The 55,964-nt window shown below is 36.5% G+C and carries 62 protein-coding genes; 17 read left to right on the top strand and 45 right to left on the bottom strand.

The features are described from left to right. Positions 1–142: 142 nt before the first annotated feature. Positions 143–502, top strand: coding sequence for a hypothetical protein (locus ACFSFY_RS00540; protein WP_381535216.1), 360 nt, complete (start codon positions 143–145; stop codon positions 500–502). Continuing rightward, complete coding sequence (locus ACFSFY_RS00535) at positions 499–975, top strand: hypothetical protein (protein ID WP_381535215.1); 477 nt, start codon at positions 499–501, stop codon at positions 973–975. Before ACFSFY_RS00540 ends, ACFSFY_RS00535 begins: the two co-directional genes overlap by 4 nt. A 104-nt stretch (positions 976–1,079) precedes the next feature. Here ACFSFY_RS00535 and ACFSFY_RS00530 read toward each other — a convergent pair whose 3' ends face one another. From ACFSFY_RS00530 to ACFSFY_RS00515, 4 genes are all read right to left on the bottom strand, one after another. Further along, positions 1,080–3,191 (bottom strand): peptidoglycan D,D-transpeptidase FtsI family protein, encoded by a 2,112-nt coding sequence (locus ACFSFY_RS00530; protein WP_381535339.1) that lies wholly within the window; start codon positions 3,189–3,191, stop codon positions 1,080–1,082. A 168-nt stretch (positions 3,192–3,359) separates the two neighbouring features. Further along, the gene (locus tag ACFSFY_RS00525; RefSeq protein ID WP_381535214.1) at positions 3,360–3,962 is read right to left on the bottom strand and encodes a superoxide dismutase; all 603 of its coding nucleotides are present in this window, start codon (positions 3,960–3,962) and stop codon (positions 3,360–3,362) included. Between the two features lie 119 nt (positions 3,963–4,081). Next, complete coding sequence (locus tag ACFSFY_RS00520; protein WP_381535213.1) at positions 4,082–4,564, bottom strand: DUF456 domain-containing protein; 483 nt, start codon at positions 4,562–4,564, stop codon at positions 4,082–4,084. Between the two features lie 25 nt (positions 4,565–4,589). Then, positions 4,590–6,221: a Na/Pi cotransporter family protein gene (locus ACFSFY_RS00515; RefSeq protein ID WP_381535212.1), complete on the bottom strand. Its 1,632-nt coding sequence runs from the start codon at positions 6,219–6,221 to the stop codon at positions 4,590–4,592. A gap of 199 nt (positions 6,222–6,420) precedes the next feature. Between ACFSFY_RS00515 and ACFSFY_RS00510 the strand changes: the two genes are divergently transcribed. From ACFSFY_RS00510 to ACFSFY_RS00495, 4 genes are all read left to right on the top strand, one after another. Continuing rightward, a complete protein-coding gene (locus ACFSFY_RS00510) occupies positions 6,421–6,924 on the top strand; it encodes a DUF1189 family protein (protein ID WP_381535211.1) in 504 nt (167 codons plus the stop codon). A gap of 44 nt (positions 6,925–6,968) precedes the next feature. Next, complete coding sequence (locus tag ACFSFY_RS00505; RefSeq protein ID WP_381535210.1) at positions 6,969–7,316, top strand: hypothetical protein; 348 nt, start codon at positions 6,969–6,971, stop codon at positions 7,314–7,316. An 84-nt stretch (positions 7,317–7,400) separates the two neighbouring features. Continuing rightward, positions 7,401–8,525: a flavodoxin-dependent (E)-4-hydroxy-3-methylbut-2-enyl-diphosphate synthase gene (gene ispG, locus ACFSFY_RS00500; RefSeq protein WP_381535209.1), complete on the top strand. Its 1,125-nt coding sequence runs from the start codon at positions 7,401–7,403 to the stop codon at positions 8,523–8,525. After that, positions 8,522–9,094: a 5' nucleotidase, NT5C type gene (locus ACFSFY_RS00495; RefSeq protein ID WP_381535208.1), complete on the top strand. Its 573-nt coding sequence runs from the start codon at positions 8,522–8,524 to the stop codon at positions 9,092–9,094. Before ispG ends, ACFSFY_RS00495 begins: the two co-directional genes overlap by 4 nt. A gap of 46 nt (positions 9,095–9,140) precedes the next feature. Here ACFSFY_RS00495 and ACFSFY_RS00490 read toward each other — a convergent pair whose 3' ends face one another. From ACFSFY_RS00490 to ACFSFY_RS00480, 3 genes are read right to left on the bottom strand one after another with little or no spacing between them, the layout of a single operon-like run. After that, positions 9,141–9,557 carry a Fur family transcriptional regulator gene (locus ACFSFY_RS00490; RefSeq protein WP_381535207.1) on the bottom strand — a complete coding sequence of 139 codons (417 nt, stop codon included), beginning with the start codon at positions 9,555–9,557 and terminating at the stop codon, positions 9,141–9,143. Then, positions 9,554–10,417, bottom strand: coding sequence for a metal ABC transporter permease (locus tag ACFSFY_RS00485; protein ID WP_381535206.1), 864 nt, complete (start codon positions 10,415–10,417; stop codon positions 9,554–9,556). Before ACFSFY_RS00485 ends, ACFSFY_RS00490 begins: the two co-directional genes overlap by 4 nt. After that, positions 10,414–11,187: a metal ABC transporter ATP-binding protein gene (locus ACFSFY_RS00480; RefSeq protein WP_381535205.1), complete on the bottom strand. Its 774-nt coding sequence runs from the start codon at positions 11,185–11,187 to the stop codon at positions 10,414–10,416. The genes ACFSFY_RS00485 and ACFSFY_RS00480 overlap by 4 nt, the downstream gene beginning before the upstream one ends. Before the next feature lie 104 nt (positions 11,188–11,291). On the opposite strand from ACFSFY_RS00480, the gene ACFSFY_RS00475 reads away from it, so the two are divergent. Then, entirely contained in the window at positions 11,292–11,540 is a 249-nt protein-coding gene (locus ACFSFY_RS00475) for a hypothetical protein (RefSeq protein ID WP_381535204.1), read from the top strand. A 64-nt stretch (positions 11,541–11,604) separates the two neighbouring features. On the opposite strand, the gene ACFSFY_RS00470 is transcribed toward ACFSFY_RS00475, so the two are convergent. Together ACFSFY_RS00470 and ACFSFY_RS00465 are read right to left on the bottom strand one after the other, a co-directional pair. Further along, positions 11,605–12,510 carry a deoxyribonuclease IV gene (locus tag ACFSFY_RS00470; protein WP_381535203.1) on the bottom strand — a complete coding sequence of 302 codons (906 nt, stop codon included), beginning with the start codon at positions 12,508–12,510 and terminating at the stop codon, positions 11,605–11,607. Then, on the bottom strand, positions 12,507–13,802 hold the full coding sequence (locus tag ACFSFY_RS00465) for a DEAD/DEAH box helicase (protein ID WP_381535202.1): 1,296 nt from the start codon (positions 13,800–13,802) through the stop codon (positions 12,507–12,509). Before ACFSFY_RS00465 ends, ACFSFY_RS00470 begins: the two co-directional genes overlap by 4 nt. 113 nt (positions 13,803–13,915) lie before the next feature. Here ACFSFY_RS00465 and vrrA point away from each other — a divergent pair, with 113 nt between their 5' ends. After that, on the top strand, positions 13,916–14,377 hold the full coding sequence (gene vrrA, locus ACFSFY_RS00460; protein WP_381535201.1) for a VrrA/YqfQ family protein: 462 nt from the start codon (positions 13,916–13,918) through the stop codon (positions 14,375–14,377). A 63-nt stretch (positions 14,378–14,440) separates the two neighbouring features. Continuing rightward, the gene (locus tag ACFSFY_RS00455) at positions 14,441–15,412 is read left to right on the top strand and encodes a 4-hydroxy-3-methylbut-2-enyl diphosphate reductase (RefSeq protein WP_381535200.1); all 972 of its coding nucleotides are present in this window, start codon (positions 14,441–14,443) and stop codon (positions 15,410–15,412) included. Between the two features lie 50 nt (positions 15,413–15,462). Here the strand turns inward: ACFSFY_RS00455 and ACFSFY_RS00450 are convergent, their stop codons facing one another. The 9 genes from ACFSFY_RS00450 to ACFSFY_RS00410 all read right to left on the bottom strand — a co-directional run bounded on the left by ACFSFY_RS00450 (position 15,463) and on the right by ACFSFY_RS00410 (position 24,516). Beyond that, a complete protein-coding gene (locus ACFSFY_RS00450) occupies positions 15,463–16,581 on the bottom strand; it encodes a Nif3-like dinuclear metal center hexameric protein (protein ID WP_381535199.1) in 1,119 nt (372 codons plus the stop codon). Continuing rightward, positions 16,578–17,276, bottom strand: coding sequence for a tRNA (adenine(22)-N(1))-methyltransferase (locus ACFSFY_RS00445; protein ID WP_381535198.1), 699 nt, complete (start codon positions 17,274–17,276; stop codon positions 16,578–16,580). The genes ACFSFY_RS00450 and ACFSFY_RS00445 overlap by 4 nt, the downstream gene beginning before the upstream one ends. Positions 17,277–17,399: 123 nt before the next feature. Next, positions 17,400–17,783, bottom strand: coding sequence for a c-type cytochrome (locus tag ACFSFY_RS00440; RefSeq protein ID WP_381535197.1), 384 nt, complete (start codon positions 17,781–17,783; stop codon positions 17,400–17,402). A gap of 218 nt (positions 17,784–18,001) precedes the next feature. After that, on the bottom strand, positions 18,002–19,141 hold the full coding sequence (locus ACFSFY_RS00435; protein WP_381535338.1) for an acyl-CoA dehydrogenase family protein: 1,140 nt from the start codon (positions 19,139–19,141) through the stop codon (positions 18,002–18,004). A 94-nt stretch (positions 19,142–19,235) separates the two neighbouring features. Continuing rightward, complete coding sequence (locus tag ACFSFY_RS00430; RefSeq protein WP_381535196.1) at positions 19,236–19,790, bottom strand: hypothetical protein; 555 nt, start codon at positions 19,788–19,790, stop codon at positions 19,236–19,238. A gap of 64 nt (positions 19,791–19,854) precedes the next feature. After that, complete coding sequence (gene rpoD, locus ACFSFY_RS00425) at positions 19,855–20,982, bottom strand: RNA polymerase sigma factor RpoD (protein ID WP_381535195.1); 1,128 nt, start codon at positions 20,980–20,982, stop codon at positions 19,855–19,857. Positions 20,983–21,019: 37 nt separating this feature from the next. Continuing rightward, on the bottom strand, positions 21,020–22,825 hold the full coding sequence (gene dnaG, locus ACFSFY_RS00420; protein WP_381535194.1) for a DNA primase: 1,806 nt from the start codon (positions 22,823–22,825) through the stop codon (positions 21,020–21,022). A 241-nt stretch (positions 22,826–23,066) separates the two neighbouring features. Then, a complete protein-coding gene (locus ACFSFY_RS00415) occupies positions 23,067–23,873 on the bottom strand; it encodes a pyruvate, water dikinase regulatory protein (protein ID WP_381535193.1) in 807 nt (268 codons plus the stop codon). Positions 23,874–23,886: 13 nt separating this feature from the next. After that, the gene (locus ACFSFY_RS00410) at positions 23,887–24,516 is read right to left on the bottom strand and encodes a helix-turn-helix transcriptional regulator (RefSeq protein ID WP_381535192.1); all 630 of its coding nucleotides are present in this window, start codon (positions 24,514–24,516) and stop codon (positions 23,887–23,889) included. A gap of 316 nt (positions 24,517–24,832) precedes the next feature. Between ACFSFY_RS00410 and ACFSFY_RS00405 the strand changes: the two genes are divergently transcribed. Continuing rightward, positions 24,833–26,212, top strand: a complete 1,380-nt coding sequence (locus tag ACFSFY_RS00405; RefSeq protein WP_381535337.1) for a glycine--tRNA ligase — start codon at positions 24,833–24,835, stop codon at positions 26,210–26,212. Positions 26,213–26,246: 34 nt separating this feature from the next. On the opposite strand, the gene recO is transcribed toward ACFSFY_RS00405, so the two are convergent. The 23 genes from recO to ACFSFY_RS00290 form a co-directional block, all read right to left on the bottom strand. Beyond that, a complete protein-coding gene (gene recO, locus ACFSFY_RS00400; protein WP_381535191.1) occupies positions 26,247–27,023 on the bottom strand; it encodes a DNA repair protein RecO in 777 nt (258 codons plus the stop codon). Positions 27,024–27,068: 45 nt separating this feature from the next. Beyond that, positions 27,069–27,983 (bottom strand): GTPase Era, encoded by a 915-nt coding sequence (era, locus tag ACFSFY_RS00395; protein ID WP_381535190.1) that lies wholly within the window; start codon positions 27,981–27,983, stop codon positions 27,069–27,071. Next, positions 27,967–28,377 (bottom strand): cytidine deaminase, encoded by a 411-nt coding sequence (locus tag ACFSFY_RS00390; RefSeq protein ID WP_381535189.1) that lies wholly within the window; start codon positions 28,375–28,377, stop codon positions 27,967–27,969. Before ACFSFY_RS00390 ends, era begins: the two co-directional genes overlap by 17 nt. A gap of 18 nt (positions 28,378–28,395) precedes the next feature. Further along, complete coding sequence (locus tag ACFSFY_RS00385; protein ID WP_381535188.1) at positions 28,396–28,746, bottom strand: diacylglycerol kinase family protein; 351 nt, start codon at positions 28,744–28,746, stop codon at positions 28,396–28,398. Positions 28,747–28,752: 6 nt separating this feature from the next. Next, on the bottom strand, positions 28,753–29,223 hold the full coding sequence (gene ybeY / locus ACFSFY_RS00380; protein ID WP_381535187.1) for an rRNA maturation RNase YbeY: 471 nt from the start codon (positions 29,221–29,223) through the stop codon (positions 28,753–28,755). Between the two features lie 20 nt (positions 29,224–29,243). Then, on the bottom strand, positions 29,244–31,379 hold the full coding sequence (locus ACFSFY_RS00375) for an HD family phosphohydrolase (RefSeq protein ID WP_381535186.1): 2,136 nt from the start codon (positions 31,377–31,379) through the stop codon (positions 29,244–29,246). Positions 31,380–31,426: 47 nt separating this feature from the next. Continuing rightward, on the bottom strand, positions 31,427–32,335 hold the full coding sequence (locus ACFSFY_RS00370) for a PhoH family protein (RefSeq protein ID WP_381535336.1): 909 nt from the start codon (positions 32,333–32,335) through the stop codon (positions 31,427–31,429). A gap of 56 nt (positions 32,336–32,391) precedes the next feature. Continuing rightward, complete coding sequence (locus ACFSFY_RS00365) at positions 32,392–33,501, bottom strand: sporulation protein YqfD (protein ID WP_381535185.1); 1,110 nt, start codon at positions 33,499–33,501, stop codon at positions 32,392–32,394. Next, positions 33,491–33,748 carry a hypothetical protein gene (locus ACFSFY_RS00360; protein WP_381535184.1) on the bottom strand — a complete coding sequence of 86 codons (258 nt, stop codon included), beginning with the start codon at positions 33,746–33,748 and terminating at the stop codon, positions 33,491–33,493. The genes ACFSFY_RS00365 and ACFSFY_RS00360 overlap by 11 nt, the downstream gene beginning before the upstream one ends. A gap of 50 nt (positions 33,749–33,798) precedes the next feature. After that, entirely contained in the window at positions 33,799–34,362 is a 564-nt protein-coding gene (locus ACFSFY_RS00355) for a hypothetical protein (protein WP_381535183.1), read from the bottom strand. 54 nt (positions 34,363–34,416) lie between these two features. Then, positions 34,417–35,412, bottom strand: a complete 996-nt coding sequence (floA, locus tag ACFSFY_RS00350; protein WP_381535182.1) for a flotillin-like protein FloA — start codon at positions 35,410–35,412, stop codon at positions 34,417–34,419. Continuing rightward, the gene (locus tag ACFSFY_RS00345) at positions 35,412–36,743 is read right to left on the bottom strand and encodes an NfeD family protein (protein ID WP_381535181.1); all 1,332 of its coding nucleotides are present in this window, start codon (positions 36,741–36,743) and stop codon (positions 35,412–35,414) included. Before ACFSFY_RS00345 ends, floA begins: the two co-directional genes overlap by 1 nt. A gap of 281 nt (positions 36,744–37,024) precedes the next feature. Further along, the gene (gene rpsU / locus ACFSFY_RS00340; protein ID WP_381535180.1) at positions 37,025–37,198 is read right to left on the bottom strand and encodes a 30S ribosomal protein S21; all 174 of its coding nucleotides are present in this window, start codon (positions 37,196–37,198) and stop codon (positions 37,025–37,027) included. A 108-nt stretch (positions 37,199–37,306) separates the two neighbouring features. Next, positions 37,307–37,978 (bottom strand): deoxyribose-phosphate aldolase, encoded by a 672-nt coding sequence (deoC, locus tag ACFSFY_RS00335; RefSeq protein WP_381535179.1) that lies wholly within the window; start codon positions 37,976–37,978, stop codon positions 37,307–37,309. Positions 37,979–38,084: 106 nt separating this feature from the next. Further along, a complete protein-coding gene (gene mtaB / locus ACFSFY_RS00330) occupies positions 38,085–39,446 on the bottom strand; it encodes a tRNA (N(6)-L-threonylcarbamoyladenosine(37)-C(2))-methylthiotransferase MtaB (protein ID WP_381535178.1) in 1,362 nt (453 codons plus the stop codon). A 461-nt stretch (positions 39,447–39,907) separates the two neighbouring features. Next, positions 39,908–40,105, bottom strand: coding sequence for a hypothetical protein (locus ACFSFY_RS00325; RefSeq protein WP_381535177.1), 198 nt, complete (start codon positions 40,103–40,105; stop codon positions 39,908–39,910). Positions 40,106–40,914: 809 nt separating this feature from the next. Further along, positions 40,915–42,366, bottom strand: coding sequence for a VWA domain-containing protein (locus ACFSFY_RS00320; protein ID WP_381535176.1), 1,452 nt, complete (start codon positions 42,364–42,366; stop codon positions 40,915–40,917). 68 nt (positions 42,367–42,434) lie between these two features. Beyond that, the gene (locus tag ACFSFY_RS00315) at positions 42,435–43,601 is read right to left on the bottom strand and encodes an AAA family ATPase (RefSeq protein WP_381535175.1); all 1,167 of its coding nucleotides are present in this window, start codon (positions 43,599–43,601) and stop codon (positions 42,435–42,437) included. An 83-nt stretch (positions 43,602–43,684) separates the two neighbouring features. Next, a complete protein-coding gene (locus ACFSFY_RS00310; RefSeq protein ID WP_381535174.1) occupies positions 43,685–43,879 on the bottom strand; it encodes a hypothetical protein in 195 nt (64 codons plus the stop codon). 25 nt (positions 43,880–43,904) lie between these two features. Continuing rightward, a complete protein-coding gene (locus ACFSFY_RS00305) occupies positions 43,905–44,798 on the bottom strand; it encodes a DUF6744 family protein (RefSeq protein WP_381535173.1) in 894 nt (297 codons plus the stop codon). Positions 44,799–46,066: 1,268 nt separating this feature from the next. Continuing rightward, the gene (locus ACFSFY_RS00300) at positions 46,067–46,330 is read right to left on the bottom strand and encodes a hypothetical protein (RefSeq protein ID WP_381535172.1); all 264 of its coding nucleotides are present in this window, start codon (positions 46,328–46,330) and stop codon (positions 46,067–46,069) included. A gap of 587 nt (positions 46,331–46,917) precedes the next feature. Beyond that, on the bottom strand, positions 46,918–47,727 hold the full coding sequence (locus ACFSFY_RS00295) for a hypothetical protein (RefSeq protein ID WP_381535171.1): 810 nt from the start codon (positions 47,725–47,727) through the stop codon (positions 46,918–46,920). Beyond that, positions 47,724–48,038, bottom strand: coding sequence for a hypothetical protein (locus ACFSFY_RS00290; RefSeq protein ID WP_381535170.1), 315 nt, complete (start codon positions 48,036–48,038; stop codon positions 47,724–47,726). The genes ACFSFY_RS00295 and ACFSFY_RS00290 overlap by 4 nt, the downstream gene beginning before the upstream one ends. A 160-nt stretch (positions 48,039–48,198) precedes the next feature. Between ACFSFY_RS00290 and ACFSFY_RS00285 the strand changes: the two genes are divergently transcribed. From ACFSFY_RS00285 to ACFSFY_RS00265, 5 genes are all read left to right on the top strand, one after another. After that, positions 48,199–49,494: a helix-turn-helix domain-containing protein gene (locus ACFSFY_RS00285; protein ID WP_381535169.1), complete on the top strand. Its 1,296-nt coding sequence runs from the start codon at positions 48,199–48,201 to the stop codon at positions 49,492–49,494. Next, positions 49,494–49,622: a hypothetical protein gene (locus tag ACFSFY_RS00280; RefSeq protein ID WP_381535168.1), complete on the top strand. Its 129-nt coding sequence runs from the start codon at positions 49,494–49,496 to the stop codon at positions 49,620–49,622. Before ACFSFY_RS00285 ends, ACFSFY_RS00280 begins: the two co-directional genes overlap by 1 nt. A gap of 168 nt (positions 49,623–49,790) precedes the next feature. Beyond that, positions 49,791–49,925: a hypothetical protein gene (locus tag ACFSFY_RS00275; protein WP_381535167.1), complete on the top strand. Its 135-nt coding sequence runs from the start codon at positions 49,791–49,793 to the stop codon at positions 49,923–49,925. A 547-nt stretch (positions 49,926–50,472) separates the two neighbouring features. Continuing rightward, positions 50,473–50,820, top strand: coding sequence for an IS3 family transposase (locus tag ACFSFY_RS00270; protein ID WP_381535335.1), 348 nt, complete (start codon positions 50,473–50,475; stop codon positions 50,818–50,820). 136 nt (positions 50,821–50,956) lie between these two features. Further along, a complete protein-coding gene (locus tag ACFSFY_RS00265) occupies positions 50,957–51,178 on the top strand; it encodes a transposase (RefSeq protein ID WP_381535334.1) in 222 nt (73 codons plus the stop codon). On the opposite strand, the gene ACFSFY_RS00260 is transcribed toward ACFSFY_RS00265, so the two are convergent. The 4 genes from ACFSFY_RS00260 to ACFSFY_RS00245 all read right to left on the bottom strand — a co-directional run bounded on the left by ACFSFY_RS00260 (position 51,111) and on the right by ACFSFY_RS00245 (position 53,471). Beyond that, entirely contained in the window at positions 51,111–51,836 is a 726-nt protein-coding gene (locus ACFSFY_RS00260) for a phospholipase D-like domain-containing protein (protein ID WP_381535165.1), read from the bottom strand. The genes ACFSFY_RS00265 and ACFSFY_RS00260 overlap by 68 nt on opposite strands. Before the next feature lie 227 nt (positions 51,837–52,063). Further along, positions 52,064–52,726: a RadC family protein gene (gene radC, locus ACFSFY_RS00255; protein ID WP_381535163.1), complete on the bottom strand. Its 663-nt coding sequence runs from the start codon at positions 52,724–52,726 to the stop codon at positions 52,064–52,066. A 118-nt stretch (positions 52,727–52,844) separates the two neighbouring features. Beyond that, entirely contained in the window at positions 52,845–53,207 is a 363-nt protein-coding gene (locus ACFSFY_RS00250) for a hypothetical protein (protein ID WP_381535161.1), read from the bottom strand. A gap of 15 nt (positions 53,208–53,222) precedes the next feature. Beyond that, complete coding sequence (locus ACFSFY_RS00245) at positions 53,223–53,471, bottom strand: hypothetical protein (protein WP_381535159.1); 249 nt, start codon at positions 53,469–53,471, stop codon at positions 53,223–53,225. A gap of 967 nt (positions 53,472–54,438) precedes the next feature. Here ACFSFY_RS00245 and ACFSFY_RS00240 point away from each other — a divergent pair. Continuing rightward, positions 54,439–54,696 (top strand): helix-turn-helix domain-containing protein, encoded by a 258-nt coding sequence (locus ACFSFY_RS00240; RefSeq protein WP_381535157.1) that lies wholly within the window; start codon positions 54,439–54,441, stop codon positions 54,694–54,696. Positions 54,697–54,705: 9 nt separating this feature from the next. Beyond that, positions 54,706–55,380, top strand: coding sequence for an IS30 family transposase (locus ACFSFY_RS00235; protein WP_381535155.1), 675 nt, complete (start codon positions 54,706–54,708; stop codon positions 55,378–55,380). The last annotated feature ends 584 nt before the right edge of the window (positions 55,381–55,964 follow it).

Here is a 55,964-nt window from a genome sequence, read left to right as displayed (position 1 = left end):
ATATATATATATATGAGCATGATTTATACGACTTTTTAATTATAACACATCAATTCGAAATATCCAATAAAAAGAATGAAATATCCTTTACACTTATCCTATGGTAAAATGGGATTAATGGAACAAATTTAGGAGTGGTAAAATGGACTTTTCAATAATACTAATAGCAATAGGAATTATTATCGTATTTGCTTCGTTTTTTCTTAATAATACAGATAAACACGCCGACGAATTGGAAAAGGTTTCAATAAGTTTACATCAAGAAACAAATGGATTAAAAAAACGGCTTAAAGCAGTTGAAGAAGAATTGATGATTGGTATTAACCCAGTATCTACTAATTCCCAAAATACATTCCGAGAAAAACCAATTCATGAGATTATTGTAAATCAAATTCTTACATTGAAGTCACAAGGTTATTCAATTGACGATATCGCGGAACGTGCATCCTTAACAAAAGAACAAGTAAGTTCTGTTCTCCAATCGAAGGGAGCGATTGGATGATTCGCGACATCTTGCGTACGATTGGAGTCGCTTGTATTCTAACAGGAACATTCCTTTTCTTCGAAAATACAGGTAAGGAACCCATAAATAATGACGCCTCCCAACAAGACCTTCAAATTAAAGACTTAGAAGATAAATTAAGTGCTACACAAAACGAACTTTCTAAACTACAGACAGCAACTTCCGTTTCCCAGAAGAGCAAGACCGAAAAATCGGAAGATGAAAATAAAATTGTGGAAAAAGAGTCCGAATCCGAAACGGAAATAATAATAAAAACTTTATTTACGATTCAACCAGGGACAGATTCAACATCCGTAGGCTATGAATTGCTACGGCAAGGTCTTATAAAAGATAATATCGATTTCGAAACATATCTCACTACAGAAAACCTATCTGGTAAAATACAGATAGGCGAATACGAGCTCGACTCCTCAATGGACATTAAGACCATCGTTGAACTGATTACAAAATGAAAAAACCGACTCAGCCATTATTACTACAGCTGAGTCGGTTTTTTTAGGTATTCTTCTTTAAATATATTTAGGAACGAATACACACTCTTCATTACCTCTAAACTCTATTCTTTATCCGCGCCTTCAAAAGGTGGTTTTATATCTTCGACAACAGAAGAATTTTTAATTTCACTAGCTTTTTTCGCCTTTAATTCGAAATACTTATCAACAGCTTCTACAGCGATATCATTTTGGTGAGATTCATATTTAGAGCGATTTGTTGACACATGTGGAATTAATACGGCATAAGCAATCTCTGGATTTTCATAAGGTGCATAACCTACATGCGACAAATTAACCGTTTTATAATAAACACCATCTACTGTAACTTCGGATTGGGCTGTTCCAGTTTTTCCAGCAGCATTATACGGCTTATTGGCAAACCAATTTTTTGCAGTTCCGTATTGTCCGTAATACGTATAATTCATTCCCCGTTGAACTTGTTTTATTTCTTCATTTGTATTATTAATTCGATTTAAAATATTGATTTTGCTTTCTTGGATTAAAGGTCCGAAATGTTGTCCATTTATAGACGGTTCACGAATTTCTTTTAATACCTTTGGAGCAATACGGTAACCATCATTCGCGATTGTTGAAACAAACTGTGCAAGTTGAAGCGTTGTATACGTTGCATATTGTCCAATTGCATAATCCAAAATCAGTCCTGGAAATTCAGGTTCCGTAGTGTAACCTATTGCTTCACCAGGTAAATCAATACCGGTTTTCGTTCCAAGACCAAACGATTTAAACGCATTGCTCATCACATCAAATGCATGATCTTTATCTAAGGATAACCTACCGCCCCTTCGATAAGTGCCGTTACCGATTGCAATCGCTGTTTTAAACATATAAACGTTTGATGATCTACCAATTGCCACTATGTCATTTACCGGAATCTGTCTAAATGATTGGTTGAACAAAGAACTTTTATTGCTCGTACCTGTCATTTCAAGCATTTCATCAATTTTTGTTTCACCGATTCTTGCCGCACCTTCTTGATAACCTGTAAGTAATGTCGCCATCTTAACTGTTGAACCGGCTTCATATGCAGCTGTAAAGGTACCAAAAGCATAATCTCGGATTTCTCTTTTACCGCTTTCCTTATTTGTAACAACTTGTTTCCCAATTAATGAGAGTACTTCTCCATTTTTAGGATTCATCATTACAAGGAAAGCTTTATCCAATGCTTGGGAATTGGGTCCTGCTTTTAATTCTAATAACTTCTTAGAAACTATTTCTTCAAGAGCAAATTCTAACTCACTATCGATTGTTAAAATTAAATCTTTCCCCGGCTCGCCTTCCTTTACGGTTTTTGTTTCTACAACACGGCCAGTTCTATCTTTAATGTTTTTAACAATTGTCTTTTGACCTTTCAATAAATCTTCATAATACTGTTCTACAAAGCTTCTACCCACTCGGTCGTTCCTAGAATAGTCTCTCCATAAATAATAATCTACATCTGACTTTGGAATACCCTCTGTCGGACTCGTAGTAGTTCCAAGTATTGTACTCAGAGATTTACGAACTCTTTCCCAATCCGTAGTTGTATTAACACCCACGAGTTCTGGCTCACTTAAGTGCTCTGAAACAACAGCAAACTCTCTGTCTGTGACATCCCCACTTTTAATAATTTGTGGTGAAAAGGCATACCCCGACATCATTTCACGATAGATCGCTAGAACCTCTAGATCCTCATCGGTAAATGAAGCTAACTCCTCTTTAGTAATCCGTTCACGAGTTAATCGGTTTATTTCTCTTTGAGCTTTTCCATCTTTTAATTCAGGATCCTCAAAAATCTTCTTTTTTTCTTTTTCTGTTATTTTATTACTAGCTTCTTCACTATTGTTTAAAATCCAAAAGTCCCTTTTGTCTCCAGTTGTAATACGGTTTGTGCTTTGTTCAATTAACTCTGATAGTTTTTTTGCTGTTATCAGCATTTCAGCTGTTGTAGTACCTGTCGATTTCGTATATGTAATTGCATTTTTAGGCTCATTATCAACAAGGATTCGTCCATCTCTGTCAAATATTCGTCCACGAGGTACACTCGTATTAATCGGTATTTCTTCTGTTTGTTTAAGTTTCATTACATAGTCTTCACCTTTTACAATTTGTAAATAGCCCAGACGAAAAATGAGCAGTGAAAAAAGAATAAATATTGCGAAGAAAAGAAAGTTCATTCTAAAAGCGGTGCTTTTTCGTTGCCGTACCTTTGCCTGATCTACTTTGTTGCCTTGTTTAGTCACAATTCGACTCCCTCCTATTCTTCTTTATGAATTATAACATTCAAAAATGAAAAGCACACACCTTGACGAACAAGGTGTGTGCTTTGTTTCATTATCAAGAAATTATTTTCCGTAACGTTTTGCAACTTCATCCCAGTTAACTACATTCCAAAATGCTGAAATGTAATCTGGACGACGGTTTTGGTAGTTTAAGTAGTATGCATGTTCCCAAACGTCAAGGCCAAGAAGTGGTGTTTTGCCTTCCATTAGTGGCGAATCTTGGTTTGGTGTAGACATAATTTCAAGTCCACCATCATTTAATACTAGCCAAGCCCAACCTGAACCAAAACGTGTTGCTCCAGCTTTAGCAAACTCTTCTTTAAACTTATCAAAGCTACCAAACTTTTTATCGATATCTTCAGCAAGTGCGCCTGTTGGATTTCCGCCGCCTTCTGGTGAAAGTACTTCCCAGAAAAGTGAGTGGTTTGCATGTCCCCCACCGTTATTGCGAACTGCAGTACGGATGTTTTCAGGAATTGCATCCATATTAGAAATTAAATCTTCAACAGATTTACTTTGAAGTTCTTCATTTCCTTCTAGTGCATTATTTACATTTGTGATATAAGCATTATGATGTTTTGTGTGATGAATATTCATCGTCTCTTTGTCGAAGTGTGGTTCAAGTGCGTCATAAGCATAAGGTAATTCTGGTAATTTATAAGCCATTTGTCTTTTCCTCCTTGAGAGATTAAATTCTTTACTACATCCTTAACATTAACAAAGTTATGATGTCTGTTCAAATAAAATGGACTATTGCACTATCAAAATTCAGAATATGCTAAATTTTATTTAATAAAAATGAAGAATATGACAATCATCACAATCATTAGTGTCCCTTTTGTAATAACCGATGTTAAAAATCCAATTAGCGAACCAATCCCTGTTTTCAGTGCTTGTTTAAAACCACTCCGAGTGACTATTAATTCTGCAAGGACTGCTCCAAGGAATGGCCCCAATATAATACCAGCAACCGGAATGACAAACGGGCCGATTAGCAAACCGATCGTACTGCCCCACATCCCTGCTTTTGATCCACCAAATTTTTGAACACCAAGTAAACTTGACAACATATCAGCACCAAATAATAAAACGATAAACAAAACTTGGATACTCCAAAATAACCAATTCATTCCATCAAAAGTGACCAATAAACCATAGGAAAGGAATCCCAATCCCATAAATAATGCGGACGGAATAATTGGATAAACGAGACCTACTAACGCAATGATAAAAAACAATATCGCGACGTTTATACCAATTAGCTCCATTTAGAAACCCTCCTATTACTCATTATTAACCACGTTTACCAAGAATCGCTTCTGCGATATTTACTGCATGGTCTCCGATTCGTTCTAAATTTGAAACGATATCAACAAAAACCATACCTCCTTGTGCCGTACAACTACCATCGTTTAGACGAAGAATGTGGTTTTTTCTGAATTTCCGTTCCATTTTGTCAATCAAATCTTCTTTTTCTGCCACAGTTCTTGCTAAATCCATATCATTTAAATCTAATGAATCAACTGCTTTTTGAACAGTTTCAATTGTTAAAGTGAACATTTCAGCAAGATCATTCATTGCATTCTCTGTTAATTTGACTCGATTTAAGTCTCGAAAATCAATGAGTTCAATAATGTTTTCAAAATGGTCACCAATTCGCTCGATATCACGGACGGTTTCCATAAGCATTACATGACGAACAGATTCAACAGTAGAAATACTTACAGCAGAAATCTCTATTAAATAATCAGTTATTCTGCGATCTAAATTATTAATAGCATCTTCTAATTGATACGCTGTTTCAGCATGTTTTTTATTACCTGTTTTCAAGTATTCATATGATTCCTTTAAACCTTGAATACTAAACTCGCCCATGCGAACAATTTCTTCCTTCGCTTGCCCAATCGCTATTGCAGGAGATTGCTCGATAAAATGCCGATCCAAATGTTTTGGTTTAAATTCAATTGTCACATCTTCGCCTGGTATAAGCTTTGTTACAAGATAAGCCCACAAACCAATAAGCGGAAATTGAATAATTGTATTGGCGACGTTAAATGAACCATGAGCAAATGCAATTTGCATTTTATTTTCTAACGCCAATATCGATGAAAGTGAAGTAACATAAGATGTGAATGGTATCAGTATAAGTAAAAATATAACGGTTCCTAGAATATTAAATAAGACATGTACCGCGGCAGCTCGTCTCGCTGCAACAGACGCACCAATTGAAGCTAAAACAGCCGTAATCGTTGTACCAACGTTATCTCCAAAAAGGATTGGAAGCGCGGCTTTTAAATCAATAAGGTTTTCTGCATATAATCCTTGGAGAATCCCAACAGTCGCACTTGAGCTCTGTACTATCAAAGTAAAGACTGTTCCTACAATAACACCCAATATCGGTTTATCACTCATTGATATTGTAAGGTCGGTAAATGCCTGCAATCCTCTAAGGGGCTCCATTCCACCACTCATTAATTCAAGGCCAAGAAAAAGTCCCCCAAAACCAAAAATGACTTCTCCCATATTTTTAATAGAATTCTTTTTCATAAAGAAGATTAGAAATGCGCCAACTGCCATAATCGGCAGAGCATAGGCGCCAACATCTAGACCAATAATAAATGCTGTAATTGTTGTTCCAATATTCGCACCCATTATTACGCCTATTGCTTGCCTTAGTGTCATAAATCCTGCACTTACAAGGCCGATTGTTATAACTGTAGTTCCTGAACTGGATTGAATAAGGACTGTTACGACAATTCCAACCAAAATACCCATAAAAGGATTCGTAGTAAAACGATCTAGAATTTCGCGAAGTCTATCCCCCGCTGCTTTTTGAAGTCCATCACCCATATACTTTATTGAGAACAAAAAGATACCAAGTCCTCCGAAAAACTGGAACAGCATTTCCTGCCAGTTTAAATCCATTCCACAGTCAACTCCAATCACACTTTTTTCATTCAATCTTATTATGATGATACATGTCGACTAATGTAAATAGATAGGAACCAATCTTTACAATACCTTAACAATTGACTGGAGAAAAAGTCATCAAACTGTTGAATCTTTCTTTAATAAGTTCCTCTTCAATGATGATAGACTGTTGAGAGAGCTAGGAGGTGCGTCGATGAAGATACACAAAATATTTAGCGCAAGCTTTTTCGAACCAAAGAAGCTTGCTGCATTTAGATTGTTATCTATTGGAAAAGTGTTTAAATATGTTTTTGTTTTTATTTTTATTTTCACTATTATTTCGTTTTCTCGATTCTTAGTTGGTGATGCGATTCTTTTTGAAGATTCTCCGGAGTTAATGGAATATAGTAAAAGAATTGGTTGGCTCATCTATCCAATTGCTTTCATGATGCAACTAGTCATTAACACTTTTTATATTTTTATACGGATTAGTGTTTTTGCTTATGTTGGTTCTTTGCTATTAAAGCTAATGAAGAGACGTGGGGAATTTCTTCATATATGGAGAACTTCAGCAATTGCAATTACGGTTCCTATTTTATTCGCCATTGCATTTGACTTTTTTCCAATCTTAGCAAATTACAGTATACTATTCACTTCAATTATTCATATAATTTACATAGTATTGGCCATCAGGTACTATCCAAAAAAACCTAAATGAATAACTCTCCTTTTCACACATATAGTGTTGAAGGGGGGAATTTCATGAGAATACTAGTACTCGCAGTTGTGTTATTCATTATCATTCACTTCGTTCGCATTGACCTCATGTCTGGTACAATTCCTATTGCGGCATTTGCAACTCAAGAAAGCCAATCAGTACAATGCGATGAAACAGAAACTTTTTCAATCGCTATAGCGTCTGTTACTGGGGATACGATTGAAGCGCTGTTTGCACTTTACCCAGATCCGACCAAAAGTTTTTTAGACAGATTAAATGATTTCTATAAATTAAATCCTCATCTACAACATCAAGACATTGTTGGTGGAGAGAAAATAGTTTTACCTCTCTATAGAATAGATGCCAATAATTGTTTAGATTCAAAGATATAAGGGTTGTCTCTTGTCTTTTTGAACTATTGATTGATAAAATAGAAAGTAGTGAACCGGCTAAGGCCATCTAAGGAGAGAATATAAATGAGTGCTATTACACACAGATCTAAAACACGTCCCGTCCGAGTCGGTAATTTAACGATTGGCGGTAGCGATGAGCTATTTATTCAAAGTATGACTACTACCAAAACACATGATGTTGAAGAAACTGTAAAAGAAATATTACGACTTGAAGAAGCTGGATGTCAAATCGTTCGTGTCGCATGTCCTGATGAGCGTGCAGCGTATTCAATTGCAGAAATAAAAAAACAAATAAACATTCCACTTGTAGTGGATATTCATTTCAGTTATAAATTGGCTTTGATTGCAATTGAACAAGGTGCCGATAAAATACGAATAAATCCTGGTAATATTGGACGCGATCGATATGTTAGAGAAGTTGTCAATGCTGCAAAAGCCAAAGGGATTCCAATCCGTATTGGTGTAAACGCCGGCTCTCTTGAGAAATCTATTCTTGAAAAGTATGGTTATCCTACCGCAGAAGGTATGGTTGAAAGTGCTCTCTATCATATTAAAATATTAGAAGATCTTGATTTTCACGACATTATCGTGTCACTTAAAGCATCCGATGTAAATCTTGCAGTGGATGCATATATGAAGGCTTCAGCAGCATTCGATTATCCATTACATCTGGGTATTACAGAATCAGGAACTCTATTTGCCGGCTCTATTAAAAGTGCTGCAGGTTTAGGCACACTTCTATCCGCTGGTATCGGTAATACGATGCGTGTGTCCCTCAGTGCAGATCCTGTACAAGAAGTTAAAGTTGCAAGAGAGCTGCTAAAAGTATTCGCATTGTCTTCCGATTCTGCAACTCTAATTTCTTGTCCGACATGTGGACGTATTGAAATTGATTTAATTTCAATTGCAAACGAAGTTGAAGAATACATTTCAACAATCAAAGCACCTATTAAAGTTGCTGTACTCGGTTGCGCTGTAAACGGACCAGGAGAAGCAAGAGAAGCAGACATTGGTATTGCCGGCGCTCGCGGTGAAGGTTTATTATTCATGAAGGGCGAAATTGTCCGTAAAGTTCCTGAGGAAACAATGGTTGAAGAACTTAAGATTGAAATCGATAAGCTCGCTGAAGAGTACTTCGAAAAGAAAAGACAAGAAAATCTACTGATTGAAGCGGAAAAAGCAAAATGAGAAATCTTCGTTTTGGCATAGATATAGACGGAACAGTAACTTGTCCAACGTCTCTTCTGCCTCACATCAATAAACAATTTGGTTGTGAATTAATATTAGAGGATATAAAAGAATATGACTTAACTAAGGCCTTTCCAATTGATGAGAAAACATTTTATGAGTGGTACAAAGAAGCTGAGCCTCATATTTATGAAACTTCTGCTGCCCAACCATTCGCTCAAGAGGTTTTATCATCTTGGATAACTCAGTTCGAACTCTTTTATATTTCTGCACGTGGAAATCATGTCTTTCAAGGTACCCAAGAATGGTTTACAAGGGAAGAAATTCCTTTTGATCATATCGAACTTACCGGAAGTCACCAAAAGATTGAGACAGCAAAAAAGTTTGCTGTCGATGCATTTTTCGAGGACAAGCATGATAACGCAGTAGAGATACATGAAGAGCTTCAAATTCCTGTTCTATTATTTGATACACCCTACAACCGAATGACGATTCCCGATGGCGTCATACGCGTATACGATTGGCAGGAAGCGAACAAGTGGATACAACACTTATTCGCAACTGAATAACTATTATAGTAATAAAAAAAGACCTGTGTAAATCACAGGTCTTTTTCTATGCACTTATACACAAAGGACATTTACCGTAAATTTCAAACTTATGTCCTTCGACTTCATAATTCGGCAAGTTAACAGCAATCATTTCCATCGGACAGTCTGCAATACTACGTGTTTTACCACATGCAGTACAAATAAAGTGATGGTGGTGAACTCCAGGGTCGCACTGCATTCGAAAATGTCGTTCACCAGATAAATCCGTTTCTTCCAATATGTTAAGTTCCGCAAATGTAGCTAAGTTTCGATAGATTGTATCGAAACTTATACCCGGGTTCTCTATCTCCATGAAACCTCTAACATCTGCCGCAGTCATATATCGATCATTCTTTGAAAACAACTGTAAAATCGTTTCCCTATTTTTTGTACGTTTAAATTGTTTGTCCTGAAGTATTCTCCACGCCTCGTCTAATGTCATATAATTTCCCCCTCTATATGCGCACTGCGTCTACTCTGTGCTTTTTTCATGATAAGGACAATTAATAAAATAATAATCGACGTAACTACAATCGTACCACCAGGTGCAATATCTAAATAAAATGCTGAAGTAAGACCAATAAGTACCGCTACCTCTCCAAATATAATGGAATAGATCATAGCAGCTTTAAAACTTTTCGCAATTTGAATTGCTGCAGCGACGGGAATTGTCATCAAAGAAGAGACGAGTAGTATTCCAACAATCCGCATTGATGCGCCAATAACAAGCGCAGTAATAATCATAAAAAACATCTGAATGTATTTCGAATTTATTCCAGAAACCTTCGAGTATTCAGCATCAAATGACAACACGAATAGTTCTTTATAAAGAAATCGAATATACCCAATAACAACAATTGCAATTATAATCACTATAAGTAAATCTTGTCTGCTCACCGCGGAAACCGAACCAAATAAATAGCCAATTAAATCTGAACTGAAACCTTTTGAAAGTGAAATAAATATAGCTCCAATACCAATTCCGGCCGAAAGAATTACCGGAATAGCTAGTTCCTCGTAATGGCGATACGTGCCTCTTAATTTCTCAATGAGCAACGATCCCCCAACAGCGGCTCCAATACCAAGATAAACTGGATTCAGTGCAGCGAAGAAAAGAACTTGCTGACTAAGATACAAACTTCCAGCAATTCCAGCAAGTGCAACGTGACTCAAAGCATCTGCGATTAAAGCAAGTCGTCGAACGACAATAAATAATCCTAGAAGAGGTGCAATTACACCAATAATTAGTCCGGAAAGAAATGCGTTTTGTAAAAATTCATAAGATAGAATTGCACTAATCATTCTTCAGCCCCCAATTCGTGCTGATGAACGCGTCTTACAGGATGTCCGTACCATTTCGAGATTTTTTCATCGTTCATTCTTTTATAATCGGACTGAATGCCGTGGAAATGAATTGTACGATTTAAACAAGCGACATGTGTTGCCAAATCAGTCACTAAATCGATTTCATGTGTAACGAGTAGAATAGCAATACCATGGTCACGATTTAAATCATTGAGCATAGAATAAAACGAACTTACATTTTGTTGATCTATACCCACGGTTGGTTCATCCATCACAAGGAGCTCCGGTTCACCTGCTAATGCCCGTGCAATAAATACCCTTTGCTGCTGGCCACCAGATAATTCACCAATATTTCTACCGGAAAAATGATCCATTCCAACAATCTTTAATGCTTCAATAGCTTTCAGTTCTTCATTTTTTGAAAAACGTTTAAACAAACCTCTTTTCCGAGTTAAGCCACTGCGTACAACTTCTAAAACAGTCGCCGGAAAACCAGAGTTAAATGAATTCGATTTTTGTGACACATACCCGATTAGTTCTCTATGTTTAAATGAATCTAGTTCCACTCCAAATAACTTAACCGTACCTGAATCAGGTTTTAGTAAACCAAGAATGATATTAATTAGCGTAGACTTACCGGATCCATTGGGACCTATGAGAGCCCAAAACTCACCATTTTCAACTTTTAAAGAAATGTCTTCCAAAACAGCCGTGTGTCCATAATTAAAATTTACATTGTCTAGTTCAATTATTGTATTGTTTTTCATATTTTTTTCCTTTCCGCTCAATTAGGAATCATTCCGATTGATATTTGAAATTATAAACTATGATTGACCAAAGAACAACCATTTAAGAAAGGAAGGATTTATGTATGGATTATGCTCAATTTTTAAACGAAGTAAAAACAAGAAGCGATCATGACGTACAAGAAATTGCAAGCAGTTACGGAATAGACTTTGAAATTTCTGAAATTCAAGCACTACGTCCATTGGTAAATGAAATATCATTCCATTGGGTACTAACGGGTATACCCGAAACTTTTATTAAAAAAGTACAAAGCGCTATAGGATTTGACAAGACTGAACAACTATTTCGTATGTATATGGATGTAAAACGATAAAGAATCCCGTCTGCTTATATTCTTAAGCAGACGGGATTTGTTTTCAGATTCTATTTCAATAGAATCAAACTTTCAGTAATTCTATCTTATCAGGCTGAAATGATTTTGCTTTAAACATTTCGATTTCATACTGATATGGAGCTTTTTTGTTTTTTGGATCTGCACCGACAAAAGGTGTTTCCAAAATTTTAGGTATTTCTTTAAAATCTGGATGATGAACAATAAACGATAGTGGTTCAAAGCCAATTTCACCAAAACCAATATTCTCATGTCGATCCTTCATTGCACCACGAATGTTTTTACTATCGTTCACATGGATGACCGAAATACGGTCATTCCCAACGATTCGATCAAACTCATCGAGCACACCACTAAAATCATTGACGATATCATAACCTGCATCATGGACGTGACATGTATCAAAACAGACAGATAGTCGATGATTATGTGTCACACCGTCTATAATCGCGGCAATTTCATCAAAACTACGACCACATTCCGTCCCTTTACCCGCCATCGTTTCTAAGGCAATTCGAACAGGATAATCTTGGGATAAAACCTCGTTTAATCCTTCAATAATTTTCGCGATTCCCTTTTCGGCTCCCGCGGTTACATGCGCACCTGGATGCAAAACAATTTGATTCGAACCAAGTGCAGCAGTTCGTTCAATTTCTTTTTGTAAAAACTCAACACCAAGAGCAAATGTCTCTGGTTTAAACGTATTTGCAAGATTTATTATATAAGGTGCATGGACAACGATATTATCTATACCGTTATCCAACATATGCTTGCGACCTGCTTCTATATTTAGTTCTTCGATTGGTTTTCTCCGCGTGTTTTGCGGAGCTCCAGTATAAATCATAAAAGTAGAAGCTCCATAGCTTAAAGCGTCCTCACTCGAACCAAGTAACATTTTACTGCCACTCATCGAAACATGAGATCCAAGAAGTAAACGTGTCTCATTTGTCATTTTTTACGCTTAATTCTCCTTTCCCGCTTCTTCATTTCCTCCATTTTTTGCGTCATTTTCTTTTTATAACCCGGTTTAACTTTAGCGGGTTTTCGTACAAACGAAGCAACTTTCCGGTCGATGTCGTCAACTGTCTTAACACGGATTTTTCTTGAGTGACGTTCTTTTACTTCTACCCATGCTCCATCTTTAACTTCTTCGTGAACAAATGGAATTCCCATCTGTTCAATCCGAATCACTTTATCTTCTTCAGATGGATCGTATAGAGTGATCGCATTACCTTCAAGACCTGCGCGAGCAGTACGTCCAACACGATGTATGAAGAACTCAAGTTCGTCTGGAAGTTCATAATTAATAACATGACTCACGCCGGGGATATCGATTCCTCGAGCGGCAAGATCTGTCGCAACGATGAATTGGAAATCAAGATCACGAATTCTTTTCATCATTCGAGTTCGCTCACGAGACGTTAAATCACCGTGTATGCGTCCCGTTTTAATACCAGATTCTGCAAGGAAATTTGCAAGATTATCAGCATTTTGTCTTGTATTCGTAAATATAATTGCTAAATAGGGAGATATTCCACCCATTACTTGCAATAATTTTTTCTGCCTGTCCATTCCACGAACTGGAACGAGCGAATAATGCATTCCTTCGGTTAGAGATTTACTCTTACCAATTTGAACATGCGCCGGCGATTCCATATACTTCGTTAGGAATGGTTTAAGATTTTCTGGAATTGTCGCTGAAAAGACATACATTTCTAGATTCGTGGGCATTTTTGATGCGAATTTATCAATATCTTCGATAAAGCCCATATCAAATGCAAGGTCTGCTTCATCAATGACAAGTATTTTCGCTGTATGAATTCCAAGTGCACCCTTTTCAGCCATATAGCTAATTCTACCAGGTGTACCTACGACAATATGTGGATTGGATTTGAGTCTATCAACAGATCTTTCTTTATCTGTTCCTCCAATTAGTAACGTCGATCGAATCTCTGTGCCTTCTGTCATCTTTGTTAATTCGTTATAAAGCTGTGTAGCTAGTTCCCTCGTTGGTGCAACAACAACTGCTTGCAAATCCTTCAACGAAGCATTTGTCCGCTCAAGTATTGGAATAAGAAAACTATGTGATTTCCCTGTCCCCGTATGTGCTTGACCAATGGCACTTGTTCCTTTCAGAATAAGTGGAATGATTTCTTTTTGAATCGGCGTCGGACCTGTAAAACCGAGCTTATCAATTGCTTCCCGAATGAACGGTTTAAAATTATAATCTGTGAATTTCGACATTTAAATGCCTCCTAACCTATTCCTATTGTATCATGATTCTGTTCCGTAGTATGAGATTTTTGCATAGTATACAATGTGTTCGTTTAATTCTTTACTGACGAAAGGAGTATAAAATGAGATATCAGTCCTTTTATCCATTCGAGCGGCAGCAATCTCCTCCGCATCCTTTGGGACAACCGGGCTTTCGTACGCCGCCTTTTCAAGGTCAACAACAAGCCCCTATGCAACCGTTTCAAGCTAGACCAATGAATAACAGTCCCTATCCGGGTCAAATGCAAGGAGCGCCCCCACAAGGTCCTTCAAAAATGGAGTCCTATATGGAAACTGCTAATCGTTTTTTAAATACTGCACAACAATACGCACCCGTTGTACAGCAGTTTGCACCAATGATGCAAAACTTACCTGCAATGTGGAGACTTTACAAAGGATTTCAATCACTTCCATCAACCGGACCAGCTGAGACAACTGGACCAACTTTTGCAAATAGATCAGCACCTACGGCAGCACAAAATGCTGCGCCAATCGGAAATCCTATGCAATCGATACCACGAATCTTTCAGCCTCCCGGGTTATAACTTTGAAACAACTACCAAACTCCGTTATAATAGATTACAAATCCTATTTGAGGAGTGGAGTAGATGAAGGTATTAAAGATTACCCCAAGAGGCTATTGTTACGGGGTTGTCGATGCAATGATTATTGCTAGAAATGCAGCACTCGATAAAACGTTACCAAGACCCATTTTTATTTTAGGTATGATTGTCCACAATAAACATGTAACAGACGCATTCGAAGAAGACGGTATTGTTACATTAGATGGAGAAAACAGACTTGAAATTCTTGAAAAAGTAGAAAAAGGAACTGTTATTTTTACAGCACACGGCGTTTCTCCTGAGGTAAGAGAGCTTGCAAAAAGAAAAGGTCTTGTTTCAATAGATGCTACTTGTCCGGATGTTACAGTTACCCATGATTTGATAGAAGAAATGACCCAAGATGGATACGACGTTATTTATATTGGTAAAAAACATCATCCTGAACCTGAGGGTGCGATTGGTGTTGCCCCTAACTCGGTTCACCTTATTGAAACAATTGAAGATATAAATGCTTTAACAGTAATAAATGAAAAACTTGTCGTTACCAATCAAACCACAATGAGTCAATGGGATGTAGCTCACCTCATGGAAGCATTACAAGTAAAATATCCACATATTGAAATACATCAAGAAATTTGCCTTGCAACTCAAGTTAGACAAGAAGCAGTTGCAGAACAAGCTGGTGAAGCAGAGCTTTTAATTGTTGTGGGAGATCCTTTGAGCAATAACTCAAATCGCTTGACCCAAGTATCCGTGGAAATTGCAAATACGCCTTCATACAGAATTTCAGATGTTTCTGAACTTGAAATTTCTTGGTTAGAAGGTATTGAAACGGTAGCTGTGACTGCTGGAGCATCGACTCCGACTCTTGTAGTTAGAGAAGTTACTGCTTTCCTTGAAAACTTTAAACAAGATGACCCAACTACACATAATCCAGAAAAGAAATTCAAGTTAGAACGAATTCTTCCAAGAATTAAAAATCCACAACCAGTTGTAAGAATAGAACCTTATGCATAATAATAAAACCGGCCTATTTTAACTAGATGGCCGGTTTTATTTTTTTAACATCAGATAAATTGAAACGGTTCAGTAATAATTTTAGATTCATAAAACTCAACATTATATTTTGCTGTGAGACAGGCTTGAGTCATATATTTTGCAACACCTTGTATCATTACTTTTTCAATATTATGCCCAGGATCTACTATATTTAAACCAATTGCTTCAGCATCATGTGCGATATGGTAATATAAATCTCCGGTTACAAGAACATCTGCCCCTTTTCGTTTAGCTGCATGAATATACTTGTTACCATCACCACCGAGTACTGCAACTTTGCGAATAATTGCAGTGGGATCTCCTACAAATCGAACAGCTGGAACATTAAAAACCGATTTTACATGTCCTGCAAACTTTTCAAGTGTCAACTCTTCTTTTAGTTTTCCAATACGCCCTAAACCAAGTTCGTTTGTCTGCTGATCCAATCTGATGTAATCGTATGCCGGTTCTTCGTATGGATGTGCTTTAACCATCGCCTTTAATACTCTCTGTTTAAGGTGTTCCGGTAAAACTACTTCGATTTTTTCTTCGGCCACACTTTCCATTTCATCGACACTTCCTATAAAAGGGTTGGCCCCTTCACTAGGAGTAAAACGACCAGTTCCACTAGAAGTAAAACTGCATCCTTTATAATCTCCAATTGCGCCTGCACCCGCTCCCGCTAATGCTTGTCGAAGTGCATCGGCATGGGAAACAGGACTAAATACCGATAATTTATACAACGATTCAGAATAAGTTACTTCCACAACATCAGTGTCTTGCAGTTCTAGTAAATTCGCAAGCATATCATTCACTCCACCAGTTGCTACATCTAAATTTGTATGTGCTGCATAAACGGAAAGATTGTTTTTAATACACTTCTCGATCATCCTACCTTGAGGAGTGTCCACAAATAAACCTTTTAGAGGCCTGAATATCGGGGGATGATGCGCAATAATTAAAGTTGCACCTATTTCGATTGCTTCATCCACTACCGCCTCATTTACGTCTAGAGTAATAAGTACTTTCTCAACCGTTCGATTAAGAGCGCCAATATGTAATCCAACAGGATCTCCTTCCATCGCATACTTTTTTGGCGACCATTCTTCAAACAAGTTTATGATTTCATGACCATTTACTTTTTTCATGTTGCCAACACCTTTCTTACTAACTCAATTTGACTTTTTACTTGTTTCTTTTTCTTTCGAACAAGATCCGTTTCTTCTGCATCTTCAATCGACAGAAGTACACGATGCCATTCCACTATTTCTCTTTCCCACTTCTCACGAAAAACAACACTTTTTTCCAAGCAAAGAAAAGGGCCCAACAGTATTTCAGTTTCATCGTAGGAAGATAAACCTTTTTCCATAGTCAGGACTTCGTAAATCTTATCGTCTTCTTTCAATATTTGTTCAGAAACAATTTTCCATCCATTGAAAACTGCCCATTTACGTATGACGCTTGACTGGATATTCGGTTGAACAATAATTCGTGTAATCGAGTCTAATTGGGTCTTGCCGTTTTCCAATATAGATGCAATTAAAGTACCACCCATTCCAGCAATTGTTATAGTATCAACTAAATCAGTTTCTTTGATAGCAAAAAGACCGTCTGCTAAGCGAACAGTAATGGAATCTGACAAGCCCTCTTTCAAAACATTTTTCATAGCCGAATCATACGGCCCATTCGCTACCTCACCTGCTATAGCCCGGTTTATTTTCCCTGTTTTAAGAAGATAACACGGCAGATATGCATGATCACTTCCAATATCCGCAACTACCGCCCCTTCTCCCACAAATGACGCAACCGCTTTAAGTCTGTTTGATAATCGTTCTGTAATCAATGAAAACACTTCCTTCTACTCGCTTTTCCATACTCTCATTATATTACTATTACTCCATAACAAAAAGAAAAAGCCCTCTATCAACAGATAAATCCGTTGACCGAAGACTCATTCTTTACCATTTTATTTAAGTGATAGAATATATTCCGCCATTTCATCTACATGTTCAGCTGGAATCGCATTTGGTACTTGTGCAGGCATTGCGCCTAAACCATTATTTAAAATATCTACAATGTCATCTTTAGATAAGCTTGTACCAATAAGACTAGGGGCTGCACCACCCATACCGCCAGTAAGGTCTCCACCATGACAACCTATACATTTACCTTGTGCTACTTCAGCATCAAAATCAGCTACATCTACATCTGTACCTTCTTCAGTTTTTCCATCTTCACCTTGGCTTGCAATTTCCTCTTTTTGACCAAGTCCATAAATAGACATGAAGAAAATCAGACCGATACCAAGTGAGAAAATCAGGATATAAGGTATAACAGCATTTTTATTCATTGAATAACCCTCCTTCATAAAGAATTTTTTCTGTAATCAATACAGTACACAACTATTATTGTACTGTATTGACTGGAAAACTAAAAGTGTTATAAGCTTTTATTTCATCCTTTGTGACAAATCCGACAAATTTCTCAGTCACAATTATCTAAGTTCAACTGATTATCGACACCAATACGTACATAATTAGTATATATATGTTAAATCCTAATTGGTAGTTAACAACCAATCAGTTTTGCAATAACCATACGTTGCACTTCAGATGTCCCCTCACCAATTTCAAGAAGTTTTGCATCTCGCATATATCTTTCTACTTCATATTCCCTCATATATCCATATCCACCATGAATCTGGATCGCTTGACTTGTAACCTCCATCGCAATTTCCGATGCATATAATTTACACATTGCAGCTTCTTTAGAGAATGGACGCCCTTGATCTTTTAACCATGCCGCTTTATATACCATTGTCCGCGCTAATTCGATTTTCATCGCCATATCTGCTAATTTAAACTGAGTCACTTGAAACTCTGACAGTGTTTTGCCAAATTGCTTACGTTCTTTCGAATAGCGAAGAGCACGGTCAAACGCCGCCTGAGCTATCCCTACAGCCATTGCACCAATTCCGATTCTACCACCATCCAAAGTCACTAAGAACTGCTTAAAGCCGTTCCCACGCGTTCCAAGCAGGTTCTCTTTAGGAACTCTAACATTATCAAAGACAAGTTCTGTCGTATTTGAAGCGTGTAAGCCCATCTTTTCATATTTATCAAGGATCGTAAAACCTTCAGCCGTAGTAGGAACAATAATAGCGCTAATTTCTTTTACACCATTATTTTCTCCAGTGATTGCAGTAATCGCTAAATGTTTCGCATGACTTGCATTTGTAATATATACTTTCGAACCGTTAATGATAAAATCATCACCGTCTTCTATTGCAGTTGTTTGCGTACCGCCTGCATCCGAACCTGCATTTGACTCAGTAAGTCCAAATGCACCAAATGAATCACCCGAACAAATGGGTGTTAAGTATTTTTCTTTTTGTTCTTCTGTCCCAAATAAGTTAAGTGGTGCACCCCCCAGTGAAATATGTGCAGAATAGGTAATTCCTGTTGATGCACACGCCCGACTCAACTCTTCTGTAACGATAGCAAAACTGATAGTATCGGCTGCTCCCCCGCCATACTCTGTTGAAAAAGGTAAGCCCATCATTCCCATTTTGGACAACTTTTTAAATACTTCTACCGGAAATTCCTTAGATTGATCGCGTGCAATTGCTCCTGGCGCGACTTCTTCATCTGCAAATTCCTTTATCATCTTACGAATCATTTGCTGCTCTTCTGTTAAATCAAAATTCAACATAGTCATCCCCTTTTTGTAAACGTTTACACAATTAATTATAGCGAATATTACCGCTACTTAACAAGCTTCACATGAATAAAAGTCAATTCTTTCACATCATACTGACAACAAAACCCGTAATGACGAGAAGACCAGCAATGCCTGAAATCATGAAATAAGTTAATTTTAGAGATTTACCGGCGATTAGCCATGAAAAACAATTTAATGTTAGAAAGACAATTAGAATAATGGAGTTCTCATTAAAATAAAAACTCCATAATTTCATAGATAACAGTAATAACATAAATGCGGATAGTATGTATAAAAAAGGTGCGATTTGACGTTTTTTAATCGTGCTGCGAATGGCATAAAACAAATAAAATAAAAATAGAGTGGCTGATAAACCTAGTGTAATTAATGGATTAATGGATACTATGAACATACTAATACTTGCTATGAGGGCAAAAACAGAAAGAAGAATTAATGTTCTTTTTAATTTATTTTTCTCCAAGGCAATTACAGATTGAGGAACAATGCTTTCAATACTTTCTTCCTCACCTTGAGCATAAAGAGAAATTAAGAAATCACAGTAATGCTCTGGTAATAACTTGTTTTGTTTCCAGTAAACAATTTCAGACATTATTATTTGCTTACGCTTACTATTCATAATACAAATCACCCCTACTATTGGTTAAAGAAAACACCGGCAAGGAGTTTGCCGGTGCTTGAGATCACTCAAGAAAGTCTTTAAGTCTTTTACTTCTTGATGGGTGACGCAGTTTTCGCAAAGCTTTTGCTTCGATTTGACGAATTCTTTCACGTGTTACACCAAATACTTTACCTACTTCTTCAAGAGTTCTTGTCCTACCATCATCAAGGCCAAAACGCAGTCTTAAAACGTTCTCTTCTCTATCCGTTAAGGTATCAAGTACATCTTCCAATTGTTCTTTCAATAATTCATAAGCTGCATGATCTGATGGAGATTGCGCTTCAGAATCTTCAATGAAATCTCCAAGATGTGAATCATCTTCTTCACCAATAGGCGTTTCAAGTGAAACAGGCTCTTGGGCGATTTTAAGAATTTCTCTAACTCGATCCGCTGTTAAATCCATTTCTTCACCGATTTCTTCAGGTGAAGGTTCCCGACCTAAATCTTGTAGTAATTGACGCTGAACACGTATTAATTTATTAATCGTTTCAACCATATGGACTGGTATACGAATAGTACGAGCTTGGTCCGCAATCGCCCGTGTAATCGCTTGACGTATCCACCATGTTGCATACGTACTAAACTTAAATCCTTTAGTGTGGTCAAATTTCTCAACAGCTTTAATGAGGCCCATATTTCCTTCTTGAATTAAATCTAAAAAGAGCATACCGCGTCCAACATAACGTTTTGCAATACTTACAACGAGACGTAAGTTCGCTTCAGCAAGCTCTTTCCTTGCTGAGTCATCACCATCAATGATTCGAATAGCAAGCGCTACTTCTTGAGGTCCTGTTAATAGTTCTACACGACCAATTTCTTTTAGATACATACGAACCGGGTCATTTATCTTAACGCCTGGAGGCACACTTAAATCATTTAAATCAAATTTAGTTTCTTCAGCGGGTGCTTTTCCTGGTTCTTCTTCCGCTTCTTCACTTTCTGATTTCCGATCCATTTCTATACCTTGTGCTTCAACAGCATCTAAGAACTCTTCGAATTGTTCGGGTTCTATTTCGAATTGTGAAAGTTTCTCGGTCACCTCATCTAATGTTAGTTCCCCTGTTTTCTTTCCCGCTTCCATTAACTTCGCTTTTGTTTCTTCTATCGTCATTTCTACTTCTATATCCCCAGACAATTCATTTTTACTCATCTTAACGTTCCTCCTTCTAACACCGGACAGCGGCGTATTATGCCCTTACTGATTTCCGGAGCTGTATAATTTCCCTGGCTAGCTCCAGTGCCCGGGTGTGATCATTTACTTTTTCAGCTTCTTTTGATTCTAGGATTTTTTCCTCGATTTTAATCCGAACTCTGAACTTTTCAATATGACTGATGCAATCATCAATTTCTTCTTCAGCATGTTCGGGGTCTCTTTCCACCATTGCAGCTTCAAGTACTATTTTTCTTAATTCACGGTCCTCTAATGATTCCGCAAATCTATGGAAATCAGGTGAACCATGCTCTTCGTAAAAACCGGCAAGACGCACAAATATTGCAGAATAATCATCACGAATAAAAAGTTCGCGTCTTTCCTCTTGTAAGCGATCAAATAGAGCCCCGTCATTTAATAAATGAAAAAGTAAAAGGCGTTCAGCACGCTCAGTACCTGTAACCTTTTTGTTAGATACTACTGTTTGAGTAGTTGATTCATTTTGAGGTCTTAATTTGATTTGTTTTGCTTGTTTACCAATCATTTTTAGAAACTGTTGATTTATCGCGTCTTTTGAGATTCCGGTTTCATCCGAAATCATTCGAATATACATATCCCGTTCAACAGGCGATGTACGCTCGGTTAATTCCTCAAGAACTTCATGTATGAACTGTAAGACGTCGTTCTGGTTGGAAAGATTCTTTGACCTCTTTGCATATGCCATTATGAAAGACATATATGGATGTGGATTACCTATGATTTTATTACGAAAAGCATCTGCACCGTATTCACTAATATAATCATCAGGGTCCATTTTTTCCGGCAGCAGTGCTATTTGGACATCCATCCCTTTCTTAATGGCCATAACTGCAAACCTTTTTGCTGCTTCCCAACCTGCATTATCGCCGTCGCAGCAAATAATCACTTCTTTTGCAATTCTTTTCAACTTTAGTAGATGCGTATCCGACAAGGATGTACCCATGACAGCAACGCTATTTAATATGTCTGCCCGATTTGCAGATATTGTATCCATAAATCCTTCAAACAGTATTACTTTACCCGTTTTTCGAACGTTAAGACGTGCATTATGAAAATTGTATAAAATTCGACTTTTTTCGAATATCGGTGTTTCAGGACTATTAAGGTATTTTGCTTCCTGTTTTGAATCCGATAACGTCCTTCCTGAAAATGCAATTACTGCTCCATTGTCATCTTGAAGCGGGAACATAATACGCCCACGGAATCGATCGAAAAAGCCTGTCCCGTCGTCTTTCATAATACAAAGACCAGCACGTTCCATATCTTTTAAATCAAAACCTTTCCTTTTCAGTAAATCCGCTAAAGCACTTGAGTTATCAAGCGACCACCCAATCTCATATTTTTCGATACTGTCCCTCGTAAACCCTCTTTTTTCAAGATATTGAAGAGCTTCTTCACCTTCAACAGTATTTAAAAGTAAGTGATTGTAAAAATTTGACGCAAGCGCATGAGCTTCAAACATCTGTTTAAATTCATTTCGAGAATTTGTAGCAGAATCATTTTGAATATCAACATCTATCTCAATGCCCGTTCGAGCTGCAAGCTTTACTACCGCTTCCGCAAAAGGGCTGTTTTCAATATCCATAACAAATGTGATCGCATTTCCGCTAGCACCACAACCAAAACAATGGAAGAGTTGTTTATCTTCAGAAACAGAAAATGAAGGTGAATTTTCTCCATGAAATGGGCAGAGGCCGAACCAGTTCTTACCTCTTTTAGTAAGCTGTACATATTCGCCGACAAGATCTACGATATCTGTTTTGGAACGAATCGCCTCAATAGTCTCCTCTGGTATTCTCGTCATTCAATCACCATTTTCTGCTTTAACTACTTATTTTCGCTACTTTCTTTAAAAACCCTTCAAATTTCGACAAAAACATTGAATAATACTTCGAAACTACAATTTTACACTAGTTCCATGCCTTTTTCGAATATTTAAGATTAAAGGTAAACATTAACTTTTGAATTGTAATCTATTCACAGACAAATAGCCATAAAATAAGAACCAACCCACGTATGTGGATGGTCCTTTCATATTATTTATTTCACTTTGTTAATTTACTCATTATTACATTTGCTGTTTCCTCAACGGCTCGATTCGTTACATCAATTACTGTACATCCTATTTTAGAAACAACTTTTTCAAAATGTATGATTTCTTTTTTTATGCGATCCAGTTGTGCATAATTAGCATCATGTTTTAGACCAAGGGCAATTAGCCGTTCTTTTCGAATACCATTTAACTTTTCAGGGGAAATTACTAGTGCAAAACACTTGGTTGGATCAATTTCAAATAATTCATCGGGAGGATTCACTTCTGGAACTAATGGAACATTAGCTACTTTATAGCGTTTATGAGCGAGGTATTGGGATAAGGGTGTTTTTGAAGTTCTCGAAACCCCAATAAGCACTATATCTGCTTTCTTTATTCCACGAGGATCACGACCATCATCGTATTTTACCGCAAATTCAATAGCTTCTATTTTTTTGAAATATTCATCATCTAATTGTCTAACGAGGCCCGGTTCTTCTAACGGTTTTTCTCCAAGATTCATACTTATCACATCCACTAAAGGTCCAAGAAGATCAATACATTGAATTCCTTGTGAAACGCAATCTTCTAGTAGTTTCTTCCTCATAGTACTTTTAACGAGCGTATAGACAACTAACGCATTTTGTTGTTTCGCTAAAAAAGCAATTTCTCTCAACTGCGATTCTTCTTCAATATGTGAAAAACGTTTAACAGAAACGGTTTCCAGTCCCTGGTTAAACTGACTTACTGCAGCCTTAGCAACAAGTTCCGCTGTTTCGCCAATAGAATCCGATACTATGAATAATGTTAATTTTCCCAATTGTATCCCCCCCTTACAGTTCATGTTCATCCCCTAATGATAAAAATGCCGCAGTGATGTTCGTCTTTGTGATTCTGCCCACCACATTAAGACCATCAACATTCTCCTCGATAACAGGAAGTGAATCAATTTGTTTATCAATCATTTTTTTAGCAACATCAATGAGTGTATCTTGTTTTTTACAATACGTAATATTGGGCATGCGTGTCATAATTACATGTACAGGCATTTTATTTAAATCATTGCCTCCAAGACTGGTCCTAAGTAAATCTTTTCGAGAAAGAACACCTGTTAGATAGGAGTCATTATCGACAACATATAAAGTTCCAACATCTTCTAAGAATATATGACAAATTGCATCATAAACGGATATCTGTTCTGTTACTACAACGGGCATCGACTGAAAGTCTCTAACCTTCATGCCAATCATACTCTCTTCAATAGACTGTGCAGGTTTCTTACCTGAATAAAAATAGCCGACCCGTGGACGTGCATCAAGATAGCCAGCCATCGTCAAAATTGCAAGGTCCGGACGTATTGTAGCACGAGCGAGACCAAGTCTTTCAGAAATATGTTCCCCAGTAATTGGAACATTCGCTTTGACTATTTCCAGAATTTCCATCTGGCGCTTATTTAGTTCCATATGAGTCACCGCCCTAAACAATCAATTCTATGTACTTAATTATTATATATGAAGTTGTCCTCTATTGCGAAGAAAGGGAAATCATGCTACACTATTTTATGAACTAAATAGACGTAGAAGGGTCTATAAGTAGTGTCAAAAGTTAGCGAGCAGAGACAGTGAAAGTCTGCGCCGACATGAAAAGGAAACCTGGAGTCATACGCTTTTTTAAGAGGGCTATTTAATTAGCCAAACGAGGTGGAACCGCGGGTTATTATGCACTCGTCCTCGGACTTTATGTCCGTGGATGTGTGCTTATTTTTATTGGAGGGATATTATTATGTCGATGGAAAAAATTGTTAATTTATCAAAAGCAAGAGGTTTTGTTTTCCCAGGATCTGATATTTACGGAGGTCTAGCGAATACGTGGGATTATGGTCCACTCGGAATCGAATTAAAGAACAATATCAAAAAAGCATGGTGGCAAAAGTTTGTTCAAGAGTCTCCTTACAACGTTGGACTCGACGCAGCAATACTTATGAATCCAAGAGTTTGGGAAGCTTCGGGACATATTGGTAACTTTAATGACCCGATGATTGATTGCAAAAAATGTAACACACGCCACAGAGCGGACAAGCTAATTGAAGATGCACTTGATGAAAAAGGTATTGAAATGATTGTTGACGGCTTATCATTTGATAAAATGGCAGAACTCATCTCTGAACACGAAGTTAAATGCCCAACATGTGGAGCAAATGAGTACACAGATATTCGTCAATTCAACTTAATGTTTAAAACAAGTCAAGGTGTAACGGATGCTTCAGCAAACGAAATTTACCTACGACCTGAAACAGCACAAGGGATTTTTGTTAACTTTAAAAACGTTCAGCGATCGATGCGTAAGAAAATGCCTTTTGGTATTGCACAAATCGGAAAAAGTTTCAGAAATGAAATTACTCCAGGTAACTTTACTTTCCGTACTCGTGAATTTGAACAAATGGAGTTAGAGTTCTTCTGTAAACCTGGTGAAGATATGAAGTGGTATGAATTCTGGCGCGACTACTCAAAAAACTTCTTATTAAATCTTGGACTTACAGAAACAAATATGAGATTACGCGTACATGATGAAGATGAACTTTCACATTACTCTAAAGGTACAGTGGACATTGAATATAAATTCCCATTTGGTTGGGGTGAATTATGGGGAATCGCCAATCGGACAGATTTCGACTTAAAACGACATATGGAATTCTCTGGTGAAGACTTTCACTACCAAGATCCAATATCAAATGAAAAGTTTGTACCTTACTGTATCGAGCCATCACTAGGTGCAGACCGTGTTACACTTGCATTTCTAACAGATGCATATACCGAAGAAGAACTTGAGGGCGATGACAAGCGTACCGTTCTACGTTTCCACCCCGCTTTGGCACCTGTCAAAGCAGCAATTCTTCCACTTTCAAAAAAGCTTTCAGAAGGTGCGGATGAAGTCTATGCTGAACTACGTAAACATTTCGTTGTTCAATACGACGATTCACAATCTATAGGTAGACGCTATCGTCGACAAGACGAAATCGGAACACCGTTTTGCATCACATATGATTTTGATTCTGAAGAAGATCGCAAGGTTACGGTTAGACATCGTGATTCAATGGAACAAGTTCGCATTCCTATCGATGAAGTAAAAGACTATATTGCAAAACACTTAGTATTTTAATTAGACTTTTTCATAGCAAAAGCTCCTAAAGAATTTATTCTTTAGGAGCTTTTTTTATGGGTAGAAGATTTGGCGAAGTTTCAAGCTGATCTAAGAACGCTCTCGTTTTAAAATAAACGCCAAGCTGCTCATCATAAATCGTTCGAACAATCTTTTTCAAGAACATCTTCGTCTCTTTTTTTAGTGTTAAGTCTCCAACACTACTAATCGGAACGGTCGCAAATGTTCGAATTAGTTTTAATTGATTTGGAGTTATTCGAACTGAATATTTATCCGTATGAAAACATCTATGACATATAAAACCGATTGCTCTAAAGGAAAACGCAAATTCTCCTTCAGTCGCATGACAATGAGCACATTCATGTAAAATCGGATGGATTCCTCCAACTGTTAACATTTTCCATTCCACGAAAAGCGAAATAGCTTCGGGATCATATTGCTCATTAATTGCATTAAGAGCTTCATATAAAAGGGTATAAACCCCTTGTCTTCTTTCATTTTCCTCAGTTAAGCGATCCACAATTTCAACGATATAGCTTGTATACGCCATCGCTTCGAGATCCTCTCGAATAAAACGCATTGAATTGATTTGCTCACCCTGTTCAAGTGTCCCCATTCCTCTACCTTTTCGAATAAGGTATGAACCATAAGTAAACAATTGTGTAACGGCAACTAATTTACTACGTGGTTTTTTCGCTCCACGCGCCATAGCTGTTACCTTACCTGCTTCCTTTGTATAAAGGGTTACGATACTGTTTGACTCTCCGTATGGGATACTCCGAATGACAATTCCTTCCCATTTGTTCATCAAATGAGCCACTTCCCTTTTTATCTAGGTAACGAAATCTTATATTGCTTAATATTCCTCATCATTAAAACCGAATTCTTTCAATCGACCCGGTTTATTACGCCAATCCTTTTGAACTTTCACCCATAATTCTAGGAAAACTTTAGAACCGAGGAGCATTTCTATATCATAGCGGGCCTTTGTTCCAATTTCTTTTAATAGCACACCTTTTTTTCCAATTACAATACCTTTTTGAGAATCACGATCAACAATTATTGTAGCCATTACATTTACCAGTTCCCGCTTCTCTTCGCGTTCAATTTTCTCGATAATAACCGCTACAGAATGAGGGATTTCTTCTCTTGTTAAATGCAATACTTTTTCACGAATTAATTCAGAAATAATAAACCGTTCAGGGTGATCAGTCACTTGATCATCTGGATAATACTTCGGTCCTAAAGGCAAGTACTTTTTAAGCGTATCTAGTAAACGGTCCGTATTATTTCCGTTAAGAGCAGATATTGGAACGATTTCGGCAAAATCGTATTCATTTTTATATGAAACAATAATTTCCAATAGTTGATCTGGATGAACAAGGTCTATTTTGTTGATGATTAAAAAAACAGGAGTCTCAGTATGTTCAAGCATTTCAATAATATAACGATCACCTGGACCAATTTTCTCCTCGGCATTCACCATAAACATAATTACATCTACTTCTTTAAGTGTATTACGAGCAGATTTCACCATAAAATCTCCAAGTTTATGCTTCGGTTTATGAATTCCTGGTGTATCAATATAAATCATTTGTGAATCTTCAGTTGTTACAACACCTTGCACTTTGTTTCTAGTCGTTTGTGGCTTATCGCTCATTATTGCGATTTTCTGCCCAACAACATGATTTAAGAATGTTGATTTCCCTACGTTTGGACGACCTATTATTGATATAAATCCTGACTTAAATGTTTTATTGTTTGTTTGCAAAATTAAGATCCTCCTTTGAAAATGCTCCTGGTAAAAGTTCAGCTACAGTTGTTTCAAAAACATCGCCTTTAAGATTTGTTAAGTAGACCGGCATTGCACCATCGCAGAACTCCGCCATTACTTGCCTGCACGCTCCACAAGGTGATATAGGCCCTTCTGTGTCTCCTATTACAGCTAATGCTGCAAATGTATGTACACCATCTGAAACCGCCTTAAAAAAGGCTGTACGCTCTGCACAGTTCGTCATGCTGAATGCCGAATTTTCAATATTGCAGCCGTGGTACACAGTCCCGTCTTTCGCGAGTAACGCCGCACCTACTGAAAATTTCGAATAGGGTACATATGCATTTTTACGTGCAACTATTGATTCGTCAATTAACGCCTTAACATCCATTTACACACCTCTTCTATATTAATTAAACCATTTTGAAGCAAATAATAGCAAACCTACAACTCCACTCATAACAGCATAAATAAGAACAGCCCCAGCTGCAAGGTCTTTCGCTTGCTTGGCAAGCGGATGGATCTCTGTTGTAACAAGATTGACTACACGCTCAATTGCAGAATTCATTAACTCAAGGGAGAGCATTCCAGCTATTAAAATCAGAACAACAAACCATTCTAAAAGAGAAAGTCCTGTCAGAAAACCAGCAATCACAACAAGTAAACCCGCAAGTAAATGGAATTTAAAGTTGCGCTCTACTCTAGCGCCAAAAAGAACTCCATCCCATGCATACTTAAATGCTTTGAAAAATGTTCGCATAGAAGATTACCTCCTAAGTCCGAAGGTTTCGAGAATTTCTTTCTGCTTACCGAACATTTTTGCTTCTTCTTCAGACGTCTGATGATCGTATCCCAGTAGATGAAGTAAGCCGTGCAATGCAAGAAAACCAATTTCCCGTTCGAAGTCATGTCCGTAATCAGCAGCCTGTCTTTTCGCGGTTTCCACTGAGATTATTATATCTCCTAGAACTTGGGGCATCCCATCTTCTTCCACTATTACAATTTCATCCTCAGTTAATTCCTCTAGTGCAAATGAAATAACATCGGTAGGTTTATTTATTCCACGATATTGTTCATTTATTTCTTGAATTTCAGTATCCGTCATAAATGTAATCGAAATTTCCGCTTCACCTGATACCCCTTCCGCTTCTGCCGCAAAAATTAGAAGGTCTGATATTATCTTTTCAATTCCTTTATCAATCGTCTCTGTTTCATCGTTAAAATAAAGATTAAGCATTTTACAAGCTCCTTTCATACTCAGTCTGGATATTCAATTCTATTGTGAAAAATACCATTTAAAGTTTCGCATATTACTCTTTCTACAGTTCTCAACTCTTTCATCGATAAGTCGCAATCATCAAATTGCCCATCATTTAATTTATCATTAATAATGGAATGAACAAGAGAAGCAATTTTTTCTGAAGTTGGATCTTTCATAGATCTAACAGCAGCTTCCACACTATCCGCTATCGAGATAATTGCTATTTCTCTCGTTTGTGGTTTAGGTCCCGCATAACGATAATCTTCTTCCGTTACCTCTATACCGGAATCCCGTGCTTTCACAAAAAAGTATTTCAATAAACTTGTACCATGATGTTGTCTTGCAATATCGATAATTTCAGAAGGCATTTTGTGCTTTTCTAGCAGTTTCGCACCATCTTCTGCATGAGAAACTATGATATCTCGACTTTTTTCAGGAGGTAGCGCGTCATGCGGATTTTGTCCGGCATGTTGATTTTCTATAAAAAATCCTGGACGAATCGTTTTTCCAATATCATGATAGTAACTCCCTACTCTTGCAAGAAGTCCATTTGCACCGATGGATTCACACGCAGCATCAGATAGATTGGCAACCATCACGCTATGGTGGTAGGTCCCTGGAGTTTCTGTCAATACCTTTTTGAGTAAGGGATGATTTGGATTCGATAATTCAATTAATCTCATGTCTGACATTAGACGGAAAACCGTTTCAAAAAACGGCATTAGTCCAATTGTTAATGCGCCTGATAGAACTCCAGAAGTTATTGCAGCAATTGCATAAAACATAAGTTCAGTTAAATTATATGTGGACTGTGTCATTAGTAAATAAAATGCTAAAAATAACATATTTGACAAAGCTACTCCGACACTTGCTGTTAATATAGTTGACCGCTTGCCACCGTTGCCAAGCAAATATATGCCCATCAATCCACCAAAAAGTATGTAAAGTGCAACTTCCATCTGAATAATCGATGCAAAGCCTTCTTGTAACATAACACCAGCTGTTGCTGCAGTTATGATTGTCGTCATCAATGCAAGTCGCTCATTTGTTAACAGCCTAACGAGCATAGGTGCAAGTGCCGTAGGAAATAAAAATGCAACGAGGACATCAAAATCTTTTTCAATTAAAGAAGTTAGTTTCATTAAGATAACAAGAAGTAAAAACACAGTTAATACAATAAGTAACGACTTCTTTTTTACAACACTATTTTCTCTCCATGTCCTAAAATGCACATAGATTGTCGAAGAAATTAAGAGCGTAAATAACAATGATCCTGCAATTGGTTTAATTGAGGATTCGTTTGTCAATAATCCGAGAAGTTCTAGTTGCCTATATATTTCACGATCGATAAATTGTCCTTCGCGAACTACTACTTGTCCTAGTAAAATTCGTGTTGGTTCAACATCTGCTTTCGCTTGCTCTATTCTTGCTTTAGTAACCTCTTCATTAATCGTTTCAGTTTCTACGATCGCAGATCTACCAATTTGAATTACTGTTTGCATTACATTCGTTGGTATGGAATTCGATAATCGAAGCTTTCGTTCGACTTCATATTTCACAGCTGTGAGATCACTTGTACGCACCGGCTTGGATAGTTCCTCACCTAGTATAGTAACTAAAGCCTTTTGCATACTGTGCAAAGAGGATACATCTTGTCCTAAAAGGCTTGCTAGCGCTTCATCATTCAAACGCATTGAAGATTCTTTCTCTTCAAATGCAACAAGTTTTTCACGAAGTACCTTCACAAGTTCTTTTTCCGATTTTTTCGGTGCATCTGTTTTAAGTGCATCGGCAGCAGCATTATTCTTCACTTCAATAACCATATCAAATAAAAGAGTCGCAATCGATTGTCGATTTTTTGCAACATCTTCATCGAATTGATAGTTCGCACTAACTTCTAGAGCAGCTCTTTCCCTATCTTGTTCAGTTTTCACCGTATCCTCAATCGTTTTAATTGAACGAATTGTTTCAGGGGAAATTTGAAATTCAGTCAGCTTATACGTTTCTTCTTTTATTCCACTATACAATAAGGAAAAAAGAATGATTCCGCTTAAACTTAAGAGAAATAATGACAAATAATTAAACTTCAATGATTTTAGTAACTTAAGAAATTTACCCATTGGCTGAAACATTAGATTTCATCCCCCAGTATCTCTTTTCTACATTAGAAAGCAGTCAATTAAGATGACTGCTCACTTTCGTATGCGTCTATTATTTTTGCAACCAGCGGATGACGTACAACATCACCTTGTTCCAAATATTGAAAATGGATATCATGCACTTTTTTCAAAATAGATTCCGCGACAATTAAACCCGATTCTGTTCCTTTTGGCAAGTCGATTTGAGTTTTATCTCCATTGACAACCATTTTCGAACCAAAACCTAAGCGTGTTAGAAACATTTTCATTTGAGCTTTTGTAGTATTTTGTGCTTCGTCCAGTATTACAAATGCATCATCAAGCGTTCTGCCTCTCATATAGGCAAGTGGTGCAATCTCAATAACTCCACGGTCCATTAATCGCTCTGTTTGTTCGGCACCAAGAATGTCGTGCAGTGCATCGTACAGCGGCCTTAAATAAGGATCCACTTTTTCTTTTAAATCTCCAGGTAAAAAACCTAAGCTTTCGCCTGCTTCTACTGCAGGTCGTGTCAAGATTATGCGTTTCGCATGTCCCGACTTCATAGCCTGAACAGCAAGCACGACGGCAAGATACGTTTTTCCTGTGCCCGCAGGTCCAATACAAAACACTAGATCCCTTGTACGAACAGCATGAACATATTCACGTTGTCCTATCGTTTTTGCACGAATTGCTTTGCCTTTTGTATTCCTGGATATTTCTTCATCATAAAGTTCAGCAAAATATTCAATTGTTCCGCTTTTAACCATTTCAAGTGCTGTTGAAACGTCTCTTAAATTAATATTAATACCTTTACGTATTACTTTTAATAATTGCTCCAATAAAGCACGGCCCGAACTTCTAGCTTCTTCTTCACCACTAAGTGTAATTGATTCACCTCGGGTTTGAATGGTTATCCCGAGCTCCTCTTCAATTAAATTCATGTTTTGATCTGAAATTCCGAGCAACATGATTGCTTCATCGGGGTTTTCCACATGTAGTTGAATTATTTGCTCATCCAATAGCTTCAGTCTCCTTGGGATATTGATCTTTTTAAAGCAATATTATCATTGACTAGAAATAATATAGTCCCACTAACTTTATCATCATCGAATGACACGTGCAAAACTTTATCTTCTTTTATTATCATACTCGATGATTGTTCAAATAATAATTTCTGTTTTATTATCGGTATAAGTAAGGATTGTTCCGTTTTTTGATCCAAATCAAGCACTTCTTCAATTTCGGCGACATGACGTTCTAGAGTAATAAAGTGGGAGAATAATGATTTCAAGCTATTCACTTCATTCAAAGTCCTAAAACGCTCTTTGAGTGGACCCGTTGTTGTCAGTTCAACTTGTTCTTCTCCTTGAATTTTAAAATGAAACGGAGTTGGAATTACAAATGAGTATTCTAACCAATAATCAGCGTAAACAGCACCATCAGCACCAACTATTGTTGTCTTTTCACCTTGTTCTAATATTCCAGTCGCGAGCAAATCACCTTTTTTTACCGTTCCATGCATATGAGCTACACGTTCACCACTCTTTAATTCAAAACGAGTAATAACACCGCCTGTTCGCGCTACAAGGTCAGACGGGGGTCCTGTGGCTTTCACTGCGATATTTGAAGCAGGCGATAACATTGGAATGACTGTAAGATTTGTTCCAATTCGTTTAAATCGTACCCAAGATAAGGAAGGGTCATCCAACATAAGTTGTCTACGCATTTCTCCTTCATCAGGCACAAGAAAAAGTGGTCTAAATCTAACGATTGAAGCATTGACTAGCTTTTGTTCAATTCGTTCAGACACTTCCGGTATTTCAGATTCTATATCCACGGTCCATAAAAAGAGCGACCCTATGAACGGAATTAGAAATACTAAAAGATAACGATACGAAGTAAAAAAGGCTCCTGCATTTGCATCGTTTGCAAGTTCAGAAATACTTGCTTTCAAACGATACCGCCTTCGGTACTTTCTGATTTGTTTTACACCTTTACGATTTGTTCTAAAGTTCGCTTCTCCATCAATCATGATTAATCCCGTTATCTTAGTGCCTGTGGACTTTAGTTGGGTAAGCATAGCCATGGTGTTTCCAGGACCGTGTAGTCTAATATTATATAGTTTAAGACTCATACACGTTACCGTCATCTCTTTGCTTACTAACATGAATGTTAGTAATTGATGAAAATGAAAAAACAGCAACTTCATCTAATAGCTGATCAACAACTAAATCTTCACCTGTAGTCTCAACCGTATAATTAGCGCATTTTATTGTAGCGAAGTTGGGACCTAAACTTAATAGGGCATAAGGACCCGTAATGCGAAGTGAAGAAAAATCGTCAATTAAAATGGATGGACCTATATTAAATAGTTTCTTCAAATAAGAAAACCCCCTGTACATATCTTATGAAATGTAAGGGGGTTCAATGATTATCGTTTTGAAATTGGTGGACCATAAATCTCTGAGAATACAATACCTTTAATAAAGTCATTTCTGTTTTTCGGAACAATACTGCTTGAAGACATCAACTGCTTTTTTTCTAATGTTTTACGAGCTGCAACTGTTCTACGATTCGGTCTCTCCTTCGGCGTTTTCGTCCGAGAAAATTCCGTAGATATAACATCATTTAAAGGTTGAATACTGTTTTCAATAGAACTTATATTCGGAACCCTATTCGATGTTCTTTGTCTTTCATGTGACTTCGCTTTTTCTTGCATCCTTTGAACGTCTTGCACCCTAGGGTGTTCTTGCATTTCACGAATTTCTTGTGCTCTAGGGTTTTCAGTTGTCCTAGGATCTTCTTTTATTTCTCTTTGAATTTCTTCATACATTTCTTTCGACATTTCTTTAATCTTTCTCATTGGTCCACTTTGTTGACTCTGATCAGTAGAAGGATTCGTTTGTTTTGGATCGGATCCTTTTTTCTTCTTTTTGCCAAAAAGCGTACTCGCAAGCAAAATGATAATTAACGGAATTAATTGTTCAATTTGCATTTAGTACATCCCCTTTCCGGGAACTCGTTTCACAGTAATATTGAAACTGTTTTATTAGATGCTAGAATCATCTTTGTCTGTACTTACTTTGCTAATCGTATCACGCATTCCAGTATCGGCTTGAATATTTTTATAGTTCATATAATCCATAACACCAATATTACCCGAACGAAGTGCATCAGCCATCGCTAATGGAACTTCAGCTTCAGCAAGAACAACTTTAGCACGCATCTCTTGAACTTGTGCAATCATTTCTTGTTCTCTAGCAACAGCCATCGCACGACGCTCTTCTGCTTTTGCTTGGGCAATGTTCTTATCGGCTTCAGCTTGTTCAGTTTGAAGATTTGCACCGATGTTTTCACCTACATCAACATCAGCAATATCAATCGACAAAATCTCAAAAGCTGTACCTGAGTCAAGGCCTTTAGATAGTACTGTTTGTGAAATCATATCTGGGTGCTCAAGTACTTTTGCGTGGTTTGCAGATGAACCAATTGTTGAAATGATTCCTTCTCCAACACGAGCAATTATTGTATCTTCACCCGCACCACCTACTAGACGATCAATATTGGCACGAACTGTAATTCTTGCTTTTGCTTTCACTTCAATTCCGTTCATTGCAACACCTGCGATGAATGGTGTTTCAATAACTTTAGGATTTACTGACATTTGAACTGCTTCTAATACGTCACGACCTGCTAAATCAATTGCAGCCGCCCGTTCGAATGTCAATTCAATGTTGGCACGGTGTGCAGCAATAAGAGCATTCACGACACGGTCAACGTTACCACCAGCTAGATAGTGACTCTCTAGTTGATTAATTGTAATTTCCAAACCTGCTTTATGTGCTTTAATAAGTGGTATTACAATTCGATTCGGAATAACTCGACGTAATCTCATCCCGATGAGTGTGAAAATACTTACTCGAACTCCAGCAGCCATTGCGGAAATCCAAAGTGCTACAGGAACTAGTGTGAAAAATACTGATAAAACGAGTATTACAACAAAGATTATTGCTAATGTTGTTACTAAAGCTGCATCAAATACCATTATTTAATTTCCCCCTTCTCTTCTGGTTCTCTAACTACTATACGAGAACCTTCAACCTTTACAATGATAACACTTTTACCACGGTCAATGTAACTTCCTTCAGAAACAACATCGATACGTTCACCGTCAAGCTCTATCGTACCCGCAGGCCTAAGTGGCGTTGACGTTTTTGCTACTCGATGGAGGAGCTCAGTACGGTTAATATTGGAAACATAACCGCTCTCTGTATCCGTCGAATCCATTAAAACTACTTTGTTTAATAAATGTAGCTTTTTACCGAAAAACTTCATAATAATCACCATCCCTGTCAGGGCGATGACAAGCGCGATAAGGACAGAAACGGCCATATGCATTGGATTGCCACCTGCCATAATGATACTACCGATGATTGCGAACGACCCAAAAATCCCCGCAATACCACCTGGAAGGAAAAACTCCGCGATGACCAACACTATTCCTAATACAAAAAGAATGATTGACTCATATCCCGCAAGTCCTGCGACAAGGTGGCCATAGAAAAAGAGCATTAAAGACGTTATTGCCATTGTTCCTGGAACGCCGAACCCTGGTGAATACAATTCTACCACAAGGCCAAGCCCAGCGATGGATAAAAGTATCGGAACAACAATCGGACTCGTAATAAATCGAGCAATTCGTTCTGTAAACGTTTCAGATGTAGAAATAACTTGTGCATTTTCATTATCAGTTACTTTCAACAATTCTTCAAATGATGAAACGGTTTGTTTACTATACCCAACCGATTGTGCTCCACTTGCAGTAAGTGTCAAAAGTTTTCCTTTACCCGCATTTAAGTCTGGTAGATCGATTGACGAATCTGCCATCGCAAGAGCATATTTCACATCTTTACCGGATGATTCAGCCGCGGATTTCATAGCAGCGAGCCACGCACTATCCGCCTTGTCGCTAGCAGCATTACCACTAGATTCAATTACTTGAGCTGCACCCATTGTAGCACTCGGAGTCATATAAATATCGTCTGCATAGAGCGCTAAGAAAGCTCCAGCTGAAAGTGCACGATTATTAATGAAAGCGATTACTGGCAATTCAGTACCATTCAAGATTTTCGCAATATCTTGTGCGGCGTCCACAAAACCACCAGGTGTATCGATATCAAGATAGATCGCTTTTGCATCAGCTTCTTCTGCTTCATTAAATGATCGTTGTAAGAAAGCTTTGAGCCCTTTTTCAACTTCATCTGTAACTGGCACTCTATATACTTTTGTCGCATTTGCACCCGTCTCGATAAATGGAAGTGTAACTGCGGTTACAAAAAGAACGAGCAGGAGCATCCTTCTAATTATTTTAATCATTTTGTATTCCACCTCTCTCCTTATATTCAATTGTAATCTTTATACGTTTAAAAAGGGTAGAAGTTTCACTTTAATCGAAATTTGTTTTGAATACTATTTTATATTTTTTCTATAAAACACTGTTTTCCAATTCAAAACAGCATCAATTGATCAAGTAACTTATTTATTTTTTAAACATGAAAATAAACCGAAGTATCCATGAAAGGACCCTCCGGTTGTTTAAAATTCGTTTTGAAAATATAAGGCGAATCCAAAGTAAATAGCAATGCTATTACGGTAGATTAGAATTTACGTTTTCTTGCAGCCTCAGACTTTAATTTACGTTTAACGCTCGGCTTTTCATAATACTCTTTCTTTCTTGAATCGCGAATCTTTCCGCTTTTGGAAACATCACGTTTGAAGCGTCGAAGAGCATCTTCAAGCGATTCGTTTTTACGAACAACTGTTTTCGACATATCTCTTGTCCCTCCCTCCGAACACACTACGTGTCCATGGCCTAGTGCCATGTACTTAAACATTATACCTCACATTTAATATATGGTCAATATAATTCTTGTAATTAATTAATAATCTGATGCAGATGATAAACCTTTCATAATCTGAGCACCGGAACTTGCTCCGATTCTAGTAGCACCTGAATTGAGCATTTTCTGCACGTCTTCAAGACTTCTGATACCACCCGAAGCTTTAACTCCCATTACAGGTCCAACTACAGCTCTCATTAACTTAACATCTTCCTCCGTTGCGCCTCCAGTTGAAAAACCGGTGGATGTTTTAACGAAGTCCGCACCAGAAACAACTGCTAATTCACATGCCGTTCTTTTTTCTGCATCCGTAAGAAGGGCCGTTTCAATTATAACTTTTACAATTGCTTTACCCTTTGCCGCACTAACTACCGAAGAAATATCTCGCTTCACAAGCTCGTCATTACCATCTTGAAGTGCACCTATATTAATTACCATATCAATTTCTTCGGCACCATTTTGAATTGCATTTTCAGTTTCAAATACTTTTACCTCGGTAGTTGTTGCACCTAGAGGAAATCCGATTACCGTACATACTTTAACGTTTGTACCTTCTAGTGCATCTGCAGCTGTTTTCACCCACGTTGGATTCACACAAACTGAAGCAAATGAATATTCACGTGCCTCTGCACATAAATTGTCAATTTCATTTTTCTTCGCATCCGCTTTTAATAATGTATGATCAATATATTCAGCTATATTTGTATTCAAAAGAATACCTCCCTGTAATTGTTCGTACTCATTTAATAATAACAAGATTATACAAAGTCTGCACTAAAAAAGCTGTATTCCCGGATTTGGAATACAGCTTATACGATTAGACGAGCAGTACTTCTTGCTCTTCAAGTACTTTAACGTATATACCTTCATTGTATGGATAACCAGCTTTTATTATTTTGACACGTACGATTTTACCAATCATTGACTCATCTGCTCGGAAATAGACTTTCAAATAATTATCTGTATATCCTTCATAAAGACCACTGTCTCTATCAAGTTTGTACGCCTCTTCCGGAATAACTTCCAATACTTCCCCGTCAAATAAGGTTGCATATTCTTTGGCCAATTGATCATTCAATTCAATCAACCTATGAACACGATTATTTTTCACATTTTCATCAACCTGATTTTCCATTCGAGCCGCAGGTGTACCAGTTCGCTTTGAATAAGGGAAAACATGCAATTCAGAAAAACGGTGATCACGGATAAAATTGTATGTATCCATAAACTCTTCTTCTGTTTCGCCCGGAAACCCTACAATCACATCAGAAGTAATTGCTAACTGCGGCATTGCATCACGCAAACGCTCCAGTCGTTCTGCAAAAAACTCCATCGTATACTTTCTTCGCATGCGCTTGAGCACTGAATCTGAACCGGACTGTATCGGAATATGAAGATGACGAACAATAATTGATGAGTTTTTCAATACATCAATCACTTCATCTGTTAATTGGCTTGCTTCAATAGAGCTTATTCGAAGACGTTTTAAACCTTTAACTTTCGTTTCAAGATCGCGTAATAAACGTGCAAGATTATAGTCTTTCAAATCTTCCCCATAACCGCCTGTATGAATGCCTGTAAGAACAATTTCTAGATATCCTGCATCTACTAATTGCTGCGCTTGACGTATCACTTCTTCAGGATCACGAGATCTCATTAAACCACGAGCCCAAGGAATAATGCAAAAAGTACAGAAGTTATTGCATCCTTCTTGAATCTTCAGAGAAGCCCGAGTTCTATCTGTAAATGTGGGCACATCCAATTCTTCATAGACTCTACTTTTCATAATATTACCGACTGCGTTTATCGGCTTACGCTCTGTTCGAAATTCTTCTATGAGTCCAAGTAGTTTCGTACGATCCTGTGTACCAACAACAATGTCTACTCCGGGTATTGCCATAATTTCCGCTGGAGATGTTTGTGCATAACAACCCGTCACACAAATTACCGCATCTGGATTGCTGCGAATCGCGCGACGAATAACTTGTCGACTTTTTTTATCACCCGTATTTGTAACCGTACAGGTATTAATAACATAGACGTCCGACTTTTTTTCAAAATCCTCACGACTGTAATCAGCATCTTTAAATAATTGCCATATTGCCTCGGTTTCATAATGATTTACTTTGCAACCTAACGTATACAGAGATACGGTTTTCGGAAGCTCGTAGTTACCCATATTTATTTATCATCCTTTCATTACACTCAATAAAAATCATGACTTAATCTATAATATCACAATTGAGCGTAACGGGCATAACGCAACCTTACTAGAAAGGAAAAGTTATCTGCAAACTTCTAAAAAGTTCTGCTGGTTTGTCGATATTTAAAGAAAATAGTAATCACGTCGTTGATCTGAGAATACCCGAAGCCGGTTTCTTTTATCGCCTATGGATGCTTTAGGTACAACACTTTCGATAATTCTTGTGTATAATTTGTGCATAATCATTTTAGTGTGCATTTTAGCCGTTTACTCTTTTGACAGAGTAAACGTTTTTTTATACAAATATCTGCCTAAAACATTCACCTATCAGCATATTAATAAATAAGTTTTTCCTTAATAATTTTTTTTTATAGCATGCCAAAAATATGATAAGACACATAAATAGTTAAGCTTCTTTTGAATCACTTTTATATTAATTATTTTTCTTCACTTAGCCAATTATTAAGCCAGTTGATTTCTTCCTGTGACAAGGTCTCTTCTTTTTCTTCTCTAGCAATTACATTATGCCAATTCGCTTCTTCCCATTCTAAATGGGCTTCCCAATCACGCATAACTTTAACCGCTTTTTCTGTCTCTAATTGGTGCCTCGTTTTGAAAGGAATTATAACCGCCATGTTCCCCACCTCTTTCGATTAATCGTGTTCCTTCTATTATAAGAGTTTAAAATGAAATATCAAAAGTCTTGAAATTAAATAGTTCGATGTCGGTACTACATAAAATTATGCTTTTTTCTAGTTCGCCTTAATTAATCACGGCAAATAAATCGAATATATTGAATTGTTCATATAATAATGAATCTAATGTATAATGTAATCAATGTGCCGCAAACGGGCCATTTTCTTAAAGAAGTAGGAAAGGGGAATAAAGATGTTAGAAATTATTATCCCAGTTATTATTGTCTCGCTTTTTGTTATTATTTTGTCGGTTATCTCAAAAAAGAAGGATAAAGTGGATAAAGGTTTTAAATATAATTACTTTGGATTATCTTACAGAAGAAAGATGATTAGAACCTTAGTAAATCTCCCTCTACTCGTTTTATTTCTTTTTGTTATGCATTACTTTACGGATTCTAATGTAAAGACAATAGTGCTGTGGGGATTATTATTTCTAATAGCTTTTATTATCCAACTAATATACAACTACACTAAGTGGAAAAGACTTGAAACATAATTAAAATTATGAATTTAATAAACCGTGGCTGTTGTTTTACTTCGTTGTAGCAGAATCGGGGGCGTTTGTTGTACATGAAACTAACTTTATGACGTGAAAAAAGCTTAGATTTTATCTAAGCTTTTTTCCATGCTATTTTACTGTTAATCCGTTGTTTAGGAACAAGTTAATTGATTTGTTATTTCTATCGATATTCCCTCTCTGGATAACAAAGTTAAACTCATTACTATAAAAAATGCCTTTAGTTTTAACTTTATATTTCAAAAGCAGTAAAACTTCCTGCATCATCAAAATCTTTAACTTGTACTACCTTGTCTGAAAACTGCTTTACCGTTCTTGTGTTACTTCCTATCGTAAGGGATAGCACATTAAACTCCTTTTCTTTTTTCTTTTTATTGAATACTTCTAGGAAGGAATCCTTTACTCGGTCTTCTCCATCGGTAACAAACACTACATCCGCCTGCTTGAAACGACTTTCGTTTATTACATTCATCGCTCTTTCAAGAGGTAATGCAAAGTCCGTTCCTCCTCCTAAGAAAGTTTTAGCTAAATTGATCATATCTGAACTTTTTATTTTCCCTCTTTCATATTTAAAGATTTTTGTTCGAGTAGAAAACAGAATTAAACAAAAATCCCTTTTCTGTTTTCTTGCAATCGACATGAGCGCTAACGTAAATCCTTTTGATTGGGTATCGAGCTTGTGCATACTACCTGATTGATCCAGACAAAGCACAATTGGACCTTTTCCTAGTACCTCATGTCCTTTCTGTTCATATTGCATCGTTTGGCCTTCCACAAAGCGACGCAGGAAATCGTTCTTCGTTATTGGATGTGTATACAAACCCAACTCCATCGGTAGCAATCGCTCAATATCGTTGCCTAGCGTAACCCCACTTCTTTCCATTGAATCACTATGCTTAGATTTTTGCTTTTTTCGGGCTATCTGTTTGAATCGACCTGCCCAATCCGCAATTTCTTTCATCTGTTTATTAGATGCGATCTTTTCAGCTAATGAAATTTGATCTCGTAAGGGAACTTTTTTCAACTCTGCGTCACCACTACCCGCACTCGTGCCTCCAAGTAATGATTTCAAGCTATCCTTCGTCTGTTTCGTTTCCTGCATAGCTTGTGACATCGCTTCTGAAAAGCTATGACTGTTGTTCTGTAACGTCTGTTGAAGTTGGTCCCCTAAGTCTGACATTGCATCTTTTAAGTCTTCTTCTAACTCCTTACTACCCTTTCCAGCCCCATTTTGTTGGTCCTGCTTTTGAAGTTGCCTTTGCATCGCCTGAATTTCCTGCATTTTATTTTGTAAGTCTTCATCCTTTTTCTTTTGGTCTATTAACCAATCATTTGTTTTCTCTCCAAATTTAACAGTTCCTATGGCTGATGATAAATCATCCAGACGGGTAAATTTCCGGTAACTTTCAAACGAGTCATCATTCATGATTTTCTCCATAAATGATTTGTTCACTTGCAAATCTTCTGGAATATCACCTTCAGTCAATTCAGGTTTCATTTTGTATAACGATGCCCAAATATCAGCAAGTAACGGTTCAAATATCGGTAATTCTCCTTCGACCTTTAGCTTTTGAAGACTTTGCGACATAGAATAAATTTCGTTGAAACGTCTTTTATCAAATGCATCTGTATTCAACACAGATTGATTTCCACTTTTCGCTTTTGCTAGTTCCAAAAGAAACACTTCCCTTCATTTGAATGAATAGAAAGCTAAGGATTAATTCCCCGGCTTTCATCCTCCGATTTTTACGCTTAAAACGGCATTTCAACAGCAGATCTTGTACTTGAAGTATCAATATCCATTGGCTCTAATATACTGTCAAGAACCTCTTGCTGAATCGCCTTCACTTTATCAAGCAGCGGATCTATATCCTTATCTCTACTTTGATTATGCTTTTTCAACTTATTTAAATCAGCAACCAACGATTTCAGTTTTTGAGTCGCTTCCATACCAGCGTCAGTAGAAGCATCCTTCTGAATAAGTGAATATATTTCACTCGCCTCTTCCTGAATCCTATCCAGTTTTTGAGTAACCACACCTTGTGCATGGCTGCGAACAATCAAAGAAACGCTATCCTTTTGATCTACTGTTTCCCAAAGTGCATTTTCAAGAATGACAATATCATCAACTTTCACAACTTGCCTTTGATTTATCAAAGCCTTCGCTTGAAGCACAGAAAGTGACTGTTTAAATCGTCTATCAGAAGGTCGAATTCCTTCATCTCGTAACTCATTACGGATTTTTGAAAGAGTGTCATAGACTTCATCAGGAATTGTAACCATGTCCGTAAAAAACAGAAGTTGAACCAACTCATCCATAGTCATGGAAGGCATAACAACACTTTGACCGGTGTCCTTCATCATCGAAACAAAATTCGTTTCATCTGCAATATAATCTAGCTCGAATCGAAGTAAGAATCTGTCGAAAAGAGCTTCAAGCCCTTCTCCCTCTTCAGGGTATTCATTTGAAGCTCCAATGACTGACATCAAAGGTACTTTTACAGGTGTCCCGTTATTATAGAAAAGCCTTTCGTTTATAAGCGTTAGCAAACTATTTAAGATTGCTGAATTCGCTTTAAATATCTCATCTAAAAATACGAGATTGGCTTCTGGCATTTTAGTTTTTGTATTTCGCTTATACACGCCCTGTTCAAGGTCTTTTAACGACAAAGGGCCAAAGACTTCTTCGGGTGTACTAAACCTTGTTAGCAACCATTGAAAATAATTTGTTCCCTGTACAATCTTGGCTAACTCAACCGACAATGCTGATTTCGCTGTACCCGCAGGTCCAATCATCAACATATGCTGCCTAGAAAGTAGCGCAACAAGAATCCCCTCAACTTCTTCTTCGCGTTCAAAAAACTTTGCATTGAGTGCCTTTTTAATTTCCTCTAACTTGGTAAAATTAGTGTTTGTCATTTTGATTAACCCCTTTTTTTAGTTTAGATAGAAAAAGGAAGCAGGCTCCTTATGAAACCCTACTTCCCTTTTTAAGATTCATTTTAGTTTTTCGCTGAAAGAATAAATAATTCTTGTTCTTTTATCGATAGCTCACGCATTTTCAACTGCAATTCCTGTTCTTTCAATTCATTTGAACGCTCAAGTTCTTGTGCAATTTTCTTTATAGATTGCACACACTCGACAACATCCCGCTCGTAGAATTTTCTACCCATTATTGTTTGAAAAAACTCAGGCATTCTAATCGCTCCATTTCTATACTTTTTAAAAATCCGCGACCATTTTCGCAATCGCTGCACGAATCGTCATGATTTTATTTTCTAGCGTGTCTGCTTCATTGGTGACAATCCCCTTGTAATTACGATAGTTGGCAATTACAGACTTCGCATTTTCAATAATCTCTTTCACTTGTCCCTTTTTCAGCCCAGCACTAGACTTACAATCCTGTAAAACGGATTCCAAATGATCATTTAGCTTCGTGTTCACCATTTGTCGGTTGTCGAATGTATTAACGACAGGTATCTTGAACCCTTCACTGTTCTCAAGAGAGGAAGTAAAGTTTACAAGTTGATTCAAACCTTCCGTATGTGAATCTGGAACAAAATAAACACCGCCATTAGGACGTACAGGTGTCGGTGCTAACGATTGAAGAATTTTACTCACCATTACTCTTACTTGCTGGGCTGAATAATGATCTTTATAAATATTGAAATTCCGCTCTGCTTCAAAGCACAGCTCTTTTGCAATTTCGTTCTCTGTTATAAACGTTAGAGAACTATTCTGCTTATCTAGTGTGATTACTCCCGCTTTACTGTTGTAATCAAGTCGTTTACCGGCCTGATCCACTTTTTCCACTACAATGTTTCTTTGCACGTGGCTTTTGTCCGAGAATACTTCACGTATAAGGAAGTTCTCAAATACACCAGCGTGTCCAGTAGATTTTCTAGTCTCAATCTCCTTAGTACTTCTTCGGAAAGCATCGGCTGGACGAATCGCATTTGGCATCCACTCAACAGGTAATCCTGATTGAACGAGTCCCTGCTCTAAATCATCCATTTTGACTAATTGTTTGCCTACTGAGAACCACATTAAGTGTCCTAAAATACCGCCTTGTTGCTCGTTTTGAACAGCTGTCATTTGATCAAGATTAATTGACATACCTATCTACCCTCTCTGTTTTGTATTTTAAATAAATAAAAAAACGCACTTAACCTAGCGATCGCTAAGTAAATACGTTTTAAAATAAACTGTTTTATGCTATTTAAATATACCTTCTTCAATCTCCTTCCATTATCATTTTAAATGCAAAAAATCGACCTCTCCTGAATAGGAAAAATCGATTTTAATATATATATCACGCAAAATGCGCAAGTATACTCTATATAATGTTGAAGTAATTAATGACGTCAAAAACGTCTACCTAACTTTTCCTATAAAAAAGGAATACAAAGGCTCAAAAGTTTATGCCGAATCTCTTTCTGCGTTTGCATAAAGTGTAACGACTTTCACCAGTAGGTAAGGTGACTAAGAAATAATTGGATATGAACTCATTTTAACAAAAACAGAATCACATAGCAAAAACATCAGAACAACAAATATCTATCGCTGGAGCATTTACTGTAATAAACGGCTACTTTAAATGAAAGGAGTAGTTAAGCACATCCCATGAGAAGCTCAATTGCGTAAATACGAAGTTTGGGATTTAAAATGATAGTTCGACTACACTCGCTTTAGGTTTTTCGTGTGAAGTTCAACCTTATCCGTAGGAGGCTCGAGTAATAATATACGAGGCTCGGTTCACGAATCCGCGGTTTAACCACATTTGCTTTAGAATTTTCGTGCGAAGCTCATGCAACAATATGCGAAGCCCACGATAAAAATTCTTATTGTTCTTCAAATAACGCTGATTTATTCATCATAATTAATCAACTATTTTTTAAATCAAAAAGAAGAGTGGTAAGCATAACTACTCCCACTCTTCTCCTCAAATACAATGATTAGGTTTTTATGTTACTTGCCAACGTCCAGTGCCCGAAGTCTGGAATGGGTATCAAGTTTTTTTGTTGCTTGCCAACGACTGGAAACCGAATTCCAGTTAGTTTGTCAAGTTTTCACAGTGCCTAATCAACACCATTGTTCTACTATCAGGATATCATAAAAGTATCCCGATGTGCATTAGTTCATCTATTTCATTCAAAGCAACAATAAAATTGTTTGACAACTTTATCCATACTTAAACAAACGCGCCCTTTATCCGAAAAACTAATTTGATACACCATAAAATTTGTAACCATCTACAATTTGAGAAAGTTCTCGCTTACTTACATCTTTCCAATCGGTTTCTAATATAGTATCGTTATTTGCATTTATTTCTGCAACAATTATATTCGTTTCTCTCGTAACAAAGTAAAGATTTACTTTCTTTATTACACCCACATTTTTTTAGAATAGCTCTTTATAGCTTCCAATGCAGCTTTTGTACCAATACTCACATCAGATTCTGCAGAATCATTATTCCTTTTTTCAAAAATGGGAAGCACCGTGAATTCAATGTTTAATTCCCCTTCTGTAAAATCAACAACTGAAAAATGAAAATAAATTTCACTTTTATCTTTTAAGTAAGCTTGTATTTTTTCTTCTTCGCTTTGGGTGCAAGCAGCTAACGTAAAAGTAAAAGTCATTAATAACATGAACAAAACATATTTCTTTATTGCTAAACCTCACATCCTTTACATTAGTTAAATGAAAAAATTAAAACCTTTTTCAAACTAAAGGCTCCGTCTGTTGAATAAGCTAACTTCTTATTAATGTAATAGATAAACAAATTTTACAGTTTTTTATCAGTCAGTCATTTTGAAGTAATTCGATAAGCGTTTTGCGGAAAAGTAAGATGCAGGAAGCACCACTACTAATACAATCAAGTAGTAAAAATGATCATCAATATTAGTCCCTGGCCAACGGTTATAAATATTAGTCCATAGCCAACGGCTATAAGTAAATGCCCATATCACTCGATATATAAGGAAGAATATTATTGCAAATAATAGATGTAACAAAATTTCTTTGTCTTTGATAGTAATTTTTTTCACCTCTTTTTTTGTATGTTTTTACCCATTCATATTAGGGGTTTAGTTTAGATATCCTTTACTGTATGTTTTTTAATATATACCGTCAAGTAAGTACATTGAAATTATAATTTTTATTGAGTATTAAAAAATGATACGGAAAATCATAGTGATTTTCCGTATCGTTGTAAACTTTTAAGGATAGAAACCTTTTAATGAATAGAGAGTAAAGATTTATCTTCATTTTTTTTCAGGTGGCTTAACAGGTAGGATTCGACGTTTGGAGTAACATTTGTTGTGAAGCCTAAGATATCAAGACTTTCAAGGTTTCTATCTCTATCAATATCAACTACTTCTGTTTTAAAAGAAACACTATCTCCAATTGAAAATTGATTCCTAAGGTCTCCAACAAATTCCCAATAAACTTGTGAAATTTTAGAGTATGTTTTATCTAAATAGTCAAAACCGAAGCTTGTGGTTTGATTGTCACTATCATAGTAAATATTTGTAATTGTATCATTGACAATGATTGAGTCCCCGACATTGAAACTTTTTAAACTGTAGACATATTCCTGTAATTCTTCATCAAACATGTCATTTAAGAAATCATTAATTGATAAAACAGACTTTTTTGATTTCGATTCAGTATTAATATTTTTAAAAGCTGCCTGTTGTGGAATAGTAAAAACTGACTTGTTATCGAAATTATTTTCCAAAAGCGTATCTTCAATCGAATAAGGTTGCGATTCATCTAAAGGCAGGCATTGAGTACATGGAGGATTATTAACAAAGTAGAATGTCATTAGGTCCCACGTAATTGGATCATGGATACTATTAATAATTTTGTAATCGCCACTTGACATTCTGCCAGCTCCAACTCCGTTGCCGGAGGTTACGTTCTGACTAGCTACTTTTGTCCAGGTGTTGGCTTTATATATACTAATAGTAATTTTTTTATTGGAATTTCCTGAAGCTACTTTTCCTACCGCATAAATGCTGTCATAATAATCTTTAAATTTCACTGTGTAGTCTGCAGATGGTTAATATTGGAATATTCTACTGTACCCGTAGACGTTCCGTAAGCACCAGGTACATTTAGTACTCTTGCAGGTGCATTGTAAAAATGATTAGATATAGCTCCATAGATTGCATACGTGGCACCCAAATACGTTGCCCACTGATTTTGAATAGTTATAACATCGCTTGTATTTTCTTCACCACCGACTTGATTGGTTGCTTTACTTAAAGGAGAAGCTATGCCTGGTTGAGTAAAACCAATGAAGATCGATAGAAACAACATTGTTACGACTAACGGCATTAGTAGTTTTTTCATACAAAATACCCCCTATTGTTTTTTATGGTACAATACAATTATAGCAATTCTGAATATTAAAATCATTAACAAAAGATTGGGAAAATAGAGCTCTTAGAGACCAATCTTTTAAGCTTTTCGACAGTAAGTTTCCTAGAAGTAAGAAAGTGAAGTGAAATAAATGATTTTAAACGGATACTTAATCAAAAAGGAGCGCATAAATAAAAAGATGAAGCAAATTTGGCTGGCCAAAGGCATCTGTTCAGTATCTTACCTGAGCAAGATTGAGAATGGACAAACAGCTGCTAGCCAAGAAATTCTAAGTCTTCTAGAAGAAAGATTAGAGATCGTAACGGACAGCTTCGACCCACATACTGAGGATTCTATCATAAAATCATTGTCGAATAGCTACAAAGAATATCTCACAAAGAAAATTAAGGATGGTATTCATGTATTTGCGAATACCAGGGATAAAAAATATGTATTTAATTGTAGGAGAAATCACAATACCTATAACCTATTGTTAATCCGCTTTTTATTAATCAATAATGAAGATAGAAATACAATAAGAAAGGAAATAGAATTTTCCCAGCTGCTACTAAGTGAGTATAGTAATAAAGAAAAGTACCTCTATTATATAAATGGATGTCTATATAGATACTTTGAAAGTGATTACCAAAGTGCTTTTGACTATATATTGAAAACTGAAGATATATTGAACGGTCTACTATTGGAACCATGGGAAAGAGCAGATTTTAATTATATTGCAAGTCTATGTTATGGAAAAAGATCACTCTTTAACCAAGCCATAGATTTAGCTGGTCAATCATTGAAATACTTTACAGACAACATTTATTCGGAGCGAGCTTTAGATTGTCATATAATATTAGGAAATTCATATAAGAATTTGTCGGATTACAATAATTCGAAGAAGCATTTGATGTTTGCATTAGAAATAACTAACCAATTAAACAAGTATGACCACCTTGGTATGATTTATCATAATCTGGCTCTACTACATTCACGTATGGGGTTTTCACTAACCGCTATTGAGAAATTCAAAAAAAGTTTAGAGTATAAAAGAGATGAAGGGCATAAAAGTTATCTTCTAACCCTTTACGCTCTAATGAAGGAACTATATAAAAACAGTGATTATGAGGAAGCAAGCGAATTATGTAAACAGGGATCACTTCTTATAAATGAGTGGGAAAACAATGAATTATACAAGGAGTATACTTTTCATTTTGATATTTACAGGAATTATTTTGATGAAAGTGTAGATATAGAAAAGACTTTAATTTCTGCAATTGACTATTTTGGCACAGTTAATGATAATTGGAATACGACTAAATACACATTAGCCTTAGCAGAGCATTACAAAAGTATTGGTCAATACAAGAAGTCAGCAATAAATTACAGTAAGTTTGTCCAGGTTCAACTCGAAAAAAAATCGATTAAATCATGGGAGGAATTATGATGAAAAAAACAGTAATACCTTACTTTCTATCTCTAATGCTAATGGCATCTCTGATAATTCATACTACATCAGAAAACGATGATGAAAATCCAAAACCTACAGAATTTCCATCCGCCTTCATTATTTAATTTTCAACTTGCATTAATGATAGTTTAAACAAAAAAGAAGACAGGGGCTCCCCTTAATAACCCGTTAAGTTCAATGGTACAAAAATGCAATTAATCAACCAAAAGAGACCAAATTTGATGTGAACCCCAAAAATTAGAGCTGAAATCTAACTTTTGGGGTGTTTTATTATGAATAAATATAGTGATGAATTTAAGGTAGAAATTGCTTTAGAATATCTAGGGGGACGAACTGGATATCGCATGTTGGCAGAAAAATACAATGTGAAAACTGAGACGCAAATTAAAAATTGGGTGAGCGCATAAGAAAATTATGGAATCGAAAGATTAATGAGGAAGAATGCGAATGAAATTTATTCTGTTCAATTCAAGCTAGATGTATTAAGCTAGATGTATTAAGCTTTATGAAAAAGATAGGCGCTTCGTATCTACAAACAGCACTTCAATTCGAACTCACAAATCCACCGTTAATTGCTGCATGAAATAAGAAGTTCCTTGATGGCGGTGCCGAAGCCCTGGACCAACCGAGAGAAAAGCCCACCATGTCAGACAAAGCGAAGAATGTTAAACGCAGTAAACAATCTGCTTCACAAGATGAAATCACGCGTGAACAGAAATTAGAACGAGAGAATGAACTCCTTCGTTTAGAGGTTGCATACTAAAAAAAGTTAAAAGCTTTTCAGATGGATCCAAAGGGTTATCTCGAAAAGCACAAACAACTCTATCATTCGAACTCACAAAAGAATTCCGACTGAATGATATACTTCAAATTGTAAGCATTCCTGAATCCACTCATCATCATTATTTGAAGCGCATATCTATAAAAAATCCTGATTAGGATTTAGAAACTAAAATACAATCTATTTTTGAAGAAAATAATGGGAACTATGGATATCGACGCATAAATTTAGCGCTAAAAAATGAAAGCATTATTGTAAACCATAAAAAGATTCAACTGATTATGAAGAAATTTCCATGTAAATCGCGTAGGTATAGTTCTTACAAGGGAACTGTAGTAACTGTGGCGAAAAACCTCCTTCACCGTAGGTTTTATACAAATCCAGCCTATCAAAAATTAACAACTGATATTACAGAATTCAAGTGTTTAGATGTCTTCAAATTGTATCTGAATCCTATTATGGATATTTATAACGGAGAAATTATTTCATATCGTATCAATATGCACCAACACTTGACTTAGTTATGAGACCGCTCAAAAAAGCTCTTAAAGTTGTTGAATACTCACAATATCGTACGACAATACATCCGATCAAGGATGGCATTATCAGCATAAAGATTGGGTCAAGGCGCTTAAGAGTTATGACGTGTTTCAAAGCATGTCCCGCAAGGGAAACTGTATTGATAATTCTCCTATGGAAAGCTTCTTTGGAATTTTGAAACAGGAGATGTATTATGGTGTACCTCTTCGTACATATGAGGAGTTGAAAAAAGATATTGAAGCTTATATTCAATATTATAATAACAAACGCATTAAACAAAAATTGGCTGGCATGAGTCCGGTCCAATACCGTCTCCACGCCAGCCAATTAGCTGCTTAATATAAAACTCTAACTTTAAGGGGTCACACCATTCTGGGGCATTTTCTTTATAGATAAGCTCGATTTGACCAAGTACTTCCTTTGTTACATCTTTTACTTTTTGCTCATCATTCCATATACGATTGAACTCTCCCATAGACTGTGCGATAAAATTATTATCTCCCAGTAATACAGGGAAACTTGCAAACCGATTTGATTCTGTAATGCCTAAACCATCTGCTGTAAATTCGATTTCTGATTGGACTTGCATGCTTGTTTTCTTGTTTTCAATGACAATTTCTTTAGGAAATGATGTATCATCTACAATTGTTTTAAACTGTGCTTTATCTTTAATCCATTTTGCAGCACTATTTGCGATATGAGGGGATAGCATCTTATTTCTTAATTGAATTTCAAAGTTATTACCCTCAAATTTAGGATAAGTCATTTCTGCGCGATCCTGCCCAATTGTGTATTGTCTTTTCAAATCTTTTTCTTTCTTATAGAAAGTAGGTTTCGTGTATAAAAATCTGAAGGAATCGACATTTTCTAATTTATCTTTTAGTGAATGGTATGCAAATAAGCTAAAATATGCCGATGCAATCGCAACTTTAGAATCCTTCTTTATTTCTGACTTCAAAATATTTAATAATGTATTGTCACCCTTATTATCAACCATTTTAAGTTCTATTTTGAAAACCTCCATCTATCTAAGTACTGGTTCCTTATCTTACATTATATCTGAAGGTCATCACTTTTGTGGAATTATGTATAAATACCTATGAATTTTACATTCTATTAACTATATATTTACGGATTATCAAAAAACAAAAAGCAGTAGGAGGTGATTAAATTAATCACCTCCTACTGCTCGTTTTTATTAAGTTTTAAAATAATTACTCTATTTTACATATACCCCTTCTCTTTAAGCGATAGAAATTTATGATCACCAATAATCAAATGATCCAACAACTCCACTCCCATCACACTACCTGCTTCAGCCAATCTCTTCGTAACATCCACGTCCTCAGGTGAAGGATCAACTGTGCCGCTGGGATGATTATGAAGACAAATTATAGAAGCAGCACTATGTTTCACAGCTTCCTTATACACCTCCCTTGGATGTACTATCGATGAATTTAGCGAACCAATGAAAATGGTCTTTTTATGAAGTACTTCATTCTTTACATTTAGATACAGGACCACGAAATGCTCCTGCGTTAGAGATGTCATTTCTGCCATCATATACGATGCTGCATCATCTGGGGATCTAACTGTGAAACGTGTTTCATTCTTTCCAACGTTCCGTACCTTTTTAGCGAGAAGCATGCCCGAATGAACTTTCAAAGCTTCATTATGTGTCATGCCTTCCTCTTCCAATTCGAAAACTGTCATTTCTACCAAAGTCCTTAACCCATGGCCTGCTAAACGACCTGTAAATTCAGGTGTTGAAGAGGGTCCGATTAAGACAGCAAGAATGTCCTGTAACTCAATGACCGCTTCAGAACCGACTGCATCATATGTTGCGACTGCTTCACGAGCAGATGTAATATATTTTTTAGTATTCATTTTAATTGTCCCTTCTCACACAAAGCTAGCGCCGAGTAGCACTAGCTTTCATGTGCCACTCTTTCCTACCCGGTGGAGGGTTTTTTATGTTATAATTAATCTACATTTTTTTAAAGAATCACTTTTTACGAGACGAGAATCTTCTTGTCTCTTTTTTTTCGCCCATTTTTGCTACAACGGCATCATCCCAACCCAATTTCTTTAGGTTAGATGCAGTAATGTTTAATACTTTCCATGGATTGACACCTTCAAGAACCATGTTCTGCGCTAATTCTTTAAGACCCTCTTCATTGAAACTCCACGATGCAGATAGGGTATAATCCCAAATCACATCACCAGTATCAACAGGACCATTTACATCAACGAATGCTTTTAGTTCTGCTTTCATTGCTTTTAATGCTGCTTCGACACGTTCAATTTCTTTACCTAAACTAATTGCACGATCCATACTTTTAACTTCTTCTGTCTTTGCTAGTACCATTATTAAACTCCTCCTTTAAATTCCAATATTTCCGCTCCCAATAACTTTCACATCACCTTTTTCAATGGCTAAGAAAATGTCATGAATATCGGACAGTAAATCTAGCTTTTTAACTTCTCCTTTGTCATCCAGTTGGTAGATACCGCCAAACTTAAAGACAAGGAATTTCCTTTCCTTCTTTTCATCTACATAACAGATGAATGATTTCTTTGTACCACCTGTTTTAACATTGGAAATAAGACTTTCTAAATATTTTCCAACCATTCAATCACTCCATTTCTTTTTATTTTTGAAAACAAAAAAAGCCGACGTCATCCCGAAGGAATCAATCAGCTTTTAATATATATCACGCAAAAATGCGGAAATACCCATAAGAATATGCTCGAAAGCAATTTTGTGACGTACAATTACATCTGCCTATCTTTTCCCGAGACGAGAATGCAAAGGCTGCAACATTTGTGTCGAATCTCCTTTTGTATAATGAAAAGGTATAACGACTTTCATCAAAATACGATGACTTTGAGACTAATAAACTATACATCTATTTTATCAAATTCATATTCGTACCGCAACACTTTGGAAAATGTGTATCTGATGAATCTAATGAACCTAAAATATATTTATTTTCTAATGAAATAAAGAAAAGAACAGATTGGATAATTTGCGTTGATATGATGCTTACACAACTATTTTAAAACGGCTTTTGTTTTAATTAATGACAAATAAAAAGTCACTTATTTACTACTAAGCGGTGCGGTTTAGAATAAACTTTTACATACTATTTATACTTAATTAGCATCTCATCTAACGACATATTATAAAATCAATCTTCATGGTAATCCTGTTATAATAACAATAAAATAAAAATAGATTCATTATTCAATAACTGGGCCAATTTAAAGTAATTGATTTCGATTTTGAGTAAAAAAAATAGAAGAGGTGAAAAATGGAGGAAGATAATAGCTACACCTAATTTCTTATAGGAAGCAATGGTATTATTGATAACATAGACTTTGTTGCTACAGTCAAAGGGGTTTTGATCCAGTAGAGTTAACAAACTTGTTAAATATACAACCTTTTAAACGCTGCCCTTATGGTGATAAAAAAATTGAATTCCATCTGTTTAACCACCTATAGATTATCATATTAAGTCGAACGGTTTATAAATAAAAAGTAGCTCAATCGGGTACACATTAGTAAACGCCAATCAACTAATAAAGGAGTGCTCCCGATGAGCTATGTACACATTTTACCACAGGAACGTGTATTAATCGAAGAATATAGAATTGCTGGTAAATCCCTTTGTTATACCGCAAGACAGTTAAACAGAAGCAAGAGTACGATTAAATATGAGCTAGATCGTGTTTATCCTTACAATGCTCTTCAAGCACAATTGGACTATGATACTAAACGTCAAAACTGCGGTTGTAAACGCTCTGTGAACCTTGACGATATCACACACATCCTTGTTCATTTGAAGAAGGGCTGATCTCCAGAAATGATTGTGGGACGATATGAAAAGAAGGCTGGAAATCCTTTCCCTATAAGTGTTTCAAGCATTTATCGATATGCGGCTGCCGGGTTGTTTCAACTTTCTCAAAAGCTTCTTATTCGCAAAGGAAAGAAGCTGAAAAACAACGTACAAGAAACGCGTGGAAAAATGCCTCAGTTAAAAAAGATTCACGAACGTCAAGCTCCAAGAAGTGAAATTGGACACTGGGAAGTGGACACGGTTATTGGAAAAGCTCATAAAAGCCAAATACTTACGCTTACAGAACGAATGAGCCGTTTCACAATCATTCAAAAGCTGTCCTTAAAGACTGCAAAGGAAGCAGCCAAAGAAATCATATTCCTTCTGAAAAGTCTTCCTAAAAAGCTTGTGAAGTCAATCACTGCAGACAGGGGAAAAGTGTTTCATATGTGGATAGAAGTTGAAAAAGGACTTGAGATTCCTTTCTACTTTTCAGATCCTGGTGCTCCTGGACAACGAGGTACTAATGAAAATACGAACGGTCGAATCCGACGAACATATCCAAAAGGAACCGACTTCAGTAAATTAACCCAAAAGGAAATCATGGAGTTTCTATTGAATTTCAATCAGGTCCCTAGAAAAGTGCTTAATTTCAATACTCCCTTTGAGATACTGATGAACTATCTACCGTGTTCGACTTGACTTGACAATTTATAACCTAATAAAGAAGCTTCCCTAAAGTCTGTATTAATTTAAAAAATGTTACTATCATCATATGAATCAGATTGTATCATTCGGCTTTCATAAACTCTAACTTTAAAGAACCTAAATAAAAAATATCTTCCTCATATAAATCTAATAAAAATTCACTAGCGGTAAATTCGAACTATCCAATACGCTTTTCTACTAAAAAAATATGATTGATTTCAATATCTTCCCAACTCATTACTTAGTCAATCCACAAGAAATGAGCTGATCAGTTGGAACAAAATCAAAGCATTTAGTACTTTATGAATAAGGCATCCTTTCATATCTCTTTCAGATGCGTTTAAACCTTATTTCTTAACTGTGCACTTATAATAACATTGAGGGATAAATTGCAAATTACCTTTTATTTTATTCCTATATTCTCTGTATACTCAGTCTTCCTGAAATCCTTTTCTGCTCTTTCTAGGTTCTTTTTAGAGAGTGTAAAATATCTTGTGTAAATGAATAAATACAAAAAGGAAGACCTTTTCTTGGTAGAATTAAGTCACCACAACCAATCCTAGAAAAGAGGCCTTCCC

The organism is Sporosarcina siberiensis, from assembly GCF_042681925.1.
Taxonomy (GTDB): Bacteria; Bacillota; Bacilli; order Bacillales_A; family Planococcaceae; genus Sporosarcina; species Sporosarcina siberiensis.
This window is presented reverse-complemented; position numbering and strand designations above follow the sequence as displayed.

Coding starts and splice junctions, on each gene's coding strand:
- ACFSFY_RS00235 (WP_381535155.1), top strand. CDS start 54,706: ATGATTGTGGGACGATATGAAAAGAAGGCTGGAAATCCTTTCCCTATA.
- ACFSFY_RS00430 (WP_381535196.1), bottom strand. CDS start 19,790: ATGAATAGTAAGCGTAAGCAAATAATAATGTCTGAAATTGTTTACTGG.
- radC (WP_381535163.1), bottom strand. CDS start 52,726: ATGAATACTAAAAAATATATTACATCTGCTCGTGAAGCAGTCGCAACA.
- ACFSFY_RS00370 (WP_381535336.1), bottom strand. CDS start 32,335: ATGTTGCTCGGAATTTCAGATCAAAACATGAATTTAATTGAAGAGGAG.
- floA (WP_381535182.1), bottom strand. CDS start 35,412: ATGGTATTTGATGCAGCTTTAGTAACAACATTAGCAATAATCTTTGTT.
- ACFSFY_RS00540 (WP_381535216.1), top strand. CDS start 143: ATGGACTTTTCAATAATACTAATAGCAATAGGAATTATTATCGTATTT.
- ACFSFY_RS00385 (WP_381535188.1), bottom strand. CDS start 28,746: ATGCGAACATTTTTCAAAGCATTTAAGTATGCATGGGATGGAGTTCTT.
- ACFSFY_RS00530 (WP_381535339.1), bottom strand. CDS start 3,191: ATGAACTTTCTTTTCTTCGCAATATTTATTCTTTTTTCACTGCTCATT.
- ACFSFY_RS00280 (WP_381535168.1), top strand. CDS start 49,494: ATGAAAAAAACAGTAATACCTTACTTTCTATCTCTAATGCTAATGGCA.
- rpoD (WP_381535195.1), bottom strand. CDS start 20,982: ATGAGTAAAAATGAATTGTCTGGGGATATAGAAGTAGAAATGACGATA.
- ACFSFY_RS00245 (WP_381535159.1), bottom strand. CDS start 53,471: ATGGTTGGAAAATATTTAGAAAGTCTTATTTCCAATGTTAAAACAGGT.
- ACFSFY_RS00465 (WP_381535202.1), bottom strand. CDS start 13,802: ATGTCGAAATTCACAGATTATAATTTTAAACCGTTCATTCGGGAAGCA.
- ACFSFY_RS00265 (WP_381535334.1), top strand. CDS start 50,957: ATGTCCCGCAAGGGAAACTGTATTGATAATTCTCCTATGGAAAGCTTC.
- dnaG (WP_381535194.1), bottom strand. CDS start 22,825: ATGACGAGAATACCAGAGGAGACTATTGAGGCGATTCGTTCCAAAACA.
- ACFSFY_RS00455 (WP_381535200.1), top strand. CDS start 14,441: ATGAAGGTATTAAAGATTACCCCAAGAGGCTATTGTTACGGGGTTGTC.
- ACFSFY_RS00510 (WP_381535211.1), top strand. CDS start 6,421: ATGAAGATACACAAAATATTTAGCGCAAGCTTTTTCGAACCAAAGAAG.
- ACFSFY_RS00315 (WP_381535175.1), bottom strand. CDS start 43,601: ATGACAAACACTAATTTTACCAAGTTAGAGGAAATTAAAAAGGCACTC.
- ACFSFY_RS00485 (WP_381535206.1), bottom strand. CDS start 10,417: ATGATTAGTGCAATTCTATCTTATGAATTTTTACAAAACGCATTTCTT.
- ACFSFY_RS00275 (WP_381535167.1), top strand. CDS start 49,791: ATGAATAAATATAGTGATGAATTTAAGGTAGAAATTGCTTTAGAATAT.
- ACFSFY_RS00505 (WP_381535210.1), top strand. CDS start 6,969: ATGAGAATACTAGTACTCGCAGTTGTGTTATTCATTATCATTCACTTC.
- ACFSFY_RS00325 (WP_381535177.1), bottom strand. CDS start 40,105: ATGGCGGTTATAATTCCTTTCAAAACGAGGCACCAATTAGAGACAGAA.
- ACFSFY_RS00345 (WP_381535181.1), bottom strand. CDS start 36,743: ATGATTAAAATAATTAGAAGGATGCTCCTGCTCGTTCTTTTTGTAACC.
- ACFSFY_RS00260 (WP_381535165.1), bottom strand. CDS start 51,836: ATGGTTGATAATAAGGGTGACAATACATTATTAAATATTTTGAAGTCA.
- vrrA (WP_381535201.1), top strand. CDS start 13,916: ATGAGATATCAGTCCTTTTATCCATTCGAGCGGCAGCAATCTCCTCCG.
- ACFSFY_RS00410 (WP_381535192.1), bottom strand. CDS start 24,516: ATGGAACTAAATAAGCGCCAGATGGAAATTCTGGAAATAGTCAAAGCG.
- ACFSFY_RS00480 (WP_381535205.1), bottom strand. CDS start 11,187: ATGAAAAACAATACAATAATTGAACTAGACAATGTAAATTTTAATTAT.
- ACFSFY_RS00285 (WP_381535169.1), top strand. CDS start 48,199: ATGATTTTAAACGGATACTTAATCAAAAAGGAGCGCATAAATAAAAAG.
- ispG (WP_381535209.1), top strand. CDS start 7,401: ATGAGTGCTATTACACACAGATCTAAAACACGTCCCGTCCGAGTCGGT.
- ACFSFY_RS00515 (WP_381535212.1), bottom strand. CDS start 6,221: ATGGATTTAAACTGGCAGGAAATGCTGTTCCAGTTTTTCGGAGGACTT.
- rpsU (WP_381535180.1), bottom strand. CDS start 37,198: ATGTCGAAAACAGTTGTTCGTAAAAACGAATCGCTTGAAGATGCTCTT.
- ACFSFY_RS00250 (WP_381535161.1), bottom strand. CDS start 53,207: ATGGTACTAGCAAAGACAGAAGAAGTTAAAAGTATGGATCGTGCAATT.
- ACFSFY_RS00305 (WP_381535173.1), bottom strand. CDS start 44,798: ATGTCAATTAATCTTGATCAAATGACAGCTGTTCAAAACGAGCAACAA.
- ACFSFY_RS00290 (WP_381535170.1), bottom strand. CDS start 48,038: ATGAAAAAACTACTAATGCCGTTAGTCGTAACAATGTTGTTTCTATCG.
- ACFSFY_RS00365 (WP_381535185.1), bottom strand. CDS start 33,501: ATGAGTCTTAAACTATATAATATTAGACTACACGGTCCTGGAAACACC.
- ACFSFY_RS00490 (WP_381535207.1), bottom strand. CDS start 9,557: ATGACATTAGACGAGGCGTGGAGAATACTTCAGGACAAACAATTTAAA.
- ACFSFY_RS00520 (WP_381535213.1), bottom strand. CDS start 4,564: ATGGAGCTAATTGGTATAAACGTCGCGATATTGTTTTTTATCATTGCG.
- ACFSFY_RS00470 (WP_381535203.1), bottom strand. CDS start 12,510: ATGACAAATGAGACACGTTTACTTCTTGGATCTCATGTTTCGATGAGT.
- ACFSFY_RS00240 (WP_381535157.1), top strand. CDS start 54,439: ATGAGCTATGTACACATTTTACCACAGGAACGTGTATTAATCGAAGAA.
- ACFSFY_RS00525 (WP_381535214.1), bottom strand. CDS start 3,962: ATGGCTTATAAATTACCAGAATTACCTTATGCTTATGACGCACTTGAA.
- ACFSFY_RS00535 (WP_381535215.1), top strand. CDS start 499: ATGATTCGCGACATCTTGCGTACGATTGGAGTCGCTTGTATTCTAACA.
- ACFSFY_RS00310 (WP_381535174.1), bottom strand. CDS start 43,879: ATGCCTGAGTTTTTTCAAACAATAATGGGTAGAAAATTCTACGAGCGG.
- ACFSFY_RS00475 (WP_381535204.1), top strand. CDS start 11,292: ATGGATTATGCTCAATTTTTAAACGAAGTAAAAACAAGAAGCGATCAT.
- ybeY (WP_381535187.1), bottom strand. CDS start 29,223: ATGCTTAATCTTTATTTTAACGATGAAACAGAGACGATTGATAAAGGA.
- ACFSFY_RS00450 (WP_381535199.1), bottom strand. CDS start 16,581: ATGAAAAAAGTAAATGGTCATGAAATCATAAACTTGTTTGAAGAATGG.
- ACFSFY_RS00375 (WP_381535186.1), bottom strand. CDS start 31,379: ATGTTTCAGCCAATGGGTAAATTTCTTAAGTTACTAAAATCATTGAAG.
- mtaB (WP_381535178.1), bottom strand. CDS start 39,446: ATGGGTAACTACGAGCTTCCGAAAACCGTATCTCTGTATACGTTAGGT.
- ACFSFY_RS00440 (WP_381535197.1), bottom strand. CDS start 17,783: ATGAATAAAAATGCTGTTATACCTTATATCCTGATTTTCTCACTTGGT.
- ACFSFY_RS00355 (WP_381535183.1), bottom strand. CDS start 34,362: ATGCAAATTGAACAATTAATTCCGTTAATTATCATTTTGCTTGCGAGT.
- ACFSFY_RS00495 (WP_381535208.1), top strand. CDS start 8,522: ATGAGAAATCTTCGTTTTGGCATAGATATAGACGGAACAGTAACTTGT.
- ACFSFY_RS00300 (WP_381535172.1), bottom strand. CDS start 46,330: ATGTTATTAATGACTTTTACTTTTACGTTAGCTGCTTGCACCCAAAGC.
- ACFSFY_RS00390 (WP_381535189.1), bottom strand. CDS start 28,377: ATGGATGTTAAGGCGTTAATTGACGAATCAATAGTTGCACGTAAAAAT.